The following is a 45,194-nucleotide window of genomic DNA, read 5'->3' as shown; positions in this document are numbered from 1 at the left end:
AGATGCGGCCGGAACGGCGCGAAGATCGCGGGTGCCCGCTCCGATACCGCAGGACATCAGATCAGGTCGAAGTGCTCCAGCGCACGGGCCAGCCCGTCGTCATCGATGTCGCCGCACACGTAGTCGGCGGCGGCGCAGGCGGCGGGATCGCCGTTGCCCATGGCGACGCCCGTCGCGACGAAGCGCAGCATGTCGGCATCGTTCTCGCCGTCCCCGAAGGCCATGGTCTCCTCGCGCGCGATGCCGTACAGGTCGAGCAGGGCCCTCATGCCCGCGACCTTGCCGCCCCGGGCGGGAACGATGTCGTACGCGCAGCGATGCCAGCGGGTCGCCTTGCAGCCGGGCAGACGGCGCATCAGGTCGTCCTCGCGCAGGGAGTCCTCGTAGACGATGGCCTTGAGCACCTTATGGCCCGGCAGCGGCACGTCGACGGGCGGCACGGGCGTGGACACCTCTTCCTCCACCCTGCGGACATGGTCGTTGATGAAATTGGCGTACATCCGGGTCGACTCGTAGAACAGGATGGGACGGCGCCGGGCGGAAAACTCCTCGAGCAGCACGTCCAGGTCACGTCCCCCGATGGGATCGGAGAAGACCACGTTGCCCCGGGCGTCTCGGGCCTCCTGGCCTCCGACCAGCACGTATCCGTCGAAGTCGAGTCCGTCGAGAGGAAGGAAACCGAATTCCGGCAGCGAGCGCCCCGTCGCCACGAAGACCTTGCACCCGCGGCGGTGCAGCTCTGCCAGAGCCGCCACGGTACTCGGCGGAACGCGCCCGGCGCGATGGGAAACGAGCGTCCCGTCGACGTCGAAGAACACGGCGCGGGGCGCCGGGGCCAGCTGGCACCGCTGTTCGTAATCGGTCATGAGACGGCCCTCCTGCCTGCTCGATCCTGTCGCTGCGCAGATTATAGCGTGCGCGCCGGGAACGTGCGCCGCCGTTCGCCTCGCCCCCTTGGCGGACATCCCGCGAACCGCGTCACGCCGTCGCCGGCCGAGGCGCGCGGTCGTCTTTGATCCAGCGGTCGAACGTGCTCACGCACACGCCGAGCTGCCCCGCGGCGGCCTGGCGCGTCGTCTCCCCGCGCAGATACGACGCCTTGACCGCCGTGTACGACGCGGGTTTCGCCTTCCTCGGCCTGCCGAATTTCACGCCGCGCGCATGCGCCGCGGCGATCCCCTCGGCCTGCCGTTGCCGGATGTTCTCGCGCTCCACCTGCGCCACGTAGGAGAGCAGCTGAAGCACGATGTCGGCGATCAGCATGCCCGTCACGCCATCATGCTCGCGGCGCGTATCCAGAAGCGGCATGTCCAGCACCACGATGGCCGTGCCCTTCACGCGCGTGATGATGCGCCATTCGTCGAGAATCTCCTCGTAGTTGCGCCCCAAGCGGTCGATGCTCTTGATCACCAGCACGTCGCCGGGCTCCAGCGCGTCGAGCAGCCTGCGGTAGGCCGGCCGCGCGAAATCCTTTCCGCTCGCCTTGTCCGCAAACACCCTCTCCTCCTCGACCCCAAACGCGCTCAGCGCGTCCATCTGCCGATCGAGGTTCTGCTCGCGCGTAGAGACGCGCGCGTATCCGTACACCCTGTCTGCCATGGTTCTTCCTTCCTTACGCGGTACACGAACAGGGGCGGTTGCTCGGCGTATTCGCCAAGCAACCGCCCCTGTGCAACAGCGTAGAAAGGGCACCTGCACTGGGTGGCATGACAGTGAGGCAAAGGGATTGTCGCCCCGGCCGCTTGATTACTGGCCGGCGGCCTCGAGCAGGGCGGTCTTCAGGTCGGACTCGATCTGGCGCATACGGCCCGCGGCGTCCTCGCGGGCAGCGCGGCCCTCCTGCTGGATCTTGATCGTCTCGTTCAAGGTGTCGATCAGGCGCTTGTTGACCTCCTCGAGCGTCTCGATGTCCACGCTGCCGCGCTGCGTGGCGCGCTCGGCGTCGACCGCACCCTGCTGCAGCGCCTCGGCGTTGGCGCGCAGCAGCTTGTTCGTGGCGTCGTCCACATGTTTCTGCAGGTCGAGCGCGGCGCGCTGGTTGGCCAGGCCGAGCGCGATCACCATCTGGGACTTCCAGAGCGGAATCGTGGTCGAGATGGTCGTGTCGATCTTGTCCGAGATGCTCTTGTCGGCGTTCTGCAGCAGCTTGATCTGCGGCGCCATCTGCAGGCTCACGATGCTCACACGGTCCAGATCGTCCAGACGCTTGTCGAACCGTTCGAGCTTGTCCTTGAAGTCCTTCAGCACCTGCGCGCCCATGGCGTCGCCGGTGGATGCCGCCTCGGCCTCGAGCGCGGGGAGCTGCTCGGCGCGGAAATCCGCCAGCGCCTGGCGGCCGGCGGCGATATAGACCTTAAGCGAGCGGTACTGGTCGACATTGCGCTGGTACATGGTGTCGTACATGGCGATATCGGCGATCATCTGCGCCTGTGCGCGCTCGAGCTTCTCCACCACCTCGTCGACCTGCGGGGCCACCTTCTGGTAGGTCCGGCGCAGCTTGTCGATACCCACCACGACCTTGCCGATGATGGGGATCTGCTTCACGCCGGAAAGCTCGGCGCTCTCCACGTCGACCAGAAGCTCGCGCAGCAGCGCCCCGGCCTCGCCCGTAGCCTTGTTCGACGTCTTGGCGAGCACGTTGTCGGCGAAATCCGACATGGACCGCTGGGCGTCGCGCGCATAGGTGCTCTCGATGCCGCTCTTAGTGAAGTCGATCGTGGCGGCGAGCTCGCGGGCGCGCTGCTGGTCGGCAGGCGAGAGCACGACCGCCGGCGGCTCGGCGGGGGTGACGGGCGTCGCCGCCGGCTGACCCGCACGCGCGGCCCCCTGCGAGGCCGCGATATCGGCCAAGCTGACTCTCTTTGCCGGCACAGCCTGCGCCTCGACGGGCATGACCTCGTTATTCGTATCCATAGCACTCCCCTTTCGCGAGAGGTTCTCCAGCGTATCGAAGCGGGCGCGTCACGACCCGCTGACCACCTCGATCAGGCGCTGCATGGCCGCGGGCGCGGGAAGCTCGACCGCCGCGGGCACGCGCTCGGCAATGCCTGTCACCTCAAAGCGCTCGGCGCCGTCGGTGCCGAGCTGGGACGCGCCGCGAAAACCGTGCCGTTCCCAGGCGAGCTTCTGCACCTCGTCGCTCATCAGAAACTCGCTGAGCTGCTCGCCCGCCTCGTCGAGCGCCATCAACACGTGCGTCGACCAGACCGTAGGCGTGGTGTAGGCCACCACGAGCGTATCGGCCACCTGCTCGAACAAGTCCGGCTCGTTCACGGACAGGTCGAGCACCTGGCTCTCGTAGCCCACCATCATGGGTTTGGACCCCTCGCCCAGCGTGAGGAACTGGCGAAACGAGTCCTCTGAGCTCGTCTCCATCCAGCCGGATTTGGAGAAGACCTTGCGAATGGACTCCGCGTCGCGCTCGACGGTCTCCACCGTGGCGGGCTGCCCGCCGGCAAGCGAGTTGGCGATCAACGCCGCCCATTCGTTACCCGAGTTGGACTCGGCCGGGTCGGTGCTGTCGATGCGGAACTGCCCATAGCCCGCGGCGTAGCCGAGGTCGACCCATGTCTTGTCGGCGAGCATGGCGGAAACCGCCGCGTCGACATCAAGCGTGTAGATGTCGCCGTCTTTGGCCATGATGCCGGAGCCCACCAGCGCGTCGGCAACGTCGCGATAGGTGTAGATCACGATGGGCGAGTTGAGCACGATCTGCTCAGAGACGGGCTCGATCCCCCGCTCGTGGCCGTACTCGACCGCCGCCTGCGACGAGGGGAACAGATAGCTCATGCCCTCGATCGAAGCGTCCATCATGGCGAGCGAGCCCGCCTTGCGGTAGTCGATATCGAGCCCCGCAGCAGCTGCGAGCTCGGTAAACTGCGCGTCCTCAAACAGCGAGACCTTCTCGCCACCGAGGTATCCCGAAACCGTCGTGGGCTCCGCCACGGGCTCCGGTGCGGGCTGGGCCTGGCGCATGACGAACACACCGCCGATGATCGCCACCGCGGCGAGCACGCAGACCAGGCCGACGATCTTGCCCTTGGACCCCTTCATCATCTCTCCCCTCTGCCGGCACGCGCGGCCCCGGCAGCCGTATCGGTATCGCCTTTCACGTCGGCGCCGTCTGGTGCAGCCGGCTCGTCCGGGCGGTAGCCATCCATCTCCATCAGGCGTTTGATGGCCTCCGAGCTCGCCTCGAGATCGGCCGCCTTGGAGCCGGTCGCCCGCGCGAGCTCGCCTTGCGCCGCGCCCTGCAGCGCGCAGAGCGCCTCGATCGCGTCTTCGCGCGCACCGTGCACGAGCTCGGGCGTGGCCAGGCGCTCGACGCTCAGGTACCCGTCGAGCATGCGCACGCACTGCTCGCCGTAGGTAGACAGGAAGTGCGCGAGCCTACGGTAGGTCGCCGGCTGCTCCTCTACGCAGGCGATAAGCGCCTGGATATCGTGCTGCAGATCCTCGGTTTCGCGTCCGACCTGCGCATCGCAGATCTTGGCGCGACGCCGGCCGATCTGGCGATCGAGTTCGCGCGCCGCGTCGATGCGCTCCGTGGCGGCCTCGCCGTCGGGCAGCATGCTTGCCACCACGCCGCCGAGCTTGCGCTCGGGCTTCAGCAGTTGGCCCACGCCGACATAGAGCAGCGCGGCCGCGGCCAGACCGGCCACGATGCCGACCACGCCGCCCACCGCGACGATGCACGCCGCACCCGCGACAACACCCAGAAACGCCCCCAGTACGTACCCCACGGCCGCGTCCCTAGTTGTAGCCCTTGACCTGGCGGAACACATCGGCCAGGTCGCCCTCGCGCCCGTCGAAGGTCCGCCCGTTGGTGAGCGTCGTCAGCTCGTCGAGCTGGGTGGGATCCGCTTCGCCGAACATGATGGAGAAGATCGGCACGTCAACGCCCGCCTGCTCGTAGGCGGACACGAACTCGTCGCGCGCGTATGTGTCCGACTGACCGTCGGTCATGAGCACAATCGCCACTGTGTAGCCACCGTCGGCCACAGCCTGGCGCGCCAGGTCGAGCGCAGTCGAGAGGCCCGAGTACATGTCGGTGCCGCCGATCGCCTCACGCGAGCGCACGTAGTCGAGCAGCGCCGCCGTATCGGACCCGTTGGCGGTAATCGGGCTATCGACCACATGGGTGAACGGGATGAGCACGTTGACGTCGCCCTCGTTGGGCTGGATGAGCGCCTCGGCGGCAAGCGTCGGGTCGAGTGCCTGCTCAAGACCGGCGACGACCCCCTCCTTACCCGCGCCGAGCATCGAGCCGGAATAGTCGACCACCCACAGCGTGTAGGAGGGCTTCTTCAGGCCGGTCTGGTAGAGCGTGAGCGCCTGCGAGATCACCTCGCCCGCAGGCAGCGGGATGGACTTCAGCACACTCGCGTCCGGCACGATGCCCCATGCGGGGTTGAAGGCCGCCGCGACCTCGGCGTCGTCCGCGTGGACCACCTTGCCGCCCAAGCCGCAGCGCCTGCCCACGCGCTCGAGCTCGAGGGTCGCCGTGTCGTCGGCCAGCGCCTGCTGGATTGCGGAAAACGCCGCTTCGGCCTGCTCGCCCTGCCCGTGGTCGACATAGGCGAGCGGACTGTCGGACACCGCGATGCCGTCGGCCGGGTACACCACGACCATCGGCTCGTGCCCGGCCTCCTCAAGCTCGCGATTCGCCTGTGACACGAGCGATTCGTAATTGACCATGGCCTGATGCGTGTCCGGATCGGCCACGACCATCTCCTTCAGCCAGTCGGAGGAGCCCGACGAGCGGTCCACGCCCGAAAGCAGGCTCGCAACCTGCCCGGTGAGCTGCCCGTTGGCGAGGTCCTCAGCGGTCAGCGGGCCGTCGGTTCCCGACAGCGCCGTCAAAAACGCTAGGTAGGCCGACGCGCCGCTGTTGGACTGCGTGGCCGATGTCATGGCAAAGGTGAGCTTGCCCTCCTGCACGGCGGCCAGAATCTCGGCGGTCGTGGGCGAGGTCGTCTCTCCGTCCTCGTCCGCCCAGCCGAGCTCGATCGCCTTCGATTTCGCGATGCCGAACACCACCGGCGTGGTCGAGGTCGACTGCGCGTCGCGCACGATATGGTGCGTGTCGCCCATGGTGATCCACATGGAGGACGCCGGCCACACCGCGTCGTAATCCTCGCCGCCCGCCTCGAGCACATCCATGATGTCGAGCGAGCCCATGTAGTGCATCTCGAGCGCCACGCCGGTCTTGCCGACTGCGTACTCGATGGCCCGCGCGGCCTCTTTGTTCTCCGATCCGGACGCGACCCGGATGCGCGTCTTCGCCGACCCATCGGCCGGTTCGAACAGCTGCACGGTGCCCGAGGTCTGCACGTCCACGTCGGCCACGTCGGCTTCCGCCTCGTGCGTGGCCTCCTGCTCCGCAGCCTCGGAACCGCTCGTATCCGGCGCACCCGAGCACCCGGTCAAAAGCCCCAGCGCCAGACAGAAGACGAACATGCAGGCAATGGCGACAATGCGCGATATGGGCCGCTTCATACGAGACCTCCGAACGTTGTGGTCAGGCCATCGTATCAAACGCACATCAGGGCAATGTAAGCCGGCGTGACCGTAAGGCAGAGAAATAGTCACCCCGGGGCAGTCGGTTAGCCGCCCCGGGGTGACCCTTCCTCTGTCTTGCCGTCACGCCTCAGCTAGCGGATGTTGACGATCTTGGTTCCATGGGCCTCGGGCGCGCCGATACCGGAGACAACCTCGCCCACGTTCTCGTAGGTGATACCGGCACCCGGCAGGATGATGAGGCGGCCGGCTGCATACTCGGTGAGCTCGCGCAGGCGGTCGATGTTGCCCATGATGGGGGTTCCGGCCACGCCGCCGTGGGTGAGGATGCGCGTGACGCCGAGCTCGGCGAGGGCATCGATCGCGGGCTTCTGGGCCTCGGGCGGCAGCGCGTCGAAGGCCATGTGGAACGTCACGTCCAGATGCTCGAGCTCGAAGGCGTCCGCCGCGCTCTCGGCCACGGTCATCAGACGCGCGCAGGCCTCCTCGTCCAGCCTATAGCCCTGCTGCTCGTCGCCGAGCAGGCAGCCGAACACGATGCCGTCGGCCTCCGCCTCGCATGCCGAGAAGATATCGGTCTCCATCATGGCGAGCTCGACATCGCTGTAGACGAAATCGCCGCCGCGCGGACGGATCATGCACATGACGCGGGCACCGTTCTCGTGAGCATAGGCCACCGTCTGCTCCACCACGCCGAGCGAGGGCGTGGTTCCGCCCACGGCCAGGTTATCGCACAGCTCGATACGGCGCGCGCCCGCCTCGATGGCAGCCGGCACGTCCGTGAAGTTCTCGGCGCAAAACTCGCGCAGGATGTCGCTCATCTGGATCCTTTCCTCATGTCGATCGGCAAAGCGGCAGGGCCGGCCTCAGTGCGGGTCGTCCTTCTGGTCGGCGACCCAGCAGATAGCCAGCGCGATCGTCAACACCAACCAGTACGGAACCATCGCGACCTCCCGCCTCTTTCCGACAGTGTAGCGCGAGTCGGCGCGCTCGCCGCGGTCAAGGGCGAACGGCGGCACGGCATCGGCACCGGCGCTGGCGCAACACGACACCGGCACCGATGCCGAGCAGGCCCTCGCCCGCGCCAGCGCCCTCCAAGCGCACGCCCCTACCCTCACGAAAAACGCCCGCCGCCGCCCCATGAGGACAGCCGCGGGCACACGCACACCAAAAACGCGCCCCCAGCCGCCCGGAATCGGGCTGCTGGGGGCGCGTGTCGCGGCGGGTGGCAGGCGTATCAGCCTCCGAGGTACGCCTTGCGCACGTCGTCGTTGTGCAAAAGCTCCTGACCGGTGCCGGTCAGCGTCACCTTGCCGGTCTCCATCACGTAGCCGCGCGTGGCGATGGACAGCGCCGCCTGGGCGTTCTGCTCGACGAGCAGGATCGTAGTGCCCGCCTTGTGCAGCGCCTGGATGATCTCGAAGATCTGTTCGACGAGAATGGGCGCGAGGCCCATCGACGGCTCGTCGAGCATGAGCAGCTTGGGGTTGGCCATGAGCGCGCGCCCCATGGCGAGCATCTGCTGCTCGCCGCCCGACAGCGTGCCGGCGATCTGGCGACGGCGCTCCTCAAGGCGCGGGAAGTGCGCGTAGACGCGCTCGAGGTTGTCGGCGATGGTCTCCTTGGGCTGCGTGTAGGCGCCCATGTCGAGATTCTCCTCCACCGTCATCTGCTGGAAGATGCGACGACCCTCGGGTACGTGCACGAGCCCGTGCTCCACGATCTTCTCGGCGGACATGTGCATGATGTCCTCGTCCATGAACTTGATGGAGCCCGAGCGCGAACGCAGCAGGCCGGAGAGGGTCTTCAGGGTCGTGGACTTGCCGGCGCCGTTCGCGCCGATGAGCGCCACGATCTCGCCGTCGTTCACCTCGAAGGAGACGTTCTTGATGGCGTGGATCGCCCCGTACCACACGTTGATGTTGTAGACGGACAGCACTATGCCTCAGCCTCCTTCTGCTTGCCCAGATAGGCCTCAATGACCGCGTCGTTTTGCTGGATCTCCTCGGGCGTGCCCTTGGCGATGATCTTGCCGAAGTTCAGCACGCAGATGCCCTCGCAGATGTTCATGACGAGGTTCATGTCGTGCTCGATGAGCATGATCGCGATCTGGAACTGGTCGCGGATCTTGACGATGTTCTCCATGAGCTCAGCCGTCTCGGACGGGTTCATGCCCGCCGCGGGCTCGTCGAGCAGCAGCAGCTTGGGGTTCGTGGCGAGCGCGCGCACGATCTCCAAGCGGCGCTGGGCGCCGTAGGGCAGGCTGCCCGCCTCATGGTCGGCCAGGCCCGCCATGTCGAAGATGTCGAGCAGCTCGAGCGCGCGCTCGTGGTAGAACTTCTCGCTCTTCCAGTGGTGGGGCAGGCGCAGGATGCTCGTCGCCATGCCGCAGTGGTGCTGGTTGTGCAGGCCCACGGCGACGTTCTCCTCCACCGTCAACGTGTTGAACAGGCGGATGTTCTGGAACGTGCGCGCCACGCCGAGCTGGTTCACGCGCGCCGGGTTCATGCCGGCGGTGTCGTGGCCGTCGACCATGATGGTGCCGCGCGTGGGCTGGTAGACCTTGGTGAGCAGGTTGAACACCGTGGTCTTGCCGGCGCCGTTGGGGCCGATGAGGCCGCAGATCTCGGTACGGCCGACGGTGATGTTGAAGTCGTCGACCGCCTTCAGGCCGCCGAAGTCGATGCCCAGGTGCAGGCACTCGAGCGCAGGCGCGCGGCCGAGATCGCGCTCGGGCATGATCGACACGCTCGGCACCGGGACCATCTTGGTGTTCTCACGGCGGGCGCGGGCGAAATCGCTGAACTTACTCATCGGCCTCACCGCCCTCCACGGCAACGGCGGGCGCCTTGGGCCCCTTGCGCAGGCGGCTGCGGACCGCATCGGCCAGGCGCTGGTAGATCTTGGTGTGCGGCACGACCATTACGAGGATGAGCACGACGGCGTAGATGAGCATGCGGTAGTTGTTGATCGGGCGCAGAACCTCGGGCAGGACCGTGAGGAACGCGGCCGAGACGATGGAGCCGGAGATGTTGCCCATGCCGCCGAGCACCACGTACACGAGGATGAGGATCGACTGGTTGAAGTCGAACTGCGACGGCGTGATCGTGGAGTAGTTCATGGCGTACAGCACGCCCGCAGCACCCGCCAGCGCGGAGGCGACCGTGAAGGCCATGAGGCGGTACTTGGTGACGTTGATGCCCACGCTCTCGGCGGCGATGCGGTTGTCGCGCACGGCCATGATCGCGCGGCCGTCGCGGCTGTGCATGAGGTTCAGCACGACGGCGACGGTGACGAGCACGAGCAGGATGCCGAGCACGAACGTCGAGATCTTGTCGATGCCGACCGCGCCCTTGGGGCCGTTGACGAGGATGACGCCCTGGTTCATGCCGAGCGACGCCGTGTCGGTCATGGAGAAGTGCAGGCCCGCGTCGTCAACGCCGATATAGAAGTTGTTCAGCAGGTTCTTGATGATCTCGCCGAACGCCAGGGTCACGATAGCGAGATAGTCGCCGCGCAGGCGCATGACCGGGATGCCGACCAGAAAGCCGATGATGCCCGCAGCGATCGCACCGACCACCGCGGAGCCCACGAACAGCAGGATCTCGGACTCGACGCCCATGCGCGCCAGGCAGCCGGCGACGACGACGCCGGTGAAGGCGCCCACGCTCATGAAGCCCGCATGGCCCAGCGAGAGCTCGCCCGACACGCCGACGACGAGGTTCAGCGACACGGCCAGCGACACGTAGGCGCAGATGGGGACGAGCTGTCCGGACAGCGAGTTGGAGATGAGGCCCATGCCGTCGAGCAGGGTGACGGCCACGAACGCCACGATCACGATCGCGTAGGTGATGATCGTGGAGCGCGTCTGGGGCTTTAATGCCTTGATACCCATGTTCCCACCTACACCTTCTCGTTCACTTGCTTGCCGAGCAGGCCGGCGGGACGGATGAGCAGCATGACGATGAGCACCGCGAACACCACGGCGTCGGCGAGCTGCGTGGAGATGTAGGCGCGCGCCAGGATCTCGATGATGCCGAGCAGGATGCCGCCGAGCGCCGCTCCGGGGATGGAGCCGATGCCGCCCAGGACGGCCGCGGTGAACGCCTTGATGCCCGGCATGGAGCCCGTGGTGGGCATCAGCGTCGGGTAGGCGGAGCACATCAGCACGCCCGCGATGGCCGCCAGACCGGAGCCGATGGCGAACACCATGGAGATCGTCGAGTTGACGTTGATGCCCATGAGCTGTGCGGCGTCGCGATCCTCGGAGCAGGCGCGCATGGCCTTGCCCATCTTGGTCTTACCGGTGAACAGCGTGAGCGCGACCATGATGACCACGCAGGCCAGGATGGTGATCACGGCGGTGGCGCTGATGGTGAGACGACCGTCAAAGAGCTGCAGCGCAGGCAGGGCGATGATGGACGAGAACGACTTGGGGTCGGAGCCCATGATGATGAGCGCCGCGTTCTGCAGAAAGTAGCTCACGCCGATGGCGGTGATGAGCACGTTCAGCGACGGGGCGTTGCGCAGGGGCTTGTAGGCGAGACGCTCGACCAAGATACCGAGCACCGTGCAGCCGACGACCGAGAGCAGAACACCCGCGAGAGCTGGGAGCCCCAGGTAGCTCACGGCGCAAAAGCAGATGTAGGCACCGACCATGATGACGTCGCCGTGCGCGAAGTTGAGCATCTTGGCGATGCCGTACACCATGGTGTAGCCCAAGGCGATGATGGCGTACACACTGCCCAGGCTCGCGCCGTTGATGATGTTGGCGAGAACTTCCATGGCCCCTCCTTTCTTCCAATTCATAAACCGAAAGCGGAGGCCGCCCTGCGGCAGGCAGCCTCCGCTCAATCCGTACGTATGCGTTAAGCCTTAGGCATCGAGCGGCATGTAGACGCCGTCCTGAATGACCATGCCCATGGGCTGCTTGGAGATCTCGCCGGTATCGGACCAGGTGGCAGCCTCGCCGGCGGTGGTGAGGCCCGTGAACGAGAAGTCACCGGAAGTGAAGACCTCGACGAGCGCGTCGCAGATGTCGGAGTAGTCCGTATCGGGGGTGACACCAGCCTGCTCGAGCGCGCTCTTCAGCGCGTAGATGCAGTCGTAGGCGTCGGCGGCGAACTGGTTGGGGGTCTCGCTGGCGACCTCCTCGAACTTGGCGACGAAGTCCTGGGTGGCCTCGTCCTCGGCGGTGGCGACGAACGGGGTCAGCAGCATGCAGCCCTCGGCGAGCGAGGTGTCGAAGCCCTCGACGGTCAGCAGGCCGTCCATGCCGTCGACGCCGAACCACTTGGGCGCATAGCCCATCTGGTTGGCCTGGGTGAGGATCAGCGAGATCGGGGTGTAGTAAATCGGCAGGAACACCAGGTCGGCACCGGCGTTCTTCGCGTCGTTCAGCTGCACGGAGAAGTCGGTCGCGGAGTCATCGGTGAAGGTGGTCTCGGACACGATCTCCAGACCGTCGGCCTCGGCCTCGGCCTTGAAGCTGTTGTAGATGCCGGTGGAGTAGGTGTCGGAGTTGTTGTAGATGATGGCGATCTTGGTGCCAAGCGCCTGCTCGGAGATGTACTGCGCAGAGGCCGCACCCTGGTTGGGGTCGGTGAAGCACATCTGGAAGACGTTCTCCTTGCGCGGCGTGGAGATGTTGCCGTCCGCGTCGGGCTGGCCGCCGATGACGTCGGTCGAGGAGCCGGACGGGGTGATCTGGAACATGTTGTCGGCGTTGGTCTCGGAGGACACGGCCACGCACGGGGTGGTGGTGACGGTGCCCATGAGGATCTGCATGCCCCAGTCCTTGAGGTTGTTGTAGGCGTTGACGGAGCGCTCGGCGTCGTTCTCGTCGTCCTGGAAGTTGAGCTCGAACTGGATGTCGCCGCCCTCGGCGTTGATCTCGTCGACAGCGATCTGGGCGCCGTTCTTCACCGCGTTGCCGTAGATGGCCGCAGCGCCGGTGGTGGGTCCGATGCCGCCGATCTTGAAGGTGGCGCCGGACGCGGAGCCCGACGAGCTGCCGGCGGACGACGAGCTGTCGTCGTTGGAACAACCGGCGAGCACGCCCGCGGCGCTCAGGCCGACGAGGCCCGCGACCAGGGTCCTACGGCTCATCGACGGATTGAAAATACGGCTCGACATGTGCTTCTCCTCTCACATGAAGCCGGGCCTCATCGGCCCTGCGTTATCCCCTACAGATGCCACGGCGAGCCGAGAGGCCATCTTCCCGAAATCTCGCGTCTCGTGGTTCGGTTTACCTTACTCGTTTTGTGTAAAAAACGTAAGGTGGCTTTTGACAAAAGGGCGTGTCCGCGCAGGTGAGTGCTTGCTCGCACTAAAGTCGACCTGCGGTTTTGGCGCCCTTATCATGCAGACCCCCTGTGTTACATCTTGGTTACGCGCGCGCGTGCCTAAAAGACATTTGGGCGCCGGGCCGCTCAAATGGGTATGCGGCACACAACGCCGTCGTTAGAATGACAAGGAAACACCGATCGATTGCTTTCGCGGCGGTCGGTTCCGTGGCGAGGCGGATGCGGGCGAAGGCGAGGAAGGCGCAGTTGCGCTGCGCCGACGCAGCCTGAGCCCGCAGGCGCCCGCCACGGGGCCGACCGGCGCGGAATGAATTGATCGGTATTTCCCAAGAACATCAATCCAAGCGAAGGAGCACCTATGGACAGCACCGCACGCACCGTAAACGTCGGCCTCATCGGCCTGGGCACCGTGGGCGGCGGCGTTGCCCGCCTCATCGAGCGCCATCGCGACGAGTACCTCAAGGCCTACGGCATCGACCTGCGCCTCAAGAAGGCCAGCGCGCTCGAGCCCGGCCGCGCCGCCGAGCTCGGCATCGCGCCGGAGAACTTCACGACCGACTGGCACGACGTCGTCGCCGACCCCGATATCGACATCGTGATCGAGCTCATCGGCGGAGACCACCCCGCCACCGAGATCTTCGAGGCGGCGCTGACCTCCGGCAAGCACATGGTCTCCGCCAACAAGGCGCTGCTCGGCCGCCATGTGGAGCGCCTGGCCAAGCTCGCCGCCGAGCACGGCGTCCAGATCCGCTGCGAGGCCTCGGCGGGCGGCGGCATCCCCATCGTGAACGCGCTCGAGCACGCGCTCGTGGGCAACGAGATCCTGACCGTGGCCGGCATCCTAAACGGCACGACGAACTACATCCTCACGCGCATGGCATCCGAGGGCCTCGACTTCGCCGAGGTACTCGCCGACGCGCAGCGCCTGGGCTACGCCGAGGCGGACCCCACGGCCGATGTCGACGGCTTCGACGCCGCGAGCAAGGTGGCGATCCTGTCCTCCATCGCCTTCCACACGCGCGTCACGACCGACGACGTGTTCCAGGAGGGCATCCGCAACGTGTCGGCCGCCGACATCGCGCAGGCGAAGAGCCTGGGCTACGTGGTGAAGCTCCTGGGCATCGCCCGCAACACCGCCGACGGGGTCGACGTGCGCGTGCACCCCACGATGATCCCCGCCGACCACATGCTCGCCAGCGTGAGCGGCGCGATGAACGCCGTGTACGTGGTGGGCGACGCCGTGGGCGAGACCATGTTCTACGGCGCCGGCGCGGGCTCGTTCCCCACCGCGTCGGCCGTGGTGGGCGACGTGCTGGCGCTCGCCGACGCCATCTCCCACAACGACAAGGTCCAGGCGGAGATCGAGCCCTACCAGCGCGTGCTGCCGCTGCGCCCCATCGATGAGCTCGAGACCCGCTACTACGTGCGCCTGCTCGTGAAAGACGAGGTGGGCACGCTGGCGCCGGTGGTCGACGCCTTCGCCGCGCACGGCATCTCGATCTCGCAGATCAACCAGCTGCAGGACGGCGACGGCAGCCGCTGCTCGGTCGTGTTCCTGACGCACACGGCGCGCGAGCGCGACATGGCGGCCGCGCGCGCCGCGCTCGAGGCGCTCGACGCGGTGGAGTCCGTCGCGAGCGTCATCCGCATCGAGGACGTCGCCTCCTGGGCCGACGGAGCCGAGAAGAACGACTAGGCAGACGCTGCTCGGATGGGTCAAATGGCCCATCCGCCGGAATTCATGAAAAAGTACGTAGTCGATCTTGAGCGACCTGCGGCTTTACCGAAACAGCCCCCGCTTATTCATGAATAAGCGGGGGCTGTTTGCTCCAAAGGCGCGAGCAGGCGTCGGAGATCCATGCGATTCGGAGCCCTGCGCCCCGTAATCACGTCACCATTATGGTACGCATAACAATTCCCGCGCATCAAAGGGAACCTAGAATGGTCTACTACTTTATGGGTCCGCACATCTCAAGGAGCACTATGGCCTGGATTCTCACCGCCGTCGTCTACGTGCTGGTCGCCGGCGCCTCGGCGTTCGCCGTCTTCTCCGGATCGCCGTTCAACCTGGTCACCCTCGCGGCGGCCTGCCTTGCCGCCGGCTTGCGCACGGCATTCATGATGCACATCTACAAGATGCAGGGCGCGCTTCCCGCACGCCATCACGGGCTGTCGCTCAACGTTCTGGTGGCCGGCGTGTGGATCTACATCGAGACGGCCCTCGCCTGCGTGCTCGCCGTCTACGGCATCGGCCTGGTCTGCGCGCACGAGACCACGAGCTCGGCGGCCATCGGCGTCGCCTTCGCCGCGTTCCCGGTGGGCCTCATCCAGCCCTGGAAGGCGCCGAGCGCGACCGAGGGATAAGGGGCGTAACCGTCAGAAATGGGCGCCTAATAGCCCATCGCCTCGAGAACCGCCTCGTCTTTGCCGAAGAAATGGCCGATCTCGTGGATCACGGTCTTGCGAACCTCGGCGTGGATGGCCTCGCGCTCCTCGAAGCACCGCTCATGGGGCCCTTTGAAGATAGTGATCACGTCGGGCACGTCGCCTTCGCCGTAATACACGCCGCGCTCGGTCAAGGGAATGCCGTCGTACAGGCCGAGCAGCTCGTCGTCGCACACCTCGGCCAGATCGCTGTCGATCGCGGTGAGCTGGTCGTCGTTCGGCTCGTCGGCAACCGTCACGATCACGTTGTCGAGCGCCTCGAACAGATGGTCGGGAATCTCGTCGAGAGCATCGGCCACGACGCCCTCGAACTCTTCGTCGGTCATGCGATACATCGGCATCAGCCCTCGTCCAGCCACTCGAGCGCCAGGTCGAGCCAGCGCGCCACGTGCGCATCCACGTGCTCCTCGTCGGCGCCGGTCTGGTCGGTCGCGAGCGACAGGCCGTGGCGGCCATGGTGGAAGATGTGGCAGTCGACGTCCACGCCCACGCTAGTGAGCGCCTCGACGTACACCAGCGTGTTGGACACCGAGACGAAGCCGTCGTCGGCCGTGTGCCAGATGAACGTGCGCGGCGTGTCCTTCCCCACCAGCATCTGCGCCGCAGCGTATCCGGCGTCGTCGGTCAGCGCCTGCGCGTACACGTCGTCATTCGGCCAGCCGCAGGAGAAGTCGATCACCGGATACCCCAGGATCTGCGCCGATACGGACAGGTCGCGCCCGAGCCGGCCCATCTCCAGCGCGAACGGCCAGTCATGGGCGACCGAGGCGTACACGGCGGCCAGGTGCCCGCCGGCGGAGAAGCCCGCGAGCACGATACGGTCCTCGTCGATGTCCCACTGCTCGGCGTTCTCGCGCACCTCGAGCACCGCGTGCGCCAGGTCGCGCAGCGCATAGGGCAGAAGCGTCTTGTCTTGGGCGGCCTCCGCCGGATCGAGCACGGTGTAGTCGAGCACGAACGCCTGGAACCCGCGCGCCGCGAACGCGAGCGCCACCGGTTCGCCCTCGCGCTCGGAGCACATGTGGTACCCGCCGCCCGGGCAGATGATCACCGCGGGGCGCAGCCGACCCGCCTGAGCGGGGATGTTGTCCTGGAGATAGCAGGTGAGCGTCGCCACCTTGTCGCCGTAGTCCTGACGCGGCAGATCGATGGTCATGAAGCGCATGGGGTTTCCTCTCGTGTTGTCGACAGTCTAAGAATACCCGCTCGCGCCCCGCTCATTCCGAGGCTATTCACCCGTCCACATCACCTGTCCCGCCTCATCGATCAACCCGGTTGCCAGCGCCTCCCAATCACGCTGACGATACGCCTGGACGTGGCGCTCGACAAACTGAGCCGTGATGTCGTCACCTTCGTCATCCAGGACCTGAACGTCCCGTTCGGAAGCCTGCTCGAACACGATCTGCATCGTCTCGCGAAACTTCTCGCTCTGAGCAATCTCACGTACCAGCTGCTCTTCGGAAACGGTAGGCGGCTCCCACGTCTGCCGCGCGGGCGCAAGCACGTCGCGGGCCATGGCGCCGAAACCGATAACAATGGCGACGGCGATAAGAATCCCTATGATCGATTTCGCACGTTTCATCATCTGCCCCCTTAAGCGAGATCTCCACTCATTCTGCCGCGCAAACACATCTCTATGATGCAAGGGCTCATCGACGACCCTGTTCGACCATGTACAGCAATGCCTCGGCAAGCTGATTTCTAGAATGAACACCCAGCGTGCGATATGCCGATCGAAGCTGGGACTTCACGGTGTTCTTGCTGACAAACCTGTCTGATGCGATGCCGTTTGTCCGAGTTCCACTGGCGTACGATACCGCGACTTCAGCCTCCGCCCGAGAAAGGCCTGCCTGCTGGGCGATCTCGACGAGCGCCGCCCGACCACGCCTCACTAAATCGCTGCGCACGCCCTCTTCTCTCAACAAGGAAACCAGCGCCCAGCATCCCATGGGCACCGCAAGCGAGAACAGCACATACACCGCATTGCCGGCGCTTCCGGCAAACCATCCGAGAACAAGCGTTGCGAATGGAGAGGCTGCGACACCTACAAGAAGGGGAATCAGCATCGGAAGCATGACCGCCCGCCCTGCGCCCTGAGGCATACTCTCGAATGCAAGGGCACCCTGAAGCACGGCCCCCATCATCGCAATGGATATGATTCCCCATCCAAAAGCATCGATGAAGCCGCCTGATGCGCCTAAAAAGATGAGCGCGCATGGGACCGCCAACAGGGAAACGAGCGCTGGGCGCGTGCGGAGCAGGCTCGTCTGAGCCAGCCGACCCTGAAGGAGAAGCATGACGATGCGGGTCATCAATCCAATGACGCATGCAACGAGCAACGAGCCGATATCCGAGCGAAACGGCACCCCACCCCGGGCAATCGCCAATCCGACGCACCCCTCCCACATTCCACATGCAAGCAAGGCGAACTGCCGAAGCGCATCGATGCGCTTCCATTCCGTGAGACGGCACGGCATCGAACCTGTGGGCGATGCGGTCTTGTCCGCACAGTCAATCCCGCCTTGGACGCTGTCAATCCCGCCGCAAGCGATGAGGCGAGCCGCAATCGAGCACATTCCAGACAGGGCGATACACGCGACCGAAACGAACATGTCTGAAGCGCCAAGCGCTCCCGCGATCAGCAGGGCGATAAAGGCAGAAGGGATGGAGGCGATCCAAGCCCAACAAGCATGGCGTAACACAAGCGCATTCGTGCGGATCACAAAGGTGGCGTGGAATCCTATGAGAGCAATCGACACCAGTGCAGCCAGCAGGCTTATCCCCGAGCGCACATGCGATATGTCAAAGAGGTTGCGCACGGCATCTTGCGTATCCAAGGGTCGATCCTCTGGAAGCAGCAATACCCATACCACCAGGCAGAGCAGCAGACAGCACCCAAAGCATCCCATGAGGCGGAATCGACCAGCACTGTCACCCGTGATAATCTTGCCTCCCGCGCGCTTCGCGAAAACAAAGTCCCTACCAAATATCGAGCACGCAATCACGAGAAGCATAAGACCGACCGGCACCTGCTCTGCAATAGCGCGGAAGTAGGAGGCCCCCTGCAGCGAAACTACGCGCATCGCCGCAGCAAGCCATGAAACCGCCAGCGCTATCACCGCCGCAGCGGAAAGGGCTTGCCCAACGCGCGTCGTATTCTCTGGAACCAGCGTTTCCCTTGGTGAAACGAGGTTCTTCGATGCCCCCTTGTGCCATTCGGGCGTACGATCTTCGATGTAAAGCGAAACGGCATCTTGTGGGATGTCTCTCGTCATCTTATCGATCGCCTCGGCCCGGTTCTTCACACCGAGCTTTACATAGGCGCGCGACGCATAGCTCGCCACGGTCGACTTTGCCAGGCCAAGGCTCCGCGCGGTAGCCGCGAGCGATTGTCCGTCACCGATGCAGGACAAAACTCGAGCTTCTCCGGAAGACAGCGCCCAGTTTTCCCTCATCCATTGCACACGCGACCCATCAGCGCCCTCTCCATCCGGCCCGGCCGTTCCCTCAACGTGATCAGGATCATCAACGCAGCCATCGGAACGACGACGTAACGCAAGCATTCCTATTGCATACAAGGCCAAAAACACAATTCCGCAGCTCAGGATATCGCGCGTCGTCGCCGCATAGAGCGCGGACGTAAGAAGCATCGCCGCAACTGAATATACGGGAAGCAGTATGAGGGCGCGCGCAACCGCCGGAGCGTCAATCCCGTCAGACTCGCCATGTACGGCAAGCCGCATCATCGCTACCGTCACTAACGAAAGAGCCGCATGAACAAGCGCGGCGTCGTGCCCGCCGCAGAATCGCGCCACTTCGATTCCAAACGTCCACACCGCCACACAGCAAAACGTGCGCAGAACCGATGCGCCGTCCACCTCAACGTGCCAATAGCGAGAAGACAGGGTCATCGGCATGACCACCAGCAGCGCTCTGAGAACGATGAAAAGATACGGATGCGATTCCGCTCCCCACGGCATTTGTGCCGTGGCGTTCACCGCATGTGCGACCTCACCATATGCAGCGCAAAGCATGAGCAGCGGGAGGCTCCGCAGCATGATATCGGGCACGTGCAGCACATAGCGAATTTGACCGTCAAGCGGCTGAGCGCGCCTCCGTCCCGCACCAATAGAAATCGCTCGGCACGCAAAACCGAATCCGACCACGTAATACGCCGACATTCCGCCAAGGAGGAGGAGAACGAACAGCCCTATGAAAAGGGTGGTCGCCGCAGTCATCAAGAAGCGCGGTCCACGCCCCTTCGCAATTGTCACCACGTCGCAAACCAGCACGCCCAACGTCAGCACGCGCAAGATTCCAGTGACCGCAACCATGCCGCAGGCAGCTGTCGGCGCCGAACCGATATGCGCTGCAGATAGCAGCGCATACACAAACAATCGCGTGGCAGAAGCCGAGCCCCACGTCCTCACGCGGTACGAGCGCCACCAAAGCGTGCAGACGAGAAGAGCCGTCAGTCGAACGACAACATGGTAGGCGGGAAAATCAAGGTCGATGCTCCACGCCACAAAACCCGACAGGAAAAGATCCTGACCGGAGAGATTGACAAGCCCCACGCAAACCTGCGCAAGATATCCGACGGCGAGGGCGAGGTATACCGCATCGGGAACGTTCGACAACTTAGGCGACACTGCCCGAATCGTTCTCATGCTTTCTCCGCCCTTTCCAAAGCGCGCCATGATGGTGACAACATGCCGCCGATCAAACGCTCTATCAATATGGCAAACAGGGGCTCTTCATCTTCTTCATAAGTGTATTGATGTTCCAGCACGCGTATGCCGTACGGCAAGGGTGAAATGCGGTTTTCCCAGACCTTTGCGAGATCTGCGAGTGGCCACCGTCCTTGACTATCCGAAATCCCGCCTTGCAGATACATCTGCTCCGGCTCATCCCCGTGAAACACCGGGCACCGCATGGGCTCTCCGCGCGAATGTCCGTGCGGGCGCACCGTGCCCGTAGCATCTGTCGTATCATGAAAGGGTTATCAAACCGCATGGCTGAAGGTACCGGGCGCCTGCGCGCCATCCGGCATCCGCTGCCCGCGGAACATGACCGCATCTGCACAGGAAGGCAGGAATCAATGGTCCAACGCATCTATGTGGAGAAGAAGCCGGGCTTTGACGTCGAAGCTTCGCAGCTCAAGTCCGAGCTCGTGAGCATCCTCGGCGTCACGCGCCTCGAGGGGCTTCGCCTCCTCAACCGCTACGACGTCGAGGGCGCCGACGAGGAGCTATTCGCGCGCTGCACGCCTGTGGTGTTCTCCGAGCCCCAGGTCGACGTCACCTATGATGAGCTGCCCGAGGTGCCCGGTGCCACCGTGTTCGCCGTGGAGTTTCTGCCCGGCCAGTTCGACCAGCGCGCCGACTCCGCAAGCGAATGCATCCAGCTGATCTCCCAAGGCGAGCGCCCGACCGTGCGCTCCGCCAAGGTCTACATCCTCACCGGCGAGCTTTCCGATGCCGACATCGAGGCCATCAAGCACTACGTGGTGAACCCGGTCGAGGCGCGCATCGCCTCGCTCGACAAGCCCGAGACGCTCACCACCGAGATCCCCGATCCCGAACCGGTCGAGGTGCTCCACGGCTTCTGCGAACTCGATGAGGCGGGCCTGTCCGCGATGATCTCCGATCTGGGCCTGGCCATGGACGAGGCCGACATCGCGTTTTGCCAGCAGTACTTCCGCGGCGAGCATCGCGATCCCACCATCACCGAGATCCGCGTGATCGACACCTACTGGTCCGACCACTGCCGCCACACCACCTTCGGCACCGTGCTCGACGAGGTCGCGATCGATGACGCCGTGGTTCAGGCCGCCTTCGACCGCTACATGGAGATCCGCCATGAGCTCAGCCGTGACGAGAAGCCGGTGTGCCTCATGGACATGGGCACCATCGGCGCCAAGTACCTGAAGAAGACCGGCCAGCTCAAGAACCTCGACGAGTCCGAGGAGATCAACGCCTGCACAGTCAAGGTGACCGTCGACGTGGACGGCGAGGACCAGGACTGGCTGTTCCTGTTCAAGAACGAGACCCACAACCACCCGACCGAGATCGAGCCGTTCGGCGGCGCGGCGACCTGCATCGGCGGCGCCATCCGCGACCCGCTGTCAGGCCGCAGCTACGTCTACCAGGCCATGCGCGTCACCGGCGCCGCAGACCCCACCGTCCCGGTGGCGGACACGCTCGCCGGCAAGCTGCCGCAGCGCAAGCTCGTGACCACCGCCGCCGCGGGCTATTCGTCCTACGGCAACCAGATCGGTCTGGCAACCGGCCAGGTCTCCGAGCTCTATCACCCCGGCTACGTGGCCAAACGCATGGAGATCGGCGCCGTCGTGGGCGCCACGCCCGCCGACCACGTGCGCCGCGAGTGCCCCGCGCCCGGCGACAAGATCATCCTGCTCGGCGGCCGCACCGGCCGTGACGGCATCGGCGGCGCCACCGGCTCGTCCAAGGCGCACAACGTCGAGTCCATCGAGAAGGACGGCGCCGAGGTCCAGAAGGGCAACGCCCCGATGGAGCGCAAGCTGCAGCGCCTGTTCCGCCGCGGCGACGCGTGCCGCCTCATCAAGCGCTGCAACGACTTCGGCGCGGGCGGCGTGTCTGTCGCCGTGGGCGAGCTTGCCGACGGCCTGTACATCGACCTGGACCAGGTGACCAAGAAGTACGAGGGCCTGGACGGCACCGAGCTTGCCATCTCCGAGAGCCAGGAGCGCATGGCCGTGGCCGTGGCCGAGGACGACGTCGACGAGTTCATGGGCTATGCCGCCGAGGAGAACCTCGAGGCCAACGTCATCGCCGAGGTCACCCATGAGCCGCGCGTCCGCATGGCGTGGCAGGGCGTGGCCATCGTCGACCTCACCCGTGAGTTCCTCGCCTCCAACGGCGCCCCCAAGCACCAGGCCGCACATGTCGGCGCCCGCTCCGTGTGGCAGCCGGCCTGGGGCGGCGAGACGCTGTCCGAACGCATGAGGAACCTGGTCGGAGACCTCAACGTGTGCTCCAACAAGGGCCTCTCCGAGCGCTTCGACTCCACCATCGGCGCGGCGACCGTGCTCATGCCCTTCGGCGGGCGCACGCAGCTCACGCCGGCCGAGGCCATGGTCGCCAAGTTCCCCGTGGACGGCGAGACCACCACGGCGTCCGCCATGGCATGGGGCTTCAACCCCTTCCTGATGGAAGCCGACCAGTTCGCCGGCGCGTACCTGTCGGTCGTCGAGTCCGTCTCCAAGCTCGTGGCCGCGGGCTTTGCGCACGAGGACGCCTACCTCACGTTCCAGGAGTATTTCGAGCGCCTGCGCACCGAGCCCGAGCGCTGGGGCAAGCCCGTCGCGGCGGTGCTCGGCGCCCTCATGGCGCAGGTCGACCTCGGCATCGGCGCCATCGGCGGCAAGGACTCCATGTCCGGCTCGTTCGAGGACCTCGACGTGCCGCCCACGCTCGTCTCGTTCGCCGTGGCCGTGGGTGAGGCCTCCGGCGCCGTGTCACCCGAGTTCAAGGGCATCACGCACCGCGTGGTGCGCATCGCCCCGTCCGTCTACGGCGAGGACTGGCGCCCCGACGCCGCCCAGCTGCTCGACACGTTCAAGCTCGTCGAGAAGCTCGCCGACGCGGGCTGTGCGCTCGCCATCTCCACGCCGGGCTACGGCGGCAGCGCCGAGGCGCTGTTCAAGATGTGCCTCGGCAACCAGATCGGCCTGGAGCTCGCCGAGGACGTCGACATCGACAGCCTGTTCGAGCCGATGTACGGCAGCTTCATCGTCGAGCTTTCCGACGACGCCGACGAGGTGCTCGCCGGCGCGCCCGACGACCTCGTGATCGAGCCTATCGGCACCACGGTCGAGGCGTACGTGCTCGACACCGCCGACGAAACCATCGACCTCGCTGAGCTGCAGGAGGTCTGGGAGAGCGCCATCGAGGGCGTGTTCCCCTACCGCACGCCTGCCGACGAGGCCTCGCAGCTTCCCACAGTGGAGCCTGTCACCTTCAGGGCTTCCGCGCCGCATGTGTACACAGGCGAGAAGTTCGCACGCCCGCGTGTGATCATCCCCGTGTTCCCGGGCAACAACTGCGAGTACGACACCGCACGCGCCTTCCGTGCCGCAGGCGCGGTGGCCGACACGTTCGTCATCAACAACCTCACGCCCGAGGCGGTCGCCGAGAGCACGCGCGAGCTGGCGCGCCGCATCCGCGAGAGCCAGATCGTCATGATCCCGGGCGGCTTCTCCGGCGGCGACGAGCCCGACGGCTCCGCCAAGTTCATCACGGCGTTCTTCCGCGCGCCCGAGGTCACCGAGGCGGTACGCGAGCTGCTGCAGAGCCGCGACGGCCTGATGCTCGGCATCTGCAACGGCTTCCAGGCGCTCGTGAAGCTGGGGCTCGTGCCCTACGGCGACATCGTCGACGCCACGCCGGATGCGCCCACGCTGACGTTCAACACCATCGGCCGTCACCAGAGCCGCCTGGTGCGCACGCGCGTGGCGAGCAACCTGTCGCCCTGGCTTTCCGCCTGCACGCCCGGCGACGTCTACACCGTCGCCATCTCCCACGGCGAGGGCCGCTTCGTCGCCAACGACGAAGTGCTCGCCAAGCTCGTGGCGGGCGGTCAGATCGCCACGCAGTACGTGGACGAAGCCGGCGTGCCCTCCATGAACCTCGACGTGAACCCGAACGGATCGGTTGCCGCCATCGAGGGCATCACCTCGCCCGACGGGCGCGTCTTCGGCAAGATGGGCCATGTCGAGCGCCGCGGCGAGGGCCTGTACGCCAACGTCCCGGGCAACAAGTTCATGCCAATCTTCGAGAGCGGCGTAGCGTACTTCGCGTAACGAGGCGTTCCCTGCCCGCAAGGGTATTGTTGGAGCGCTGGGGCGGTCCGGAAGTGAATCCGGGCCGCCCTCTTTTTGGCGCATCGGGCCCGCAGCACCGACCCTGCGCAATGGGTTGGTTGGGGACGGGTTCGTTCCAACCCATATCGGCCCCGGAAGGCGCCCAGAGGTGGCTCCGCCGCCCAGAATTGCTGAAAAATCGACGTTATGAGCGGGTGGGATCCGAGGGCCGATGAATCCGCACCCGCCGCGCGGCCGCGACCTGCGGAAACGCCGGAGCGGATGGCGCCGTTTCCGGCGGGTCCGGAATCAACCCGCTCATAACGTCGATTTTTCAGCGATACTTCCGCCCGAAACCGCCGCTGGGGGCCGCGGGCGGCATGCACCCCGCCCTGGGCATCCCGTTGGCGCCGGCCGCCCGCCGGACCGGCTGGGGCGAGACGGATCGAACAGCGTTTCCCAGACTGGGGCCGATGACACAGAGCGGACGGTCTGACACGCTAACAGCAATTTGCAGACCCCCTATAGCGTGTCAAAGCGTCCGCTCTGTGACATCGGCCCCGTGGTGAAAACCTTAAGTCAGTGTTTCCCAAGGACATCGTTAAACACGCCGCCCCTTCTCAGGGCGGGAATCGATTCGGAAACACACGCCTGCTACCATCGTGATCAGGGGCCGATGTTGTGCCCGTTTCGCAAGAGAAAGGACGACCCATGAGCCTGTGGACCGAACTCGACAAGCTGAAGAACGCCACCTGGGTGGAGCTTTCCCATCCGCTTACCGATGACAGCCCGTACTGGGCGGGTATCCCGGCGGGGTCGGTGGAGCTCTGCCGCACCGTATTCGACTACGACGAGGAGATGCTCTCCTGCCGCATCCATACCTATAAGTTCCCCGGTCAGTTCGGTACGCATGTCGACTTCCCCAACCACTTCACGCCCGGCGCCGCCGGTGCGGAGGCATACGGTGCCAACGATATGGTCATGCCGCTCGTCGTGATCGACCTTACGCCCAAGATTGCGGCAGAGGGGCCTGACGTGGCCATTACAGTCGCTGACATCGAGGCATGGGAGGCCGAGCACGGTCGCATCCCCGCCGGCGCGTTCGTGGCGCTATGCACCGACTGGTCGAAGCGCTGGCCCGACAACGATGCGCTCAACAACTTTGACGACGAGGGCGGCGAGCACTGCCCCGGATGGTCCATGGAGGCGCTGCAGTTCCTCTACAACGAGCGCGATATCGCCATGAACGGCCATGAGACGTTCGACACCGACGCGAGCTATCTTGCCGCCGAGGCAGGCGACCTCGCCTGCGAGCGCTGGGTGCTCGACAACGGCCACCTGCAGGTCGAGGTGATGGACAACCTCGACAAGGTGCCGGCGACCGGTGCCATCGTGTTCGTGAGCTGGCCGCGCATCGAGGGTGCTACCGGCCTGCCCGCGCGGGTTGTCGCGGCTTATTAGTTTTTGCTTTGGTGAGATTGAGGACCGTCCCCGCCTCCGGAGCGCCTGATGCCGCCGGGGCGGGGCTTTTCGTGGTTTGGGGCTTCCGAAACGCGTGAGGGAATCGCTGTACCCGCCCGTGCACGAAACCGCACCTTGGTAAAAGGTTTTAGCAAGGTGCGAGAGCACTTCGTTTTGAATTTGGTATCAACTCTTGGGCAATAAGGGCCGCTTTTGGGCGAATCGGAGGCGCCTCCCGGGCCCCCTGAGATAAACCAAGCAGAGAACCCGCAGGTCACAGACTTGTCAGATATGGCCGTTTCCCATCTATACTTCCCGATTTGATACCAAATTCATTTTCTGAATATAGTAACCCCCTCTGTCCTGCGGTTTTGCGGCGCGATTTCCCCACCGCGCTCTTAACGGTAGCTTCGGATAGGCCTACAAGCCCTTTTGAACATCGCTCTCAGAAGCGATGCTCGGTTGCGACCCCGCTGCCCCATCACGCCCTCCGCTCTGCATACAGATCCATACCCAGCATCGTCAGCACGTTGAGGGCTTTGCCTATCTCGGCGGTCTCCTTGCCGTTTTCCAGCTGCGAGAGATACGTGATCCCCACGCCCGACACATCCGCAAGTTCCGTTTGGGTCATGTGCTGCCGTTTTCGCTCGTCTCTGATAAGGCGGCCAAGGTCGGCTGTGTCGGAAAGCGGGATCATGAGGACTCCTTATGCGTTCGCATAAACTGGCAATGAAACGAGTTTGCCTTATGCGAACGCATAAGGCAAACTGATGCGTATTGGCTGTTGAGATGCTCCGGGATCCTCAGCGAAGTCTGTTGCGGTCCTCGTTTTATCAAATCTAACAGTCTAGAAAACGGGTGATGAAAACAAGACGGTGAGCTGGCCCTTTCGCGTCCGAAGAAGGCGATTGCGCAGCAGAGGCTTTCAAAACTTGTTTTCAAGAACTAAGAATCAGCAGGTTGTCGGCTGATATCGCTAAATATAATCACCCATGTCCTTGACTGTTGGATTATCAAAATAGTCTTATGCCAACAATTCATTTTGTATATACTGCCGCGCGCGACGGCAGCTACGTCCGCCAAGCGCATGCGAATCGAAGTTCACCGATTCTGGAACATGGAGCACCGCCTGCCCAGAAATGTAATGGCATCACGGGCGATCTCACGCGCCGACTTCAATGAACAATCGGCTAAGTGATTGACACCCCATATCAGTGGTATCAAGCTAACGAGTGCCCCGGTGCGACCGCTGCTTGCAAGTCCCCGGGGCCAAGCGCTATCTACAGGAGGCGCCTACATGCTGGAAGCAACCGAAATCGAGCAGTAGCCCAATCTGGTAACGCCAATCAGCTCGAACGGTACCGCGAGTAGGCTCCCCTGGTACCGATGCGGCTTCCTCCGCTTCGCGAAGTACTCGCGCATGTTCGGCCCGTCGAGGTCGATGCGGCGCGTTCCGGTCGCCATCTTGTTGAGGATGGTGTCGGCCGTCAGCTCGCCCTCGATCCTGAGGCATCACTCGTCGGGCTCGGGCTGGGAGGCGATGAGCGGCCGCGTGCCCTTCCCTGGCCTCCATGATCTCGAAGAGGTCCATGGCGCTCCGCATCGAGATCGGCGCGGTCGGGAAGTCATCCGCTATGAGCAACTGCACCGTTTTGTACAGGTCCATACATTCGCAGTGGCCACCATCACCGGTGGATCGGCACCGGTTCAGGTCACCCATCATGTCGGCCAACCTGGCGTAGCACGCGGTGAACAGCCCGCGGCACACAGCGTCACCGAGCGTCCGCCCGAGGAAGTTCTTGTCGCACCCCATCTTCGAGATCATGGCGACGACCTCGCAGGCCTCGACCCGCTCGCACGCCGAGAGGCGGGCGACGCGGCTGCGGCCGAGCTTTCGCTCCCTCGGGAACGCGACGCCCTCGACGCAGGTGGGGGGCCTGAAGCGGGCGTCGCGCACGATCTTGGCGACCTTGCGGTCGCGACAGACGGAGGCCTCCGCCTCGATCGGCATCTCCATCCGCTCCTCGAAGGCATGGCGATCGCAGAAGTCGTCCTCGACCATTTCGCGGAGCCTGTCGTCCATCGCCTGAGTGGTGATGTGGGCTGTAAATCAGCTCAATGGTTGTTATTAATGCATATGCATATCGATTATAGGGTAGATTGCTATATAGTTAAAATATTCTAGTAGAAGGAGCTGACCATGAGTACAACCACCATCACACTTGATGACGACGTTAAGCGCCAGACCGTCGAAATTCTCGACTCCATCGGCATGTCGCTGAGCGGCTACTTTAACCTCGCCGCGCGCCAGCTCTGCATCACCCGGCGTGTGCCGTTCGACATCGTCGCGCCCGAGCCCGAGCCCACCGAGAAAACGAGGCGCGCACTCGTCGCTGCAGAAGCCAAGGCCCTCGGCCTTATCCCCGATGACGCCCCCGGCTTCACCGATGCAGACGAACTCATCTCGTTCCTCGACGGCCAGGGGGAGTAACCGTGTATGAGGTCAAACTCGAACCGCAGTTCCAGACTGACTACCGGCGCGTGATGCGCGAGCACCCCGAGCTGAAACCTGAATTCCGGGCCGCCGTCCGCGAACTCATGCAGACGGGCAGCGTCTCGGAACAGTACCGGCCCCACGTGCTGCAAAACCCCGGAGGAAACTACAACGGGCATATTGATTTCCATCTCTCCGACGGCAAAACAGATGTGATCGTCCTCTACGTCCCCCACAAGACGAACCCGATAATCCGTCTCGTCCGCATGGGATCGCATGACGAGCTGTTCCGTGGCAAGGTGCGGTAATTGGACGAAGCGTTTTCGATACACGCACTCAATCTCTTCTAGAAATGCAAAACGAACCGTTGAAGCATCGGATCGAACTCGCCGGGAGTCTGCTACCCTCGCGAAGAATGGCGCTGTTCGCCGTTTCCGCACATGTTGCGCAACTGCATAATGAGACAATCTTCCCCGTCTGGTTGCAGACGTGCGCCCCTTAATTGGAGGCCTCCGAAAGTCTGCCTTTCGCAATGAATCCCCCGCCACATAGGACGACCGGGGGCAGCAGGAAGATGTTGGCGTCAAGGGCGACCTCACGCGCCGACACGGTATGGCTCCATCTACCGCAGCCCGAGTGTTGTATTGTCCAATACGATCAATTTATGCGTACTTTTTGATGTCCTCGCCAGGCTCTCTACCTGCGCGAACACCCCACTCCGCATGCCCGCGACCCAAAACAAACAGCCGCGCGCCCACAAACACGCCACGTGCTTCCACACATACCGACACACAAAAAAGACCCGATCCGGCACATGGCCGAATCGGGTCTTCCCCAACATATATATCTAACGCGGACCGAACTACGCGACCCCGTTCGCGAAGGGCCAGCCAGTGCTACCGCTCCAAGCCGGACACCTCTGCAGGCAGGGGCTTCTTCAGGAAGGACAGGATCAGGCAGGCGACCACCGCGCCGACAACGAGCGCAAGAAGGTACATAGCCGGGTTGCCGATGACCGCGATCACCCAAGCGCCGCCGTGGGGCGCAGGGCTCGTGCAGCCGAAACCGGCGGACATCGCGCCCGCGATCGCAGCGCCGGCGATGCAGGAGGGCAGTACGCGTCCGGGATCGGCCGCGGCGTACGGAATCGCGCCCTCGGTGATGAACGACAGGCCCATGATGTAGTTCACGATGCCCGCCTTGCGGTTCTCGGACGTCCAGCGGTTCTTGAAGATCGTCGTGGACAGGGCGATCGCCAGCGGCGGGACCATGCCGCCGATCATGACGGAGGCCATGATGATCTGACCGGTCGTGGTGCCGTCGGCGAGCATGGCGGTGCCGAACACGTATGCAGCCTTGTTGAACGGGCCGCCCATGTCGACCGACATCATGCCGGCGACCACAGCACCCAGAAGCACGAGGTTGGTCGTGCCCATGCCGTTCAGGGCAGAGGTGAGCCACGAGTTGATGGCCGCAAAGATCGGGTTGAGGGTAAGCATCACGAGCCCGATCAGGAAGATTGCGATCAGCGGATACAGCAGCACTGGCTTGATGCCCTCGAGCGAGTCGGGCAGCTTGTCGCACAGCTTCTCGAGGCCATACGTCAGGTAGCCGGCGGCGAAACCCGCGAACAGCGCCGCGATGAAGCCGCCCGAGATCAGCGCGGCCTGCGCGTCGGCGTCCATGGCGCTGGAGAGATAGCCGAGCGTGAAGCCCTGCTTGGCGATCCAGCCGCCCACAAAACCAGGTGCCAGGCCGGGGCGGTCGGCGATGGACATGGAGATAAAGCCCGCGAGGATCGGCAGCATGAAGTTGAACGCCTGGTTGCCGACGAGGTTGAAGAACGCGGCGAGCGGGGTGCTGGAGCCATAGGAGCTCGTGCCCATGCCGGCCTGGTCGAGCAAGAAGGAGATGGCCATGAGGATGCCGCCGCCCACGACGAACGGCAGCATGTGGGACACGCCGTTCATCAGGTGCTTGTAGACGGTGGAACCGATGCCCTCGGTCGAGGCGGACGCCGCCGGCGCGGACGAGCCGCCCTCGGCGTGGCAGATGGGCGCCTCCCCGTTCATGATGATGTTGATGAGGCGCTCCGCGTCGTTGATGCCGGCCGAGACGTTGGTGGAGTACAGCGGCTTGCCGTTGAAGCGGGAGAGCTCGATGCCCTTGTCGGCAGCGATGATGATGCCGCGGCACGCGGCGATCTCCTCGGGTGTCAACGCGTTCTTGGTGCCGACCGAGCCCTGGGTCTCGACCTTGATGGTGACACCCATCTGCTCGGCGACCTTCTCGAGGTTCTCGGCGGCCATATAGGTGTGCGCGATGCCCGTGGGGCACGCGGTGATGGCCAGCACCTGCGGAAGGCCCGTATCGACCGCGGCGTGCGCCTCGGCGGCAGCGGCAGCCGCCTCACGGGCAGCCTTGGCCTCGGCGGCCTTTTTCTCTTTCTCCGCCTGCTCGGCATCGTGGGCGGCCTCGGCCGTATCGATCACCGACAAAAACTCGTCGACCGTCTTGGCGGCACGCAGGGCATCGGCGAAGTCCTCGTGCATGAGCAGCATTGAGAGCTTGGCGAGCACCTCGAGGTGCACGTTGGCCTGGCCCTCGGGGGCCGCGATCATGAAGATGAGGTCGGAGGGCTTGCCGTCCGGTGCGTTCCAGTCGACGCCCGCGGGAACCGTGATGGCGGCGAGACCGGGGCGCACGACGGCGTCGGTCTTGGCGTGCGGGATGGCGACGCCCTCGCCCACCGCGGTGCTGAACTGCGATTCGCGCTCGAGCACCGCCGCGCGGTACTTCTCGCGATCGTTGATGGTGCCGCTCGCATCGTGCAGGTCGACCAGCACGTCGATGGCATCCGCCTGTGTGGCGGCCTCGACTCCCAGCTTCACCCCATTCTTGCTGAACAACTCGGTTATTTTCATAGCGAACCCCTTTCCCCGGCATAAGCCAGCCCAGCCGTCAATATTTGACGGGCTATGTAGAAACAGATTTGATATGGGCGACGCGCGAATTATGCGCGCGAGCCGTTAACGATTGAAGGTGGCGAGCAGCGCCTCGACCTGGTCTCGCTCGGCGAGGCCCAGCGAGAACGCACTCGCGGACCCCGTGCAGACGCCCATACGGAACGCCCGCTCGACGTCGCCTGCACTCTCCAGCCAACCGGCGATGAAACCCGCGACCATCGAGTCGCCCGCGCCCACCGAGTTCACCACGACGCCTGCAGGCGAGGGCCCTTCGACCACCTGGCCGTCCTCGGCGATCAAAACCGCGCCCTCCCCCGCCATCGAGACGAGCACGTTGCGCGCGCCGCGCTCCTGGAGCTTCTTCGCATACGGAACCACCTCGTCACGTCGCTTGAGCTCAACGCCGAAGATCTCGCCCAGCTCGTGGTTGTTCGGCTTGATGAGGAAGGGCTTGAACGGAAGGACGTTGACGAGCAGGTCGCGCGTGGCGTCGACCACGATGCGGATGCCCCGGCCCTCCAGGCGCTTCATGATGCGCTCGTAGATGTCGCCGGGAAGCGCCGCGGGCACGCTGCCGGAGATGACCAGGATATCGTCGGTAGCGAGCGCATCGAGCTTGGCGTACAGCTCATCGATGTCGCGCTCGTCGATATCGGGACCGATGCCGTTGATCTCGGTCTCCTCGTTCGACTTGACCTTGACGTTGATGCGGCTCATGCCGTGGCTGACCTCGATGAAGTCGGTGTCGATACCCTGCAGCTGAAGGCGGCGCGCGATCTCGTCGCCGGTGAACCCGGCAAGAAAGCCGAGCGCGCAGCTCGGGTGGCCGAGGTTCTTGAGCACGATGGACACGTTGATGCCTTTGCCGCCCGCCATGACGGTCTCGCGCGTCACGCGGTTGACCTCGCCGAGCGCAAGGTCGTCGACTGCCACGACGTAATCGAGGCACGGGTTGAAGGTGACGGTGTAGATCATGGAAGGGCTCTCTTTCTTGGTCGACGTGTCTGGTTTCTAGCGCCTAGCGCCCGTCCTGCCCGTTTCCGGCGCAGATGATGTTCGCTGCGTCCGCGAGCTCGGGCGGGATGGACTCGGTGATGACGGTCGCATCGTCGAAGTCGGCGAAGGCGACCGGGGAGACGACGGAGAACTTGCTGGAATCGCAGAGCACGAAGGGACGCAGGGTGCGCGAGAGCGCGATGCCCTTCACGACCGCCTCGCCGGTTTCGGGCGTGGTGAAGCCTTCGTCCGGCGTGGCGCCGTTCGTGCCGAAAAAGCCGATGGTGAAGCGGTAGCGGCGCAGCGCCTCGACCGTCTGCTCGCCCACAAGGGCCTCGGTGATCTGCTTGAGCTCCCCTGCCGGCACGAGCACGCGGCAGCCTTTGACGAGCAGCGCATGGGCGTTGGCGATGGAGTTGGTGAGGTAGGTGGCGCGCGTCTCCGTGATGAAATCGACGAGGCGCTCGGTCGTGGAGCCGGAGTCGATGTAGACGAAATCGTCGGGACCGATCAGCGAGGCGGCGCGGCGCGCGATCGCCGTCTTGGCCTCGGTGTTGACGCCATGTCGCTCGTTGACGGATTGATCGGACGCGACAACGGTGCGCGCGACGGCGGTGGCGCCGCCGTGCACCTTCACGATACGGCCCATCTGGGAAAGGCGCGTCAGATCGCGGCGCACCGTGGATTCAGAGGCGTCCAGACGCTCCATCAGCTCGTTTGCCGTCATGGACCCATGCTCGTTGACCAGGTTGACGATGGTTTGAAGACGATCTTCCGCAAGCATCTGCGCTCCTCTCTTCCGTGTCCGGCGAATGGCATCAAAACCATTCAAAAACATTCTAATTCGTTCACAATGAGAGCTTAGCACCAGAATCGTTCACTATCAGCCAAAACCGTTCATCGCACGTGAACGGTCGATTTCTACAGGTGAACGGTTTTGAACGTCTATGACCGGTTTTGGTGCAAATTGGGGACGTACCTTGCGCGTGCATGTATGCACGCGCAAGGTACGTCCCCGATTTGCACGTGGGTGGAGGCGGTCCGCTTTGCGCCATCGGCCCCAGCGGTGCCCGTGCCCACCGCGGCAGCACCCGGCCCCAACGGCGGGCCCGCTTGCGCTATCCTTGTTCTTCGTATGCAGCACAACCGTATGAAAGGCAGGCGAATCCCCGTGACGAGACCCGGCACCAAGACCGCTGCGTTCAAGCAGGCCCTGCCGCTGTGCGTCCCCATCATGGCGGGCTTCGCCTTCCTCGGCATCACCTGCGGCGTGTACTCGAGCTCGCTCGGGCTGCCCTGGTGGATGCCGACGCTCATGTCCATCGCCATCTTCGGCGGCTCGGCTGAGTTCGTCGTCGCGTCCATGCTGCCGGGCGCGTTCGACCCGCTCACCGCCTTCCTCGTCGTCCTCGTGGTGCAGGCGCGCCACCTGTTCTACGGCTTGTCCATGCTCGAACCGTTTCGCGGCATGGGCAAGAAGAAGCCCTACCTGATCTACGCCATGTGCGACGAATCGTTCTCCATCAACTATTCGGCCCACGTGCCCGCCTCGATCGATCGCGGCTGGTTCATGACGTTCGTGAGCCTGCTCAACCAGGGCTCCTGGGTCGTCGGGTGCACGCTCGGCGGCATCTTCGGCAGCATGATCCCCTTGCATGTCCAGGGCATCTCGTTCGCCATGACGGCCCTGTTCGTCGTCATCTTCATGGACCAGTGGCTCTCTGAGCCGAGCCACGCGAGCTCGCTGACAGGCCTTGCCGCCACGGCGCTCGCCCTCGTGGTCTTCGGGCCCGACAGCTTCTTGATCCCCGCCATGATCCTCATCCTGGTCGTGGTCACCGCGGCGCGCGCCAAGCTGGAACCCGTGTATAGCGATGCGAACGAAAAGAAGGAGGGTGAGCGCGCATGACGGTCATCCAGCAGATCATCACCGTGCTCATCGCCGGCGCCGCGACCATCCTCACCCGCTTTCTGCCGTTCGCCGCGTTTAGGCACGGCGCCCCGCGCTACATCCGCTACCTCGGCGACGTGCTTCCCGGCGCGGTCTTCGGCCTGCTCGTGGTCTACTGCGTGAAAGACGTCGACGTCATGGGAGGCTATCACGGCGCGCCCGAGGCCATCGGCATCCTTATCACCGCGCTCTCCTACCTGTGGCGCCGCAACATGCTGACGTCCATCCTCGCGGGCACCCTATCCTATATGGTCCTCGTCAATCTCGTATTCGTCTGATGCGGGCGGCACGCGCAGCCCGCCTTGAGGAGATGACCGTCTTGCACATCGATCGCACGCGCGCCCTCGAAGCGTTCAACGGCTACGTCGTGCCCTACGACGCGGACAATCCCCGCATCGCGCTCAAGGTGGCGCACACCCTGCGCGTGGCGGACGTGTGCGACGCCATCGCACGCGACGAGGGCTTGGGCGACGAGGACCGCGACCTCGCGTGGCTGTGCGGCCTGCTGCACGACCTCGGCCGTTTTGAGCAGCTGCGCCGCTGGGACACCTTCGACGACTCCTGCAGCGCCAGCCATGCCGCGCTCGGCGTGCGCGAGCTGTTCGAGGGCGGCCCCGAGGCCGCGGGCAGCATCCGACGCTTTAGCCCCTCGTCCGAGGAGGACGGGCTCATTCGCGAGGCCGTCGGGCAGCACAGCGCGCTGCGCGTGGACGATCGCCTCGATGCGCGCACGCGGCTGTTCTGCGACCTTGTGCGCGACGCCGACAAGATCGACATCCTGCGCGTGGCGAGCGAGAGCAGCGTGCAGACGATTCTGGGCATCGGCGAACGCGCGTTTTTGGACAGCGGCATCTCGGACGGCGCGCGACGCGCCTTTGCCGAGCGCCGCTGCGTGGCGCGCTCCGAGCGCACCGAGCCGGCCGACTTCCTCGTCGGGCTCATGGGGTTCATCTTCGAGCTCAGGTTTGCCGCGAGCCGCCGCCTCGTGCGCGAGCAGGGCTACCTGTACCGCATCCTCGACGACCCCTTCGGGCTCGGGCGCCCCTTCGCCGACCCCGCGACGCAGAAGACGTGGGAGCGCATGTGCGCCGAGATGCGGGGACTGGTCGAGAAGGACGCCTGACATTCTTGGCGGGACGGGTTGAAACGTACCCGTCCCCAACCGACCCCTTACCCGCTAACTGTACCCAGAAGTAGAAGTGAGGGCCATCTGGGAACGATCTCACTCGCACTTCTGGGTACAGTTAGCGGGTATTACACCCCATGTGCACCGTGGACAGCCCATCAGGCAAGTGCGTCGATCAGGGCCTCGGCCACCTGGATGCAGTCGCCGACCACCTTGTAGTGCGCCGCGCCGAAAATGGGAGCCTCGGCGTCCTCGTTGACCGCGATGACGGTCTGCGCCCCTCCGATACCGGCCAGATGCTGGATGGCGCCGGACACCCCGAGGCTCACCAGCAGCTTCGGCGCCACCGAGACGCCCGTCTGCCCCACCTGATGCGGATATTCCAGCCAGCCCGCCTCCACGAGCGGGCGCGTGCAGCCGAGCTCCGCCCCGATCGCGTCGGCGAGCCTGCGGGCGACCGCGAGGTTCTTCTTGGACCCGATGCCCCGGCCCACGACCACCAGGCGCTCCGCATCGGCGATCGAGCGGCCGGTGCCCACCGGCTCCGAGTCAAGAACGCGCACGCGCGGCGCCACGGACGCATCGAGCGTCACGTACCTGATCTCGCCCGTGCGGGTCTCGTCAGCTGCGGGCGCGGCGAAGATACCGGGCCTCACCGTCGCCATCTGCGGCCGGTGCGCCGGGCACACGATCGTGGCCATGAGGTTTCCGCCGAATGCGGGCCTCGTCTGCTGCAGCAGGCCGGTTTCCGGATCCATCGCGAGCACCGTGCAGTCGGCCGTGAGCCCGGTCTTGAGGCGTACCGCCACGCCGGGCGCCAGCTCGCGCCCGAACGCCGTGGCGCCGTACAGGATGACCTCCGGCCTAAAGGCGCGCGCCATCTCGCAGATCCAGTGCGCGAACACCTCGGCGTCCGGGCGGGCAAGGCGCGCATCGCGGCAGACGAGCACCTCGTCGGCACCGGCGGCGACGAGCCGCCGCGCGTTCTCGTCCGTGCCGTCCGCGCCCTCGCCGATCAGCGCTGTCAGCGTGCAGCCGCGCTCGTCGGCCAGCTGACGCGCGCGCCCGAGCAGCTCGAAGGCGACGTCCATGACATGGCCGGCGGCATCCACCTGCGCGAACACCCAAATGCCCCGATAGCTCGCCAGCTCCTGCGCATCCGCGGCGCCATCCTTGGCGATCGAGATGGCGTCGACCGGGCACGCGTCGACGCACGACCCGCAGAACACGCAGGCGTCACCCACCTGCGCGAACTTGCGCGGGCCCTCCCATACCAGCTTGAGCGCGGACGACGCGCACGCCTTCACGCAGCGGCCGCATCCGATGCACCGCTCGCGATCGATCGTAAGCCCGCTCATCGACATCCCTCCTCGATCAACGCCGCGAGAGCCGCCGCCTGCTCGGCGGGAGAGCCCTCGATGGCGACCGCCTCCTGCGAGCGCTCGGGAACAAACGACCGCACGACCTGGGTGGGCGAACCCGCAAGCCCCGTCCGTGCCGTGTCGGCGCCGACGTCGGCGGCCGTCTTGACCGCGACGGGCGCCGTTTCCGCCGCCAGCACGCCCGGGATGCTCGGCATCCTCAGCTGCGCCGCGTCCTTGGCGACCGTGATGACCGCGGGGAGATCGACCTCGACGGTCTCGCGGCCCCCGTCGCACGCACGCCTCGCCCGAAGGGTGCGCCCACAGACCTCCGGCTGCTCCTGCACGTCGGTGATGCAGGGCATCTCGAATGCGCCGGCGAGCTCCGGGCCGATCTGCGCCGTGTCGCCGTCGACGGCCATCTTGCCGCACACGATCAGGTCGACCGCCTCATCGAGCTGGGAGATTCCGCAGCTCAGGGCATAGGTCGTCGCCAGCGTGTCCGCGCCCGCGAACGCGCGGTCGGAAAGCAGCAGGGCATCGTCGGCACCGCGCGCGATGCAGTCGCGCAGCAGCCGCTCGGTGTCGGGGATCCCCATGGACATGACGCTCACCCGGGTGCGCTCGCCCGCAGCGGAGCGCGCGTCCTTGATCGCCAGCGCGACCTCGAGCGCCGTGGCATCGAACGGGTTAATGACCGATGCGCGGCCGTCGCGCACGATCGTATGGGTTTCCGGGTCCATCTTGACCTCCGTGGTCGAGGGGACCGCCTTGACGCACACCGCGATATGCATGGCCTCACGCACCTCCTTCGCATAGATGCGGATCGAACAGGTTGCCGCGCCCCAGCTGGTAGAAGGGATCGAGCGCGAGCTTCACGCGCGCCATCTCGCGCACGTGGTCCTCGCCGTACATGGCGACAAGGAAGTCGCGCTTGAGCTTGCCGACGCCGTGCTCCGCCGAGACGGCGCCGCCCATGGCGCTGACCTGCGCCGCCCACGCGCCGAAGAGCTCCTTGCCCGCCTCGTAGTCGGCCATGGAGCGCGGCAGCACGTTGACGTGCAGGTGGTTGTTGCCGATATGGCCCCATGCCGCCGACTCGAGGCCCGCCTCGGCAAGGCCGGTCCGGTAGAGCTCGATGACGTCGCGCAGCTGGTCGTCGGGCACCGACATGTCGCTGCCGAGTTTGGTGATGCGCGCGTCGGTGCGCCGGCGCTCGTCGATGAGCATGTTGACGCTCTCGGGGACCGCGTGCCTGAAGAAACGCTGCGTCTCGCGGTCGGTGTCGGTGCGCGCGACCCAGGTGCGCTCCGCGCTGCCGCCATGCTCGTCCAGCACATCGCGCAGGCGGGCCAGGTCCGCCAGCGCCTGAGCTTCGCCATCGCAGGCGAGCTCGACGTACACGCAGCAGCCCCACGCGTCGTCAAGGGCGGGCAGCGACGAGAAGGCGGTGCTCGCTGTGCGCTGTCGGCGCAGGATGTTCAGCGCCTGCGCATCGAAGTACTCGAACGCCGCGGCGTCGCTGAGTGCGGGGCGCGCCGCGACCGTGAAGTCAACCGCCTGCGCCTCGTCGGCAAAAAAGCAGCTCACGCCCCACGTGACGGCCGGAACCGGAATGAGCGCCACTTCGAGCTCGCTGATGACGCCGAGCGAGCCGTCCGACCCGATGAACAGGTCGACGGCGTCCATGTCGTCCTCGATGAAATAGCCCGAGGCGTTTTTGGTGCTCGGCATGGTATAGGTGGGCAGGTCAAGCTCGATGGCGCGCCCGCCCTCGGTCGTCAGCACGAGATGCCGGCCGGTCGCGCGCACCGCCCCGCGGGGCAGGTCGAGCACGTCGCCGTTCGCGAGCACCACGCGCAGCGCGCTTATGTGCGGGCGCATCGGGCCGTAGCGGTAGCTGCGCGCGCCGGAGGCGTTGCAGGCGGCCATGCCGCCCATGCAGGCCGAGATCTCGGTGGGATCGGTGGCGAAGAACTGCTCGGGCCCGTCGTACATGCGCTTGAGGACGGCGAGGCTCTCACGGTCCCACCCGTCGGTGGGCAGCGTCTTGTTCGCTAGATGGCGGCGAAGCTCGGACAGGATCACGCCGGGCTGCATGCGCAGGTAGTAGGTCCCCGCGTCGTCTCGACGAAGGCCCAGGTATCTATTTGCCCGCGAGAGGTTCATGATGTGGCCGCCCGCGGGAACGGCGCCCGCCGCGAGACCGGTACGCGCGCCCTGCACCGTCACCGGGACGTGCTCGGACGCGGCAGCAAGGCTCGCCAGCACCTCGCGGATCTCCTGCTCATCGCGCGGAAACGAGATCGATTGCGCGTCGCCCGTGCTGCGCGACTCGTCGCGCAGATACGCCTCGTATTCGGCCGTCATCGGTTTTATGTCCACCATGGGCGCACCTTTCTTTACTGAGGTAAAGTGGCAGTGCCCTCGATTATATGAAACGCCGAGGTGGCTTTAGGTGTGGAATGCAATTATGACAAGTGCGTGAACAGCGCATCTGCTATGCAGAACAAAATCTTTTACTAATAGTCACGCCGTCTACCAGCGTATTTGGGCGATCTGTCGGATGCGCGTCGGAAGCGGGGCAAGAAGCGGCTGCTAGGCTGGGCGCGCTGCTTGCTGCGCGACCGCGCGCCCACGTGAAGGAGGCCCCATGGCTCTGTATCTGCCGAAACAGCACATCGTGATCGACGTCGTGGACGACCCATGCTCCTCTCCGGTCGATCCGGATGCGTTTCCCGGTCTGACGGTCGTGCCGGTCACCTGCGACGAACTCGCACATCCCGAGCTCATATCGGAGATCTGCGGCCTGCCGTTTCCGCACGTGGCCGCACCCGCGCAGCAAGCCTGATGGGTTGGCTGGGGACGGGTTCGTTTCAACCCATCGATCGTCGCCGCCCCTCGTCATTTGCTACTATTCCATAGTCGTGAAGATCCCGCCTCCGGCACGATCGGAGGCGTTTTTTCTGGAGGAGGTCGTCGGCGTGATCGGACTGGGAACGCTCATCAACGTGGCATGCATCCTCGCCGGCGGCGTCGCGGGCCTTTTCGGCAGGCGCCTTCTCGTCCCCCGCGTGCAGGAGACCCTCATGAAGGCGACGGGGCTATGCGTCATCTTCGTCGGTCTCGCCGGCACGCTCGAGGAAATGCTCGCCGTGAAAGACGGTGCCCTTACCAGCGGGGGAACCGCCATGATGATCGTCTCGTTCGCCGTCGGCTCTGCCATCGGCGAGCTCATCGACCTCGACAGCCGCTTTGTTCGACTCGGCAAATGGCTCAAGGAAAAGACCGGGAGCGAGGGCGACGCGGGATTCGTCAACGGGTTCGTGAACGCATCGCTGACGGTCAGCATCGGGGCCATGGCGATCGTCGGCGCCATCCAAGACGGCATCGCGGGCGACTGGGGCACGCTTGCCTTGAAGGGCGCGCTCGATGCCGTCATCGTCTGCGTGATGAGCGCCTCGTTTGGGCGGGGCTGCCTGTTCTCGGCGCTTCCCGTGGCGGTCATCCAGGGCTCTATCACCCTGCTTGCCCAGCCCATCCGCCCCATCATGACCGAGGCGGCGCTTTCCAGCCTCTCGCTCGTGGGGTCCATGCTCATCTTCTGCGTGGGCGTGAACCTCATCTGGAAGGGCACGTTCAAGCCGGCGAACATGCTGCCCGCCGTGGTGATCGCCGTCATCTGGGCGCTCGTGGTGCCATAGGGAAGCACGGATGGGGACCGCCGATAATCTATTGATTTCGCGCCGGGCTCCCCTGTGGCGGGCGCCCGCCGCGGAATGAATTGATCGGTGTTTCCCTAAACCAGCTTGCCGTTGCAGTGGTCGATCATGTGCTGGATCATCTGGGCTTCCCAATCGGTGAAGTCGCGACGACGGTTCTTGAGGGCGCCGTCGACCAGCTCGTCGTAGCTGACCTTGATCTTGATGAAGCGGGTGACCTTGTGAGCGTCCTCGTGCGACAGGCAGCGCTCCTCGCACTTGAACGCGCCGAGACCCAGCATCATCTTGGGGTTGTACATCACGTGAACCTGGTCGTTGTCGTCCTTGTAGACGGCGACGGCCTTGGTCACGCCGATCTGGTTGGCGGCCAGGCACACGGCGTCGTCGATGGACTCCATGGTATCGATCAGGTCCTGGGCGATGGCGGCGTCTTCGGCCGTCGCGGGCTCGCAGGGCTGAGAGAGGATGGCGTCGTCGTGCACGAGCTCTTTGATCATGAACTGTCCCTTCAAAACGTGCAGGTTGGGTGCGGGCGCATTGCGCGCCCCAAGATAGTAGCGCAAAACGCACGGTAAGGCGGCGCGCCCACGTAAAGAGCAGCAGCGTGCTACCTTAAGGGAGCCGCATCAGACACCGACCTCATGGAGGGGCGCATGCTCAACATCGTGCTTTTCGAACCCGAGATTCCCGCCAACACCGGCAACATCGGCCGGACCTGCGTGGTGACTGGCGCGCACCTGCATCTGATCGAGCCGCTCGGGTTCTCGCTCGATAGCAAGATGCTGCACCGCGCGGGCCTCGGCTATTGGGACAACCTCAACGTGACGGTCTATGCGAGCTGGCAGGATTTCCTCGTTCGCTGCGGGCTCGCCGACGACGCGGGGCTCAAGCGCCTACACCTGCTCACCAAGAAGGCGCAGCGCACCTACGTGCAGGCGACCTATCGCGACGGGGACTACCTCGTCTTCGGAAAGGAGAGCTCGGGGATTCCCGAGGAGCTGCTCGCCCGCTACCCGCAGCGCTGCGAGCGGATACCCATGCTGCCCGACGAGACGGCGCTCGCCAACCGCGAAAGCTGGCAAGCGCACGAACAGGCCTTGCACCCCGATGCCGAGCGCGAAGACTCTCCCCTGCTCAGGCAGGATATCTGCGGAAACTTCATCGACACGAGCGACTATCGCATCAGCGCCCTCAACCTCTCGAACGCCGCCGCCGTCGTCCTGTTCGAGGCGCTGCGGCAAACGGGCTTCCCCGGGATGGACGCCTAGAAAAAGGGGTCGGCGGGAGGCCGATGACACAAAATGGGCAGTTTGGCACGCTAAAGGGGGCCTGCAAGCACTCTTAGCGTGCCAAATTGCCCATTTTGTGTCATTGACCCCCCCCTCTCTCTGGATCTCTGGGGAAGGCGGGAGATACCCCGTTTGCATCATCGGCCAATACCCAGACGACACTCGAGGAAAGCCCTGTCGTCGTTCGCCATAAAAACCGTCGCCGGCGCCAGAAGGTCGAAAACTCGCGACCTCCCAACGCCGGCGACGGATACTCGCTTGCCTGCGGGGAACGATGGGTTGGAACGAACCCGTCCCCGATCAACCCATCGGTTACTCTTTGCCGTCCCAGCAGTAGGTGCACACCTTCGACGGATCGATGCCGATCGCCTCGAGCATGCCGGACAGGCTCTGATAGCCCAGGCTGTCGAAGCCGAGCTGTTCGCAGATGCGGCGTAGCAGGCAGCCTCCGCGCTCGGTGGAGCTGTCGGCGTACTCGTCGAGATGCTTGTCGCCCTCGGGGCCCTCGAGCTCGCGCACGACGCGGCGGGCGATGAGGTCCATGTCCGACTTGCCGCGCGAGAACGACAGGTACTTGCAGCTGAACATGATCGGCGGGCACGCGGAACGCATGTGCACCTCTTTGGCGCCGGCCTCATACAGGAAGTCGACCGTCTTGCCGAGCTGCGTTCCGCGCACGATGGAGTCGTCGACGAACAGCAGCTTCTTGTCGCGGATGAGCTCGGGCACCGGAATCTGCTTCATCTCGGCGATACGGTCGCGCACGCTCTGGTTGGTCGGCATGAAGGAGCGCGACCAGGTGGGCGTGTACTTGATGAACGGGCGGGCGAACGTGGCCCCGCACTCGTTGGCGTAGCCGATGGCGTGCGGCAGGCCGGAGTCGGGCACGCCGGCCACGTAGTCGACCTCGGGCAGCGTACCGGCAGCGGCCTCGTCGCGCGCCATGATGTGCCCGTTGCGGTAGCGCATGACCTCGACGTTCACGCCCTCGTAGTTGGAGTTGGGATAGCCGTAGTACACCCAGAGGAACGCGCAGATCTTCATCTGGTCGCCGGCGGGAGCCACCGTCTCGTAGCCGTCGGCCGTGATGCGCACGATCTCGCCCGACCCGAGCTCATATTCGTCCTCGTAGCCGAGCTTGTGGTAGACGAACGACTCGAACGAGATGCAGTAGCCTTCGCCGTTCGCGTCGCGGCCGATGAGCACCGGCAGGCGCCCCATGCGGTCGCGCGCGGCGAAAATCGTCCCGTCCTCGGTCATGACGAGCAGCGTCAGCGAGCCCTTGACGGCCTTCTGGGCGAACATGATGCCCTCGACCAGGTCTTCCTTTTGATTGATGAGCGCCGCGACGAGCTCGGTGTTGTTCACCGCGCCCGAGCTCATGGCCATGAACTGGGAGCCGCCGCGCTCGAAGTAGTCCTCGATGAGCTCGTTGGCGTTGTTGATGATGCCGACCGTCGTGATGGCGAACGTGCCGAGATGGGAGCGGACCAGCAGCGGCTGCGGGTCGGTATCACTGATGCAGCCGATACCGCTCGTACCGTGGAAATGCTCCAAGTCCCCATCGAAACGAGAACGGAACGGCGTGTTCTCGATGGAATGGATCTCCTTTTGGAAACCGCCCGTACCCTCGCAGAACACCATGCCGGCGCGCCTTGTGCCCAAATGGGAATGGTAGTCCACGCCGAAGAACACGTCGAGCACCACGTCGCGCTTGGATGCCGCACCAAAGAAACCGCCCATGAAACCCCTCCCGTACGGTTTTTTGTGAACGCACCAAGTATAGAGGGTATGACCGGCGCTCATTTGGGAACGGTCATATTTTTGTCAGAACGCCGTAAATCGAGCTGGTCGGCGCGCAGCTCGCGCTTTCGGCGCCGGCGCCATGGCGGCGCACGCGGCGGAACGGTCCGGCGCACGCACCTTGCCTTACGCGGCGAGACACTGGCCGCAGGGCTCGTACCCGAGGCGCTCGGCCTCGTCGATCGTGCCCTCGAACTCCTTGCGGTTCGCGGGGGGCGATGTCGCCGACACCGGGGCAGGCGGGACCGTGCACCTTGCGGGAGTTGGTGTTGAGCACATAGTCGCCCTCGACCTCTGGCTCGGCATCCGCATCGCTCGCGCTCGGCTCCTGCGCCAGCCACGCATCGCCGGTCCGGTAGTCGATCTCCACGCCCGGCTGCACGTTGGGGCACCAGATGGAGAAATCGATGCCGCGGCCGTCGTCCTCGAGGGAGTACGCCTCGACGCGCACGCCCCGGCACAGCAGCTCGTCGCCCTCGAACACGGGCGCGGACCGGTAGAGCACATGGTTGTCCGTGTCGTAGATGTAGTCGGCGACCTGCTCCTCGTAAGGGCGCATGGCGTCCGCGTTCATCCAGCGCGTGCCGGTCACCAGGTTGCGCTCGTTGGCGTTTTCCGCCGAGAGCGCCCACCCTATGAGATGGCTTCGGTTGTACAGCGACTCCCCCTCGATGAAGTCGTAGCGGATGGAATGCCAGCCGGTCGGATGGATCTCGCTGATGCTCTCGCGCTCCTCTCCGTACGCGGGGATCGTCTCGGGGCCCAGGCAGGCCATGGCGGCGCCGCACCTGCCGAGGTCGTCCAGCTCGCTGTACGACTCATACCCCAGGTGCCCGAGGGCGTAATAGATCTCCTCCTGGGAAAACGACGCGCGCTCCACGGTGACTTCCGCCGCCACGGAACTGCCCGCCGTCGCCACCCGGTCGTCGGCGGCGCAACCGCCGAGCGCCATCGCGCACGCGAGGAGCAGGGCCAAGACCAGCGATGGGATCCGTTTGGACACGAAAGCCTCCTTGCTGCGGAACGTGGACGTAGCGCCCATCATCCTAGCGCACGTCGGGGCGGCGCGGGGCCCACCTCAACGAGCCGTTCGGGTGCGCCGACGGACCCCCTGCAAATCGGGGACGTACCTTCTGCGTGCAAAAATGCACGCAGAAGGTACGTCCCCGATTTGCAATCTAGACGAGGTAGCGGGCCCTCAATTCGTCGCGCGCCGCGCGGTCGACGCCGAGCGCACGGGAGAGATACTCCTCGACCGAACCGTATGCGCCCTCGATCGCATCGACCGCAGCGGCGAGATAGCGCGGGTCGACGCCGTTCAGGTAGTCCATGGGGTCGCAGGTCGCAAGGTCGATGCCGTAGAACCGGTTCGTGGCCATGTAGTCCGCCTTGACGACCTCCCACGGCACGCCAAGGGCCACCTCCATGAGCACGCTCGCCATGCCGCACCGGTCCTTGCCCGCGGTGCAGTGCCACAGCACCGCGCCCTCCTCGAGCTTAAGGATCTCCTGGAAAAACGAACGGTAGGCGGCAACGCCCAGATCGTCGATCACAAGATAGGGGTACAGCGTGATCATGAGCTGCGCCGGCTCGACCTCGCCGCGGCGCATCTGGGCCCGCACGCGGTCCATGTCCTCGTCGCTGCGCGAGACGCCCGATCCGTACTCTTGGAACACGGGAAGGTGCACGAACCGCACGCCGGGCAGCTCATCGATCGGGTCGGGGCGCTCGGAGCATTCGACATCGGTGCGCAGGTCGATATCGAGCCCGAGCCGGTACTCGTCGCGCAGCCGGGCGAGGTCTGCAGCCGTCGCAGGAGCCAGCAGCCCGGAACGCAGAAGGCGACGCGGCTTGATTCGCCTGTCGTCCGCGGCGGGCATGCCGCCCAAGTCGCGGGTGTTGGGAAGCCCCTCG

General features: G+C 65.0%; 42 protein-coding genes (1 of these 42 running past the window's edge). 12 read left to right on the top strand and 30 right to left on the bottom strand.

From position 1 onward, the window contains the following. Positions 1-56: 56 nt before the first annotated feature. The 13 genes from QVN30_RS10065 to QVN30_RS10005 form a co-directional block, all read right to left on the bottom strand. The gene (locus QVN30_RS10065; protein WP_289836261.1) at positions 57-866 is read right to left on the bottom strand and encodes a Cof-type HAD-IIB family hydrolase; all 810 of its coding nucleotides are present in this window, start codon (positions 864-866) and stop codon (positions 57-59) included. 112 nt (positions 867-978) lie between these two features. Further along, positions 979-1,599, bottom strand: a complete 621-nt coding sequence (locus tag QVN30_RS10060) for a recombinase family protein (RefSeq protein ID WP_289836260.1) — start codon at positions 1,597-1,599, stop codon at positions 979-981. Between the two features lie 147 nt (positions 1,600-1,746). Beyond that, on the bottom strand, positions 1,747-2,913 hold the full coding sequence (locus QVN30_RS10055) for a toxic anion resistance protein (RefSeq protein ID WP_289836259.1): 1,167 nt from the start codon (positions 2,911-2,913) through the stop codon (positions 1,747-1,749). A gap of 48 nt (positions 2,914-2,961) precedes the next feature. Continuing rightward, positions 2,962-4,053: a hypothetical protein gene (locus QVN30_RS10050; protein WP_289836258.1), complete on the bottom strand. Its 1,092-nt coding sequence runs from the start codon at positions 4,051-4,053 to the stop codon at positions 2,962-2,964. Continuing rightward, entirely contained in the window at positions 4,053-4,742 is a 690-nt protein-coding gene (locus tag QVN30_RS10045) for a hypothetical protein (protein ID WP_289836257.1), read from the bottom strand. Before QVN30_RS10045 ends, QVN30_RS10050 begins: the two co-directional genes overlap by 1 nt. Before the next feature lie 10 nt (positions 4,743-4,752). Then, entirely contained in the window at positions 4,753-6,498 is a 1,746-nt protein-coding gene (locus QVN30_RS10040) for a VWA domain-containing protein (protein WP_289836256.1), read from the bottom strand. 155 nt (positions 6,499-6,653) lie between these two features. Continuing rightward, on the bottom strand, positions 6,654-7,340 hold the full coding sequence (locus QVN30_RS10035) for a copper homeostasis protein CutC (RefSeq protein ID WP_289836255.1): 687 nt from the start codon (positions 7,338-7,340) through the stop codon (positions 6,654-6,656). A gap of 45 nt (positions 7,341-7,385) precedes the next feature. Next, entirely contained in the window at positions 7,386-7,577 is a 192-nt protein-coding gene (locus tag QVN30_RS10030) for a hypothetical protein (RefSeq protein WP_289836254.1), read from the bottom strand. A gap of 179 nt (positions 7,578-7,756) precedes the next feature. Next, complete coding sequence (locus QVN30_RS10025) at positions 7,757-8,458, bottom strand: ABC transporter ATP-binding protein (protein ID WP_204562946.1); 702 nt, start codon at positions 8,456-8,458, stop codon at positions 7,757-7,759. Next, positions 8,458-9,333, bottom strand: a complete 876-nt coding sequence (locus QVN30_RS10020) for an ABC transporter ATP-binding protein (RefSeq protein ID WP_289820616.1) — start codon at positions 9,331-9,333, stop codon at positions 8,458-8,460. The genes QVN30_RS10025 and QVN30_RS10020 overlap by 1 nt, the downstream gene beginning before the upstream one ends. Further along, positions 9,326-10,414, bottom strand: coding sequence for a branched-chain amino acid ABC transporter permease (locus QVN30_RS10015; RefSeq protein WP_204562948.1), 1,089 nt, complete (start codon positions 10,412-10,414; stop codon positions 9,326-9,328). The genes QVN30_RS10020 and QVN30_RS10015 overlap by 8 nt, the downstream gene beginning before the upstream one ends. An 8-nt stretch (positions 10,415-10,422) precedes the next feature. Beyond that, positions 10,423-11,304: a branched-chain amino acid ABC transporter permease gene (locus QVN30_RS10010; protein ID WP_204541529.1), complete on the bottom strand. Its 882-nt coding sequence runs from the start codon at positions 11,302-11,304 to the stop codon at positions 10,423-10,425. A 90-nt stretch (positions 11,305-11,394) separates the two neighbouring features. Beyond that, positions 11,395-12,654 (bottom strand): ABC transporter substrate-binding protein, encoded by a 1,260-nt coding sequence (locus QVN30_RS10005; RefSeq protein WP_239283464.1) that lies wholly within the window; start codon positions 12,652-12,654, stop codon positions 11,395-11,397. 528 nt (positions 12,655-13,182) lie between these two features. Between QVN30_RS10005 and QVN30_RS10000 the strand changes: the two genes are divergently transcribed. Together QVN30_RS10000 and QVN30_RS09995 are read left to right on the top strand one after the other, a co-directional pair. Next, a complete protein-coding gene (locus QVN30_RS10000; RefSeq protein ID WP_204541531.1) occupies positions 13,183-14,520 on the top strand; it encodes a homoserine dehydrogenase in 1,338 nt (445 codons plus the stop codon). Between the two features lie 287 nt (positions 14,521-14,807). Continuing rightward, a complete protein-coding gene (locus tag QVN30_RS09995) occupies positions 14,808-15,188 on the top strand; it encodes a hypothetical protein (protein ID WP_087202299.1) in 381 nt (126 codons plus the stop codon). A gap of 26 nt (positions 15,189-15,214) precedes the next feature. Here QVN30_RS09995 and QVN30_RS09990 read toward each other — a convergent pair whose 3' ends face one another. The 5 genes from QVN30_RS09990 to QVN30_RS09970 form a co-directional block, all read right to left on the bottom strand. Beyond that, positions 15,215-15,610, bottom strand: coding sequence for a metallopeptidase family protein (locus tag QVN30_RS09990; protein WP_289836253.1), 396 nt, complete (start codon positions 15,608-15,610; stop codon positions 15,215-15,217). Then, entirely contained in the window at positions 15,610-16,434 is an 825-nt protein-coding gene (locus QVN30_RS09985; RefSeq protein ID WP_066833258.1) for an alpha/beta hydrolase, read from the bottom strand. The genes QVN30_RS09990 and QVN30_RS09985 overlap by 1 nt, the downstream gene beginning before the upstream one ends. 63 nt (positions 16,435-16,497) lie before the next feature. After that, on the bottom strand, positions 16,498-16,854 hold the full coding sequence (locus QVN30_RS09980) for a hypothetical protein (protein ID WP_087202295.1): 357 nt from the start codon (positions 16,852-16,854) through the stop codon (positions 16,498-16,500). Positions 16,855-16,918: 64 nt separating this feature from the next. Next, complete coding sequence (locus QVN30_RS09975; RefSeq protein ID WP_289836252.1) at positions 16,919-19,966, bottom strand: LuxR C-terminal-related transcriptional regulator; 3,048 nt, start codon at positions 19,964-19,966, stop codon at positions 16,919-16,921. After that, positions 19,933-20,202: a hypothetical protein gene (locus QVN30_RS09970; RefSeq protein ID WP_289836251.1), complete on the bottom strand. Its 270-nt coding sequence runs from the start codon at positions 20,200-20,202 to the stop codon at positions 19,933-19,935. Before QVN30_RS09970 ends, QVN30_RS09975 begins: the two co-directional genes overlap by 34 nt. A 165-nt stretch (positions 20,203-20,367) precedes the next feature. Here QVN30_RS09970 and QVN30_RS09965 point away from each other — a divergent pair, with 165 nt between their 5' ends. Both QVN30_RS09965 and QVN30_RS09960 read left to right on the top strand, forming a co-directional pair. Continuing rightward, entirely contained in the window at positions 20,368-24,111 is a 3,744-nt protein-coding gene (locus QVN30_RS09965) for a phosphoribosylformylglycinamidine synthase (RefSeq protein WP_289836263.1), read from the top strand. A 711-nt stretch (positions 24,112-24,822) separates the two neighbouring features. Next, complete coding sequence (locus QVN30_RS09960; RefSeq protein WP_204562954.1) at positions 24,823-25,572, top strand: cyclase family protein; 750 nt, start codon at positions 24,823-24,825, stop codon at positions 25,570-25,572. Positions 25,573-26,053: 481 nt separating this feature from the next. Here the strand turns inward: QVN30_RS09960 and QVN30_RS09955 are convergent, their stop codons facing one another. Together QVN30_RS09955 and QVN30_RS09950 are read right to left on the bottom strand one after the other, a co-directional pair. After that, on the bottom strand, positions 26,054-26,269 hold the full coding sequence (locus tag QVN30_RS09955) for a helix-turn-helix domain-containing protein (protein ID WP_187119135.1): 216 nt from the start codon (positions 26,267-26,269) through the stop codon (positions 26,054-26,056). 579 nt (positions 26,270-26,848) lie between these two features. After that, positions 26,849-27,634, bottom strand: a complete 786-nt coding sequence (locus tag QVN30_RS09950; protein WP_492207453.1) for an ATP-binding protein — start codon at positions 27,632-27,634, stop codon at positions 26,849-26,851. 138 nt (positions 27,635-27,772) lie between these two features. On the opposite strand from QVN30_RS09950, the gene QVN30_RS09945 reads away from it, so the two are divergent. After that, positions 27,773-28,063: a type II toxin-antitoxin system RelB/DinJ family antitoxin gene (locus tag QVN30_RS09945; protein ID WP_204562956.1), complete on the top strand. Its 291-nt coding sequence runs from the start codon at positions 27,773-27,775 to the stop codon at positions 28,061-28,063. Positions 28,064-28,065: 2 nt separating this feature from the next. Continuing rightward, positions 28,066-28,374 (top strand): type II toxin-antitoxin system RelE/ParE family toxin, encoded by a 309-nt coding sequence (locus tag QVN30_RS09940; protein WP_289836250.1) that lies wholly within the window; start codon positions 28,066-28,068, stop codon positions 28,372-28,374. 588 nt (positions 28,375-28,962) lie between these two features. Here QVN30_RS09940 and QVN30_RS09935 read toward each other — a convergent pair. The 3 genes from QVN30_RS09935 to QVN30_RS09925 form a co-directional block, all read right to left on the bottom strand. Beyond that, the gene (locus QVN30_RS09935; protein WP_289836249.1) at positions 28,963-30,990 is read right to left on the bottom strand and encodes a PTS fructose transporter subunit IIABC; all 2,028 of its coding nucleotides are present in this window, start codon (positions 30,988-30,990) and stop codon (positions 28,963-28,965) included. A 105-nt stretch (positions 30,991-31,095) separates the two neighbouring features. Beyond that, positions 31,096-32,007, bottom strand: coding sequence for a 1-phosphofructokinase (gene pfkB, locus QVN30_RS09930; RefSeq protein WP_289836248.1), 912 nt, complete (start codon positions 32,005-32,007; stop codon positions 31,096-31,098). A gap of 43 nt (positions 32,008-32,050) precedes the next feature. Continuing rightward, positions 32,051-32,812: a DeoR/GlpR family DNA-binding transcription regulator gene (locus QVN30_RS09925; RefSeq protein ID WP_204562960.1), complete on the bottom strand. Its 762-nt coding sequence runs from the start codon at positions 32,810-32,812 to the stop codon at positions 32,051-32,053. A gap of 387 nt (positions 32,813-33,199) precedes the next feature. Between QVN30_RS09925 and QVN30_RS09920 the strand changes: the two genes are divergently transcribed. Genes QVN30_RS09920 through QVN30_RS09910 form a run of 3 tightly spaced genes read left to right on the top strand, consistent with a single transcriptional unit; the run spans position 33,200 to position 35,102 of the window. Then, positions 33,200-33,937 carry an AzlC family ABC transporter permease gene (locus QVN30_RS09920; RefSeq protein ID WP_289836247.1) on the top strand — a complete coding sequence of 246 codons (738 nt, stop codon included), beginning with the start codon at positions 33,200-33,202 and terminating at the stop codon, positions 33,935-33,937. After that, the gene (locus QVN30_RS09915) at positions 33,934-34,257 is read left to right on the top strand and encodes a branched-chain amino acid transporter permease (RefSeq protein ID WP_289836246.1); all 324 of its coding nucleotides are present in this window, start codon (positions 33,934-33,936) and stop codon (positions 34,255-34,257) included. The genes QVN30_RS09920 and QVN30_RS09915 overlap by 4 nt, the downstream gene beginning before the upstream one ends. A 32-nt stretch (positions 34,258-34,289) precedes the next feature. Then, positions 34,290-35,102, top strand: coding sequence for an HD domain-containing protein (locus QVN30_RS09910; protein ID WP_289836245.1), 813 nt, complete (start codon positions 34,290-34,292; stop codon positions 35,100-35,102). Positions 35,103-35,263: 161 nt separating this feature from the next. On the opposite strand, the gene QVN30_RS09905 is transcribed toward QVN30_RS09910, so the two are convergent. The 3 genes from QVN30_RS09905 to QVN30_RS09895 are packed head-to-tail and all read right to left on the bottom strand — an operon-like array spanning position 35,264 to position 38,854. Beyond that, entirely contained in the window at positions 35,264-36,463 is a 1,200-nt protein-coding gene (locus tag QVN30_RS09905; protein ID WP_289836244.1) for an electron transfer flavoprotein subunit alpha, read from the bottom strand. After that, positions 36,460-37,260: an electron transfer flavoprotein subunit beta/FixA family protein gene (locus tag QVN30_RS09900; RefSeq protein WP_289836243.1), complete on the bottom strand. Its 801-nt coding sequence runs from the start codon at positions 37,258-37,260 to the stop codon at positions 36,460-36,462. The genes QVN30_RS09905 and QVN30_RS09900 overlap by 4 nt, the downstream gene beginning before the upstream one ends. 4 nt (positions 37,261-37,264) lie before the next feature. Then, complete coding sequence (locus QVN30_RS09895; RefSeq protein ID WP_289836242.1) at positions 37,265-38,854, bottom strand: FAD-binding oxidoreductase; 1,590 nt, start codon at positions 38,852-38,854, stop codon at positions 37,265-37,267. A 265-nt stretch (positions 38,855-39,119) separates the two neighbouring features. Between QVN30_RS09895 and QVN30_RS09890 the strand changes: the two genes are divergently transcribed. Then, positions 39,120-39,317 carry a hypothetical protein gene (locus QVN30_RS09890; protein WP_087202177.1) on the top strand — a complete coding sequence of 66 codons (198 nt, stop codon included), beginning with the start codon at positions 39,120-39,122 and terminating at the stop codon, positions 39,315-39,317. A gap of 133 nt (positions 39,318-39,450) precedes the next feature. After that, a complete protein-coding gene (locus QVN30_RS09885) occupies positions 39,451-40,170 on the top strand; it encodes a DUF554 domain-containing protein (protein WP_289836241.1) in 720 nt (239 codons plus the stop codon). Between the two features lie 95 nt (positions 40,171-40,265). On the opposite strand, the gene QVN30_RS09880 is transcribed toward QVN30_RS09885, so the two are convergent. Next, the gene (locus tag QVN30_RS09880; protein ID WP_066833301.1) at positions 40,266-40,685 is read right to left on the bottom strand and encodes a peptide deformylase; all 420 of its coding nucleotides are present in this window, start codon (positions 40,683-40,685) and stop codon (positions 40,266-40,268) included. A 156-nt stretch (positions 40,686-40,841) separates the two neighbouring features. On the opposite strand from QVN30_RS09880, the gene QVN30_RS09875 reads away from it, so the two are divergent. After that, positions 40,842-41,456 carry a tRNA (cytidine(34)-2'-O)-methyltransferase gene (locus QVN30_RS09875; RefSeq protein WP_289836240.1) on the top strand — a complete coding sequence of 205 codons (615 nt, stop codon included), beginning with the start codon at positions 40,842-40,844 and terminating at the stop codon, positions 41,454-41,456. 333 nt (positions 41,457-41,789) lie between these two features. Here QVN30_RS09875 and QVN30_RS09870 read toward each other — a convergent pair whose 3' ends face one another. From QVN30_RS09870 to QVN30_RS09860, 3 genes are all read right to left on the bottom strand, one after another. After that, on the bottom strand, positions 41,790-43,220 hold the full coding sequence (locus QVN30_RS09870; protein ID WP_087202179.1) for an amidophosphoribosyltransferase: 1,431 nt from the start codon (positions 43,218-43,220) through the stop codon (positions 41,790-41,792). Positions 43,221-43,293: 73 nt separating this feature from the next. Continuing rightward, the gene (locus QVN30_RS09865; protein WP_289836239.1) at positions 43,294-44,283 is read right to left on the bottom strand and encodes a DNA/RNA non-specific endonuclease; all 990 of its coding nucleotides are present in this window, start codon (positions 44,281-44,283) and stop codon (positions 43,294-43,296) included. 175 nt (positions 44,284-44,458) lie between these two features. Then, positions 44,459-45,194, bottom strand: partial view of a tyrosine-protein phosphatase gene (locus QVN30_RS09860; RefSeq protein ID WP_289836238.1) — the 3' portion only. The gene runs 44 nt beyond the window's last position; only the last 736 of its 780 coding nucleotides appear in the window; its start codon lies beyond the right edge, outside the window; it ends in the stop codon at positions 44,459-44,461.

It is taken from the genome of Collinsella ihumii (assembly GCF_030385545.1).
Classification (GTDB): domain Bacteria; phylum Actinomycetota; class Coriobacteriia; order Coriobacteriales; family Coriobacteriaceae; genus Collinsella; species Collinsella ihumii.
Note: the sequence above shows the minus strand (reverse complement) of the source record. Positions and strands in the feature narration are given on the sequence as shown.

Excerpts from the sequence above, each read along its gene's own strand:
- QVN30_RS10065 (WP_289836261.1), bottom strand. The coding sequence starts at position 866 with ATGACCGATTACGAACAGCGGTGCCAGCTGGCCCCGGCGCCCCGCGCC.
- QVN30_RS10060 (WP_289836260.1), bottom strand. The coding sequence starts at position 1,599 with ATGGCAGACAGGGTGTACGGATACGCGCGCGTCTCTACGCGCGAGCAG.
- QVN30_RS10055 (WP_289836259.1), bottom strand. The coding sequence starts at position 2,913 with ATGGATACGAATAACGAGGTCATGCCCGTCGAGGCGCAGGCTGTGCCG.
- QVN30_RS10050 (WP_289836258.1), bottom strand. The coding sequence starts at position 4,053 with ATGAAGGGGTCCAAGGGCAAGATCGTCGGCCTGGTCTGCGTGCTCGCC.
- QVN30_RS10040 (WP_289836256.1), bottom strand. The coding sequence starts at position 6,498 with ATGAAGCGGCCCATATCGCGCATTGTCGCCATTGCCTGCATGTTCGTC.
- QVN30_RS10035 (WP_289836255.1), bottom strand. The coding sequence starts at position 7,340 with ATGAGCGACATCCTGCGCGAGTTTTGCGCCGAGAACTTCACGGACGTG.
- QVN30_RS10020 (WP_289820616.1), bottom strand. The coding sequence starts at position 9,333 with ATGAGTAAGTTCAGCGATTTCGCCCGCGCCCGCCGTGAGAACACCAAG.
- QVN30_RS10015 (WP_204562948.1), bottom strand. The coding sequence starts at position 10,414 with ATGGGTATCAAGGCATTAAAGCCCCAGACGCGCTCCACGATCATCACC.
- QVN30_RS10010 (WP_204541529.1), bottom strand. The coding sequence starts at position 11,304 with ATGGAAGTTCTCGCCAACATCATCAACGGCGCGAGCCTGGGCAGTGTG.
- QVN30_RS10005 (WP_239283464.1), bottom strand. The coding sequence starts at position 12,654 with ATGTCGAGCCGTATTTTCAATCCGTCGATGAGCCGTAGGACCCTGGTC.
- QVN30_RS10000 (WP_204541531.1), top strand. The coding sequence starts at position 13,183 with ATGGACAGCACCGCACGCACCGTAAACGTCGGCCTCATCGGCCTGGGC.
- QVN30_RS09995 (WP_087202299.1), top strand. The coding sequence starts at position 14,808 with ATGGCCTGGATTCTCACCGCCGTCGTCTACGTGCTGGTCGCCGGCGCC.
- QVN30_RS09990 (WP_289836253.1), bottom strand. The coding sequence starts at position 15,610 with ATGCCGATGTATCGCATGACCGACGAAGAGTTCGAGGGCGTCGTGGCC.
- QVN30_RS09985 (WP_066833258.1), bottom strand. The coding sequence starts at position 16,434 with ATGCGCTTCATGACCATCGATCTGCCGCGTCAGGACTACGGCGACAAG.
- QVN30_RS09980 (WP_087202295.1), bottom strand. The coding sequence starts at position 16,854 with ATGATGAAACGTGCGAAATCGATCATAGGGATTCTTATCGCCGTCGCC.
- QVN30_RS09975 (WP_289836252.1), bottom strand. The coding sequence starts at position 19,966 with ATGGCGCGCTTTGGAAAGGGCGGAGAAAGCATGAGAACGATTCGGGCA.
- QVN30_RS09970 (WP_289836251.1), bottom strand. The coding sequence starts at position 20,202 with ATGCGGTGCCCGGTGTTTCACGGGGATGAGCCGGAGCAGATGTATCTG.
- QVN30_RS09965 (WP_289836263.1), top strand. The coding sequence starts at position 20,368 with ATGGTCCAACGCATCTATGTGGAGAAGAAGCCGGGCTTTGACGTCGAA.
- QVN30_RS09960 (WP_204562954.1), top strand. The coding sequence starts at position 24,823 with ATGAGCCTGTGGACCGAACTCGACAAGCTGAAGAACGCCACCTGGGTG.
- QVN30_RS09955 (WP_187119135.1), bottom strand. The coding sequence starts at position 26,269 with ATGATCCCGCTTTCCGACACAGCCGACCTTGGCCGCCTTATCAGAGAC.
- QVN30_RS09950 (WP_492207453.1), bottom strand. The coding sequence starts at position 27,634 with ATGGTCGAGGACGACTTCTGCGATCGCCATGCCTTCGAGGAGCGGATG.
- QVN30_RS09945 (WP_204562956.1), top strand. The coding sequence starts at position 27,773 with ATGAGTACAACCACCATCACACTTGATGACGACGTTAAGCGCCAGACC.
- QVN30_RS09935 (WP_289836249.1), bottom strand. The coding sequence starts at position 30,990 with ATGAAAATAACCGAGTTGTTCAGCAAGAATGGGGTGAAGCTGGGAGTC.
- pfkB (WP_289836248.1), bottom strand. The coding sequence starts at position 32,007 with ATGATCTACACCGTCACCTTCAACCCGTGCCTCGATTACGTCGTGGCA.
- QVN30_RS09925 (WP_204562960.1), bottom strand. The coding sequence starts at position 32,812 with ATGCTTGCGGAAGATCGTCTTCAAACCATCGTCAACCTGGTCAACGAG.
- QVN30_RS09915 (WP_289836246.1), top strand. The coding sequence starts at position 33,934 with ATGACGGTCATCCAGCAGATCATCACCGTGCTCATCGCCGGCGCCGCG.
- QVN30_RS09910 (WP_289836245.1), top strand. The coding sequence starts at position 34,290 with ATGACCGTCTTGCACATCGATCGCACGCGCGCCCTCGAAGCGTTCAAC.
- QVN30_RS09905 (WP_289836244.1), bottom strand. The coding sequence starts at position 36,463 with ATGAGCGGGCTTACGATCGATCGCGAGCGGTGCATCGGATGCGGCCGC.
- QVN30_RS09900 (WP_289836243.1), bottom strand. The coding sequence starts at position 37,260 with ATGCATATCGCGGTGTGCGTCAAGGCGGTCCCCTCGACCACGGAGGTC.
- QVN30_RS09895 (WP_289836242.1), bottom strand. The coding sequence starts at position 38,854 with ATGGTGGACATAAAACCGATGACGGCCGAATACGAGGCGTATCTGCGC.
- QVN30_RS09890 (WP_087202177.1), top strand. The coding sequence starts at position 39,120 with ATGGCTCTGTATCTGCCGAAACAGCACATCGTGATCGACGTCGTGGAC.
- QVN30_RS09880 (WP_066833301.1), bottom strand. The coding sequence starts at position 40,685 with ATGATCAAAGAGCTCGTGCACGACGACGCCATCCTCTCTCAGCCCTGC.
- QVN30_RS09875 (WP_289836240.1), top strand. The coding sequence starts at position 40,842 with ATGCTCAACATCGTGCTTTTCGAACCCGAGATTCCCGCCAACACCGGC.
- QVN30_RS09870 (WP_087202179.1), bottom strand. The coding sequence starts at position 43,220 with ATGGGCGGTTTCTTTGGTGCGGCATCCAAGCGCGACGTGGTGCTCGAC.